Annotated in this window: 51 protein-coding genes, 1 pseudogene and 2 riboswitches (1 of these 54 running past the window's edge); of the genes and pseudogenes, 28 read left to right on the top strand and 24 right to left on the bottom strand. The window is 70.1% G+C overall.

Annotation, left to right across the window (positions count from 1 at the left end; translation table 11 throughout):
- From AU195_RS25070 to AU195_RS05930, 4 genes and pseudogenes are all read right to left on the bottom strand, one after another.
- Positions 1–192: pseudogene (locus AU195_RS25070) on the bottom strand (RNA-binding protein); the annotation flags it as partial.
- A gap of 74 nt (positions 193–266) precedes the next feature.
- Positions 267–1,130, bottom strand: a complete 864-nt coding sequence (locus AU195_RS05940) for a pseudouridine synthase (RefSeq protein ID WP_059158131.1) — start codon at positions 1,128–1,130, stop codon at positions 267–269.
- On the bottom strand, positions 1,127–2,866 hold the full coding sequence (locus tag AU195_RS05935) for a glycerol-3-phosphate dehydrogenase/oxidase (RefSeq protein WP_059158130.1): 1,740 nt from the start codon (positions 2,864–2,866) through the stop codon (positions 1,127–1,129). Before AU195_RS05935 ends, AU195_RS05940 begins: the two co-directional genes overlap by 4 nt.
- A gap of 47 nt (positions 2,867–2,913) precedes the next feature.
- Positions 2,914–4,326 carry an NAD(P)H-quinone dehydrogenase gene (locus AU195_RS05930; protein WP_059158147.1) on the bottom strand — a complete coding sequence of 471 codons (1,413 nt, stop codon included), beginning with the start codon at positions 4,324–4,326 and terminating at the stop codon, positions 2,914–2,916.
- 76 nt (positions 4,327–4,402) lie between these two features.
- Between AU195_RS05930 and AU195_RS05925 the strand changes: the two genes are divergently transcribed.
- Entirely contained in the window at positions 4,403–4,891 is a 489-nt protein-coding gene (locus AU195_RS05925) for a gamma-glutamylcyclotransferase family protein (RefSeq protein ID WP_059094482.1), read from the top strand.
- A 99-nt stretch (positions 4,892–4,990) separates the two neighbouring features.
- The gene (locus AU195_RS05920; protein ID WP_059158129.1) at positions 4,991–6,259 is read left to right on the top strand and encodes a DUF4032 domain-containing protein; all 1,269 of its coding nucleotides are present in this window, start codon (positions 4,991–4,993) and stop codon (positions 6,257–6,259) included.
- Positions 6,260–6,371: 112 nt separating this feature from the next.
- Here AU195_RS05920 and AU195_RS05915 read toward each other — a convergent pair whose 3' ends face one another.
- Entirely contained in the window at positions 6,372–7,544 is a 1,173-nt protein-coding gene (locus tag AU195_RS05915; RefSeq protein WP_059158128.1) for an amidohydrolase, read from the bottom strand.
- The gene (locus AU195_RS05910; RefSeq protein WP_059158127.1) at positions 7,541–8,722 is read right to left on the bottom strand and encodes a M20 family metallopeptidase; all 1,182 of its coding nucleotides are present in this window, start codon (positions 8,720–8,722) and stop codon (positions 7,541–7,543) included. Before AU195_RS05910 ends, AU195_RS05915 begins: the two co-directional genes overlap by 4 nt.
- A 56-nt stretch (positions 8,723–8,778) precedes the next feature.
- On the opposite strand from AU195_RS05910, the gene AU195_RS05905 reads away from it, so the two are divergent.
- Positions 8,779–9,573, top strand: coding sequence for a purine-nucleoside phosphorylase (locus AU195_RS05905; protein WP_059158126.1), 795 nt, complete (start codon positions 8,779–8,781; stop codon positions 9,571–9,573).
- Here the strand turns inward: AU195_RS05905 and AU195_RS05900 are convergent.
- Positions 9,519–10,643: an AbrB family transcriptional regulator gene (locus tag AU195_RS05900; RefSeq protein ID WP_059158146.1), complete on the bottom strand. Its 1,125-nt coding sequence runs from the start codon at positions 10,641–10,643 to the stop codon at positions 9,519–9,521. The genes AU195_RS05905 and AU195_RS05900 overlap by 55 nt on opposite strands.
- A 103-nt stretch (positions 10,644–10,746) precedes the next feature.
- On the opposite strand from AU195_RS05900, the gene AU195_RS05895 reads away from it, so the two are divergent.
- Together AU195_RS05895 and AU195_RS05890 are read left to right on the top strand one after the other, a co-directional pair.
- Positions 10,747–11,199: a MarR family winged helix-turn-helix transcriptional regulator gene (locus tag AU195_RS05895; protein ID WP_059158125.1), complete on the top strand. Its 453-nt coding sequence runs from the start codon at positions 10,747–10,749 to the stop codon at positions 11,197–11,199.
- Positions 11,196–12,833: a phospho-sugar mutase gene (locus tag AU195_RS05890; protein WP_059158124.1), complete on the top strand. Its 1,638-nt coding sequence runs from the start codon at positions 11,196–11,198 to the stop codon at positions 12,831–12,833. The genes AU195_RS05895 and AU195_RS05890 overlap by 4 nt, the downstream gene beginning before the upstream one ends.
- 14 nt (positions 12,834–12,847) lie before the next feature.
- Here AU195_RS05890 and upp read toward each other — a convergent pair whose 3' ends face one another.
- Positions 12,848–13,471, bottom strand: coding sequence for a uracil phosphoribosyltransferase (gene upp / locus AU195_RS05885; protein ID WP_059158123.1), 624 nt, complete (start codon positions 13,469–13,471; stop codon positions 12,848–12,850).
- Positions 13,472–13,546: 75 nt separating this feature from the next.
- Between upp and AU195_RS05880 the strand changes: the two genes are divergently transcribed.
- A complete protein-coding gene (locus AU195_RS05880; RefSeq protein ID WP_059158122.1) occupies positions 13,547–13,840 on the top strand; it encodes a hypothetical protein in 294 nt (97 codons plus the stop codon).
- 2 nt (positions 13,841–13,842) lie between these two features.
- The gene (locus tag AU195_RS05875; protein ID WP_059158121.1) at positions 13,843–14,949 is read left to right on the top strand and encodes a C40 family peptidase; all 1,107 of its coding nucleotides are present in this window, start codon (positions 13,843–13,845) and stop codon (positions 14,947–14,949) included.
- Positions 14,950–14,952: 3 nt separating this feature from the next.
- On the opposite strand, the gene AU195_RS05870 is transcribed toward AU195_RS05875, so the two are convergent.
- Positions 14,953–18,114, bottom strand: a complete 3,162-nt coding sequence (locus AU195_RS05870; RefSeq protein ID WP_059158120.1) for an adenylate/guanylate cyclase domain-containing protein — start codon at positions 18,112–18,114, stop codon at positions 14,953–14,955.
- A 180-nt stretch (positions 18,115–18,294) separates the two neighbouring features.
- A complete protein-coding gene (locus AU195_RS05865) occupies positions 18,295–21,378 on the bottom strand; it encodes an ATP-binding protein (RefSeq protein WP_059158145.1) in 3,084 nt (1,027 codons plus the stop codon).
- Between the two features lie 184 nt (positions 21,379–21,562).
- On the opposite strand from AU195_RS05865, the gene AU195_RS05860 reads away from it, so the two are divergent.
- The 3 genes from AU195_RS05860 (at position 21,563) to AU195_RS05850 (ending at position 23,983) form a co-directional block, all read left to right on the top strand.
- Positions 21,563–21,874 carry a YbaB/EbfC family nucleoid-associated protein gene (locus AU195_RS05860; RefSeq protein WP_059158119.1) on the top strand — a complete coding sequence of 104 codons (312 nt, stop codon included), beginning with the start codon at positions 21,563–21,565 and terminating at the stop codon, positions 21,872–21,874.
- A gap of 10 nt (positions 21,875–21,884) precedes the next feature.
- Positions 21,885–23,159, top strand: coding sequence for a protein export chaperone SatS (gene satS / locus AU195_RS05855; protein ID WP_059158118.1), 1,275 nt, complete (start codon positions 21,885–21,887; stop codon positions 23,157–23,159).
- 77 nt (positions 23,160–23,236) lie between these two features.
- The gene (locus AU195_RS05850) at positions 23,237–23,983 is read left to right on the top strand and encodes an SDR family NAD(P)-dependent oxidoreductase (RefSeq protein WP_059158117.1); all 747 of its coding nucleotides are present in this window, start codon (positions 23,237–23,239) and stop codon (positions 23,981–23,983) included.
- A 1-nt stretch (position 23,984) separates the two neighbouring features.
- Here AU195_RS05850 and AU195_RS05845 read toward each other — a convergent pair whose 3' ends face one another.
- Genes AU195_RS05845 through AU195_RS05830 form a run of 4 tightly spaced genes read right to left on the bottom strand, consistent with a single transcriptional unit; the run spans position 23,985 to position 27,382 of the window.
- Positions 23,985–24,485 carry a MarR family winged helix-turn-helix transcriptional regulator gene (locus tag AU195_RS05845; RefSeq protein WP_059158116.1) on the bottom strand — a complete coding sequence of 167 codons (501 nt, stop codon included), beginning with the start codon at positions 24,483–24,485 and terminating at the stop codon, positions 23,985–23,987.
- A 16-nt stretch (positions 24,486–24,501) separates the two neighbouring features.
- Positions 24,502–25,590: an adenosine deaminase gene (locus AU195_RS05840; RefSeq protein ID WP_059158144.1), complete on the bottom strand. Its 1,089-nt coding sequence runs from the start codon at positions 25,588–25,590 to the stop codon at positions 24,502–24,504.
- On the bottom strand, positions 25,587–26,957 hold the full coding sequence (locus AU195_RS05835; protein WP_059158115.1) for a thymidine phosphorylase: 1,371 nt from the start codon (positions 26,955–26,957) through the stop codon (positions 25,587–25,589). The genes AU195_RS05840 and AU195_RS05835 overlap by 4 nt, the downstream gene beginning before the upstream one ends.
- Positions 26,954–27,382 (bottom strand): cytidine deaminase, encoded by a 429-nt coding sequence (locus AU195_RS05830; protein ID WP_059158114.1) that lies wholly within the window; start codon positions 27,380–27,382, stop codon positions 26,954–26,956. The genes AU195_RS05835 and AU195_RS05830 overlap by 4 nt, the downstream gene beginning before the upstream one ends.
- Before the next feature lie 231 nt (positions 27,383–27,613).
- Between AU195_RS05830 and sdhC the strand changes: the two genes are divergently transcribed.
- Genes sdhC through AU195_RS05810 form a run of 4 tightly spaced genes read left to right on the top strand, consistent with a single transcriptional unit; the run spans position 27,614 to position 31,065 of the window.
- Positions 27,614–28,042, top strand: a complete 429-nt coding sequence (sdhC, locus tag AU195_RS05825; protein ID WP_082695646.1) for a succinate dehydrogenase, cytochrome b556 subunit — start codon at positions 27,614–27,616, stop codon at positions 28,040–28,042.
- A complete protein-coding gene (locus tag AU195_RS05820) occupies positions 28,039–28,521 on the top strand; it encodes a succinate dehydrogenase hydrophobic membrane anchor subunit (protein WP_059158113.1) in 483 nt (160 codons plus the stop codon). Before sdhC ends, AU195_RS05820 begins: the two co-directional genes overlap by 4 nt.
- A 13-nt stretch (positions 28,522–28,534) precedes the next feature.
- Complete coding sequence (gene sdhA, locus AU195_RS05815; RefSeq protein ID WP_059158112.1) at positions 28,535–30,289, top strand: succinate dehydrogenase flavoprotein subunit; 1,755 nt, start codon at positions 28,535–28,537, stop codon at positions 30,287–30,289.
- A complete protein-coding gene (locus AU195_RS05810; RefSeq protein WP_059158111.1) occupies positions 30,289–31,065 on the top strand; it encodes a succinate dehydrogenase iron-sulfur subunit in 777 nt (258 codons plus the stop codon). Before sdhA ends, AU195_RS05810 begins: the two co-directional genes overlap by 1 nt.
- 69 nt (positions 31,066–31,134) lie before the next feature.
- Here AU195_RS05810 and AU195_RS05805 read toward each other — a convergent pair whose 3' ends face one another.
- Positions 31,135–31,521: a hypothetical protein gene (locus tag AU195_RS05805; protein ID WP_059158110.1), complete on the bottom strand. Its 387-nt coding sequence runs from the start codon at positions 31,519–31,521 to the stop codon at positions 31,135–31,137.
- A 135-nt stretch (positions 31,522–31,656) separates the two neighbouring features.
- Between AU195_RS05805 and AU195_RS05800 the strand changes: the two genes are divergently transcribed.
- Positions 31,657–32,244, top strand: a complete 588-nt coding sequence (locus AU195_RS05800; RefSeq protein ID WP_059158109.1) for a carboxymuconolactone decarboxylase family protein — start codon at positions 31,657–31,659, stop codon at positions 32,242–32,244.
- Here AU195_RS05800 and AU195_RS05795 read toward each other — a convergent pair.
- The gene (locus AU195_RS05795; RefSeq protein ID WP_059158108.1) at positions 32,192–33,124 is read right to left on the bottom strand and encodes a sigma-70 family RNA polymerase sigma factor; all 933 of its coding nucleotides are present in this window, start codon (positions 33,122–33,124) and stop codon (positions 32,192–32,194) included. The genes AU195_RS05800 and AU195_RS05795 overlap by 53 nt on opposite strands.
- Before the next feature lie 83 nt (positions 33,125–33,207).
- On the opposite strand from AU195_RS05795, the gene AU195_RS05790 reads away from it, so the two are divergent.
- Positions 33,208–34,371 carry an acyltransferase family protein gene (locus AU195_RS05790; RefSeq protein ID WP_059158107.1) on the top strand — a complete coding sequence of 388 codons (1,164 nt, stop codon included), beginning with the start codon at positions 33,208–33,210 and terminating at the stop codon, positions 34,369–34,371.
- 15 nt (positions 34,372–34,386) lie between these two features.
- Positions 34,387–34,674 carry a DUF732 domain-containing protein gene (locus AU195_RS05785; RefSeq protein ID WP_059094507.1) on the top strand — a complete coding sequence of 96 codons (288 nt, stop codon included), beginning with the start codon at positions 34,387–34,389 and terminating at the stop codon, positions 34,672–34,674.
- A gap of 19 nt (positions 34,675–34,693) precedes the next feature.
- Here the strand turns inward: AU195_RS05785 and AU195_RS05780 are convergent, their stop codons facing one another.
- Positions 34,694–36,202, bottom strand: a complete 1,509-nt coding sequence (locus AU195_RS05780) for a gamma-aminobutyraldehyde dehydrogenase (protein WP_059158106.1) — start codon at positions 36,200–36,202, stop codon at positions 34,694–34,696.
- A gap of 122 nt (positions 36,203–36,324) precedes the next feature.
- Here AU195_RS05780 and AU195_RS05775 point away from each other — a divergent pair, with 122 nt between their 5' ends.
- From AU195_RS05775 to AU195_RS05760, 4 genes are all read left to right on the top strand, one after another.
- Positions 36,325–36,846 (top strand): Lrp/AsnC family transcriptional regulator, encoded by a 522-nt coding sequence (locus AU195_RS05775; protein WP_059158105.1) that lies wholly within the window; start codon positions 36,325–36,327, stop codon positions 36,844–36,846.
- Positions 36,843–38,228, top strand: a complete 1,386-nt coding sequence (locus AU195_RS05770) for an aspartate aminotransferase family protein (RefSeq protein ID WP_059158104.1) — start codon at positions 36,843–36,845, stop codon at positions 38,226–38,228. Before AU195_RS05775 ends, AU195_RS05770 begins: the two co-directional genes overlap by 4 nt.
- Before the next feature lie 45 nt (positions 38,229–38,273).
- Positions 38,274–39,320 (top strand): SMP-30/gluconolactonase/LRE family protein, encoded by a 1,047-nt coding sequence (locus AU195_RS05765; protein ID WP_059158103.1) that lies wholly within the window; start codon positions 38,274–38,276, stop codon positions 39,318–39,320.
- 82 nt (positions 39,321–39,402) lie between these two features.
- Entirely contained in the window at positions 39,403–40,635 is a 1,233-nt protein-coding gene (locus tag AU195_RS05760) for a D-alanyl-D-alanine carboxypeptidase family protein (protein ID WP_059158102.1), read from the top strand.
- A gap of 3 nt (positions 40,636–40,638) precedes the next feature.
- Here AU195_RS05760 and AU195_RS05755 read toward each other — a convergent pair whose 3' ends face one another.
- Positions 40,639–41,478: an NAD(P)H-dependent flavin oxidoreductase gene (locus AU195_RS05755; protein WP_059158101.1), complete on the bottom strand. Its 840-nt coding sequence runs from the start codon at positions 41,476–41,478 to the stop codon at positions 40,639–40,641.
- 72 nt (positions 41,479–41,550) lie between these two features.
- A riboswitch (guanidine-III (ykkC-III) riboswitch) is annotated at positions 41,551–41,614 on the top strand.
- Positions 41,615–41,625: 11 nt separating this feature from the next.
- On the opposite strand from AU195_RS05755, the gene AU195_RS05750 reads away from it, so the two are divergent.
- A complete protein-coding gene (locus tag AU195_RS05750) occupies positions 41,626–41,949 on the top strand; it encodes a DMT family transporter (RefSeq protein ID WP_059158100.1) in 324 nt (107 codons plus the stop codon).
- Here AU195_RS05750 and yhjD read toward each other — a convergent pair.
- From yhjD to AU195_RS05735, 3 genes are read right to left on the bottom strand one after another with little or no spacing between them, the layout of a single operon-like run.
- Positions 41,946–42,971 carry an inner membrane protein YhjD gene (gene yhjD / locus AU195_RS05745; RefSeq protein WP_059158099.1) on the bottom strand — a complete coding sequence of 342 codons (1,026 nt, stop codon included), beginning with the start codon at positions 42,969–42,971 and terminating at the stop codon, positions 41,946–41,948. The two genes, AU195_RS05750 and yhjD, sit on opposite strands and share 4 nt — an antisense overlap.
- Positions 42,972–42,986: 15 nt before the next feature.
- Positions 42,987–44,021 (bottom strand): tryptophan--tRNA ligase, encoded by a 1,035-nt coding sequence (trpS, locus tag AU195_RS05740; protein WP_059158098.1) that lies wholly within the window; start codon positions 44,019–44,021, stop codon positions 42,987–42,989.
- 29 nt (positions 44,022–44,050) lie between these two features.
- Positions 44,051–44,842: an exodeoxyribonuclease III gene (locus tag AU195_RS05735; protein WP_059158097.1), complete on the bottom strand. Its 792-nt coding sequence runs from the start codon at positions 44,840–44,842 to the stop codon at positions 44,051–44,053.
- A 75-nt stretch (positions 44,843–44,917) separates the two neighbouring features.
- Between AU195_RS05735 and ephH the strand changes: the two genes are divergently transcribed.
- Positions 44,918–45,757 (top strand): epoxide hydrolase EphH, encoded by an 840-nt coding sequence (gene ephH, locus AU195_RS05730; RefSeq protein ID WP_059158096.1) that lies wholly within the window; start codon positions 44,918–44,920, stop codon positions 45,755–45,757.
- Here the strand turns inward: ephH and AU195_RS05725 are convergent.
- Complete coding sequence (locus AU195_RS05725) at positions 45,754–48,009, bottom strand: NADP-dependent isocitrate dehydrogenase (protein ID WP_059158095.1); 2,256 nt, start codon at positions 48,007–48,009, stop codon at positions 45,754–45,756. The two genes, ephH and AU195_RS05725, sit on opposite strands and share 4 nt — an antisense overlap.
- 151 nt (positions 48,010–48,160) lie before the next feature.
- A riboswitch (SAM riboswitch) is annotated at positions 48,161–48,279 on the top strand.
- Positions 48,280–48,321: 42 nt separating this feature from the next.
- Here AU195_RS05725 and AU195_RS05720 point away from each other — a divergent pair.
- The 3 genes from AU195_RS05720 to AU195_RS05710 are packed head-to-tail and all read left to right on the top strand — an operon-like array spanning position 48,322 to position 51,485.
- The gene (locus AU195_RS05720) at positions 48,322–49,629 is read left to right on the top strand and encodes a bifunctional o-acetylhomoserine/o-acetylserine sulfhydrylase (RefSeq protein WP_059158094.1); all 1,308 of its coding nucleotides are present in this window, start codon (positions 48,322–48,324) and stop codon (positions 49,627–49,629) included.
- A gap of 18 nt (positions 49,630–49,647) precedes the next feature.
- Positions 49,648–50,769, top strand: coding sequence for a homoserine O-acetyltransferase MetX (gene metX, locus AU195_RS05715; protein WP_059158093.1), 1,122 nt, complete (start codon positions 49,648–49,650; stop codon positions 50,767–50,769).
- Positions 50,766–51,485, top strand: coding sequence for a class I SAM-dependent methyltransferase (locus AU195_RS05710; protein WP_059158092.1), 720 nt, complete (start codon positions 50,766–50,768; stop codon positions 51,483–51,485). The genes metX and AU195_RS05710 overlap by 4 nt, the downstream gene beginning before the upstream one ends.
- Before the next feature lie 123 nt (positions 51,486–51,608).
- Here the strand turns inward: AU195_RS05710 and AU195_RS05705 are convergent, their stop codons facing one another.
- Both AU195_RS05705 and AU195_RS05700 read right to left on the bottom strand, forming a co-directional pair.
- Positions 51,609–51,902, bottom strand: a complete 294-nt coding sequence (locus tag AU195_RS05705; RefSeq protein ID WP_059158091.1) for a DUF3017 domain-containing protein — start codon at positions 51,900–51,902, stop codon at positions 51,609–51,611.
- Positions 51,903–51,909: 7 nt separating this feature from the next.
- Positions 51,910–52,767 carry a bifunctional methylenetetrahydrofolate dehydrogenase/methenyltetrahydrofolate cyclohydrolase gene (locus AU195_RS05700; protein ID WP_172800484.1) on the bottom strand — a complete coding sequence of 286 codons (858 nt, stop codon included), beginning with the start codon at positions 52,765–52,767 and terminating at the stop codon, positions 51,910–51,912.
- Between the two features lie 26 nt (positions 52,768–52,793).
- On the opposite strand from AU195_RS05700, the gene AU195_RS05695 reads away from it, so the two are divergent.
- Together AU195_RS05695 and AU195_RS05690 are read left to right on the top strand one after the other, a co-directional pair.
- Complete coding sequence (locus AU195_RS05695) at positions 52,794–53,999, top strand: NADH:flavin oxidoreductase (protein ID WP_059158089.1); 1,206 nt, start codon at positions 52,794–52,796, stop codon at positions 53,997–53,999.
- Positions 54,000–54,003: 4 nt separating this feature from the next.
- On the top strand, positions 54,004–54,375 hold the 5' end (the start) of the coding sequence (locus AU195_RS05690; RefSeq protein ID WP_059158088.1) for a hypothetical protein. Its footprint extends 528 nt past the window's final position; the window shows 372 of its 900 coding nt (coding positions 1–372); the start codon lies at positions 54,004–54,006; the stop codon falls past the right edge of the window.

Here is a 54,375-nt window from a genome sequence, read left to right as displayed (position 1 = left end):
GGGGGGCGGCGGTGGTGGCGGAAGCGCGTCGTTGAGATAGGCGAGCGGATCCGAGCAGCCGCTGACGTCGACGAACCGGCCACCGACCGATCCGCACAGCGTGGCGTCTGCGGTGGGAACGGTGGGGGTCAGGGTCGCCCCGAACATCAGCGCCGCTGCGCACGCGCCGGACAACGGCCATATTCTTCGCACTCGCCGATTGTGGCATCACATTCGGGCGGATTCGGCGTATTCGGTCGCGCCCGGCGCAACCGGACACACCGACGTCACAACGCGCGCTCGGTGACGAAGCAGCGCCGGGTACCGGTCAGCGGGTCGTCGAAGGCGATGCTGTGCGCCAGCAGCTGCAGCGGACTGGTGAAGTCGTCGGGCGCGATGTCGACGACGTCCGGGTACAGCGGATCGTTGCGCAGGGGCAGGCCCAGCGACGCCATGTGCACCCGAAGCTGATGTGTGCGGCCGGTCCGCGGCGTCAGCCGGTGGAGATCGTCACCGAGGTGTTCGACCAGCGTCTCGGCGTTGGGCTCCCCCGGCTCCTCGAAGGCCTGTAATCGTCCGCGCTGCTTGATGATTCGGCTGCGCACGATCGTCGGCAGGTCGACGGTGGGGGTACCGGCCGAACGCGCCAGGTACACCTTGGCGACCGCGCCGTCGGAGAACAGCGTCTGGTACGCGCCCCGGAGCTCACGGCGCACCGTGAACAGCAGCACCCCCGCGGTCAATCGGTCCAGCCGGTGCGCAGGTGAGAGCTCCGACAGGTCCAGCGCGCGACGCAGCCGCACCACCGCGGTCTCGGCGACATGGCGGCCACGCGGCATCGTCGCCAGGAAGTGCGGTTTGTCGACGACCACGATGTTCTCGTCGCGGTACAGCACCGGCATCTCGAACGGCACCGGAACCTCCGCCGGCAGATCCCGATACAGGTAGACGTGCGCGCCCGGCGGCAACACGGTGGCCGCGGTGACGACGCGTCCGTCGGCGGTCAACACACCACCGTCGAACACCTTGGCCGCCACCGACTCTCCGAAGCGGTCAGCCAACTCGACCAGGACGGCGCCCCCGCGCAGACGCACCCGCGCGGGTCCGAGCCCGTCGCGCACCGGAAGTGGCGCGGGCCGCACCCGGCTCATCGCAACGGGACGGGTTCGAGGATCTCCGCCCTGGCCTCGGGCGCCGCCGCGCGCAGTGCGTCGGCGGACTCGTCGTCGGGCTGCTGCTGACTGCGCACCTCGGCGTCGACGCGGGCACAGTAGGTGTCCACCTCACGGGTGACGTCCTCGGCACTCCAACCCAGAATGGGCGCAACGACTTCGGCGACCTCACGGGCGCAGTCGACGCCACGGTGCGGGTACTCGATCGAGATGCGCATACGGCGGGCCAGGATGTCCTCGAGGTGCAGCGCCCCCTCAGCGGCCGCGGCGTAGGCGGCCTCCACCTTGAGGTAGATGGGCGCTTCGGTGATCGGGGTGAGCAGGTCGGGTCTGCCCTCGCCCAGCGCCAGCACCTCGCTGATCAGTGAGCCGTACCGGTCGAGCAGGTGACGCACCCGGTAGGGATGCAAACCGTAGTGTTTGCCGACGTGCTCGGTCTGATTGATCAGCGCGAAGTACCCGTCGGCGCCCATCAGCGGCACCTTCTCGGTGATGGACGGCGCCACCCGGGCCGGGACGAACTCGGCAGCCGCGTCGATCGCGTCCTCCCCCATCACCCGGTAGGTGGTGTACTTGCCGCCGGCGATCGCGACCAGCCCCGGCGCCGGCACCGCCACCGCGTGCTCGCGCGACAGCTTCGAGGTCTCCTCGCTCTCCCCCGCCAGCAGCGGGCGCAGACCGGCGTAGACGCCGTCGATGTCGTCATGGGACAGCGGCGTGGCGAGCACCGTGTTGACGGTCTCGAGGATGTAGTCGATGTCGGCCTTGGTCGCGGCCGGATGCGCCAGGTCCAGGTTCCAGTCGGTGTCGGTCGTGCCGATGATCCAGTGCGTACCCCACGGGATGACGAACAGCACCGACTTCTCGGTGCGCAGGATGATCGCCACCTCACTGACGATGCGGTCACGCGGCACGACGATGTGCACGCCCTTGGACGCCCGGACCCGGAACCGGCCGCGCTGGCGCGACAGCGCCTGGATCTCGTCGGTCCACACCCCGGTGGCGTTGACCACGACGTGGCCGTGGACGTCGGTGACCGACCCGTCCTCGCTGTCGCGCACGGCGACACCGATCACCCGGTCGCCTTCCCTCAGCAGGTTGACCACCTGCGTCGATGTGCGCACCACCGCGCCGTAGTGCGCGGCCGTGCGGGCGACGGTCATCGTGTGGCGGGCGTCGTCGACGACGGTGTCGTAGTAGCGGATGCCGCCGATCAGCGAGCTGCGTTTGAGTCCGGGCGCCAGCCGCAGCGCCCCGGACTTGGTGAGGTGGCGCTGCGCGGGAACGGATTTCGCGCCGCCGAGCTGGTCGTAGAGGAAGATGCCCGCCGCCACGTAGGGCCGCTCCCACCACCGGTTGGTCAGCGGGAACAGGAACGGCAGCGGTTTGACCAGATGCGGCGCCAACGTGGTCAGCGACAGCTCGCGTTCGTGCAGCGCCTCGCGCACCAGCCCGAATTCGAGCTGTTCGAGGTAGCGCAGGCCGCCGTGGAACATCTTGCTGCTGCGGCTGGACGTCCCGGAGGCGAAGTCCCGCGCCTCGACCAGCGCGACCTTGAGTCCACGGGTGGCGGCGTCGAGCGCGGCGCCCGCGCCGACCACACCCCCGCCGATCACCACGACGTCGAACTGCTCGCTACCGAGCCGCTGCCAGGCCTCGGCCCGCTGCTCGGGTCCGAGCAACGTCTGCCCGTTGCTGGGGATCGGGTCACTCACCGTTCCCAGGCTACGTGCTTTTTCTTTGCTCCTCGCGTCCGCGGGGATCAGTCCAGATCGTCGTGCGCCATCAGGCGACGTGCCGCCTCCACGATCGAACCCGACAGCGACGGATACACCGACAGGGTCTGCGCCAGGTCGGTCACCGAGATCCGGTTCTGCACCGCCAGCGCGATCGGCAGGATCAGCTCCGAGGCGATCGGGGCGACCACGACACCGCCGATGACCACGCCGGTGGCCGGCCGGCAGAAGATCTTGACGAAGCCGTGCCGCAGCAGCGACATCTTCGCGCGGGCGTTGGTGTTCAGCGGCAGCATCAGCGTGCGGGCGGGCACACTGCCGTCGTCGATCGCGGTCTGCGGGATGCCGACGGCGGCGATCTCGGGGCGGGTGAACGTGGCCGACGCCACGGTGCGCAGCCGGATCGGCGCCACCCCCTCGCCCAGCGCGTGGTACATCGCGATGCGGCCCTGCATCGCGGCCACCGACGCCAGCGGCAGCAGACCGGTGCAGTCGCCCGCGGCGTAGATCCCGGCCGCGGGTGTGCGTGACACCCGGTCGACGGGGATGTAACCGCCGCGACCCAGTTCGACGCCGACGCGCTCGAGGCCCAGGCCCTCCGTGTTGGGCACCGACCCGACGGTCATCAGCGCATGGCTGCCCTCGACACACCGGCCGTCGGCCATTCGCACCCTCACCCCGGTCTCGGTGCGGGTCACCGATTCGGCGCGGGCGTTCTTGACCAGGGTGACGCCACGTTCGGCGAACACCTCCTCCAGCACGGCGGCGGCGTCGCTGTCCTCGTGCGGCAGGATCTGGTCGCGGCTGGCGACCACGGTCACCGTCACGCCGAGTTCGGTGTAGGCGTTGCAGAACTCGGCGCCCGTCACACCGGAGCCCACGATCACCAGGTGCTCGGGCAGGTCGGTCAGGTCGTAGAGCTGGCGCCAGGTGAGGATCCGCTCGCCGTCGGGCACCGCATTGGGCAGGACCCGCGGGCTCGCGCCGGTGGCGATCAGCACCACGTCGGCCTTCAGCACACCGGTCTTACCGTCGTGCGTCGTCACGCGGACGCGGTGCTGCGCCAGTCCGGGCACGTCGTCGACCAGTTCGCCGCGGCCACCGATCACCGTGACGCCCTCGCGCAGCAGTTGGCTGCCGATGTCGGCGGACTGCGATCGAGCCAGCGTCTTGACCCGGTTGTGGATCTGCGGCAGCGAGATCTTGGCGTCCTCGATGCTGATGTCGAAACCCAGGCCGGTCGCGCGTCGCAGTTCGGTGCGCACACCCGTCGAGGCGATGAAGGTCTTCGACGGCACGCAGTCGTACAGCACGCACGCGCCGCCCACCCCGTCGGAGTCGATGACGGTGACGTGGGTGTCCGGGCCTCTGCCCGCGGCGACAAGAGCCGCCTCATATCCGGCGGGCCCGCCGCCGATGATCACGATGCGGGTTGCCACGAGCACAATCTAACCGTTCGCTCTCGGCGGACGCTTCCGGTCGCGGCGGCGCGGTCGCCGGTTAAGCTCTCCTACCGTGCCGCTCTACGCCGCCTACGGGTCGAACATGCATCCCGAGCAGATGATGGAGCGTGCACCGCATTCGCCGATGGCCGGGACCGGCTGGCTGCACGGCTGGCGGCTGACCTTCGGTGGCGAGGACATCGGCTGGGAGGGCGCGCTGGCCACCGTCGTCGAGGACCCCCTGTCGAAGGTGTTCGTCGTGCTCTACGACATGACCAAAGAGGACGAGGAGACCCTCGACCGTTGGGAGGGTTCCGAGCTCGGCGTCCACAAGAAGATCCGCTGCCGGGTCGACCGGGTGACGGGGTTCTCGACGGACACCCCACTTGAACCGGTGCTGGCGTGGCTCTACGTGGTCGACGCCTGGGAGGGCGGCCTGCCGTCGGCGCGCTACCTCGGGGTGATGGCCGACGCGGCCGAGATCGCGGGCGCACCAGCCGATTACGTGCACGATCTGCGGACCCGCCCGTCGCGCAGTGTCGGTCCCGGGACTCCCGGCTGATCCCCTGTCCGGCCACCGTGCGGGTCTGCACACGAAACGCCGCGGATTTCCCGGTGGTTTGCGCACCCTCGCGGCCCGCGACGGTGACAGTCTGGCGTGATGGCCGTACCCGAACTCCGGCTGCGCACTCCGGGTGCCGGACTGCTCGCGCTGCCGTGGGACCGCCCGCTGGCGGAGTGGGCGGTGCCGGAGGTGCCGCTGCGCGACATCGCCGTCGGGCCGAGCCGTCACCTGGTGAAGTTCGTCGCCTGCGACGGTGCGCTGTGGGCGGTCAAGGAACTCCCACCCCGCATCGCGCGCAAGGAGTACGGGGTGCTCGGCGCCCTGGAGGATCTGGGCCTGCCTGCCGTGCGGCGGGCGGGTCTGGTGCACCAACCCGACTTCGACACCTCGCTCCTGCTGACCCGTTTCCTCGACGGGTCGTGGCAGTACCGGCGGCTGTTCCGCAGGCTGCCGCCCGAAGAGCCCAAACACCGTGCCCGGTTGTTCGACGCGATGGCCAGCCTGCTCGTCGAACTGCACCGCCACGGCGTGTTCTGGGGTGACTGCTCGCTGGCCAACACGCTGTTCTCCCGCGACGGCCAGGTGCTGCAGGCGTGGCTCGTCGACGCCGAGACCTCCGAGGTCCACCCGCGGCTGTCCGACGGTCAGCGCGGCCACGACCTCGACATCCTCGTCGAGAACGTCGCCGCCGACCTGATGGACCTGGCGGCCTACCTCGGCTCGTCGGAGGAGCTCGAGGATGCGCTGATCGCCGAGGCGCAGGACATCCCGAACCGGTATCAGCGCCTGTGGGATGTGCTGCACGCCGAACCGGTCTTCGACTTCAGCGACCGTTATCGCGTGGAGGGCACCATCCGGCGGCTCAACGAGCTGGGCTTCGCCGTCGAGGAGGTCACGCTGCAACCGGTCAGCGACACCGCGCCGGACCGGTTACGACTGCATGTCGGCGTCGGCGACCGCCGCTTCCACGCCGAACGGCTGCGCGAACTGACCGGCCTCGACGTCGGCGAGGGGCAGGCCCGCACGCTGCTGGGTGATCTGCAGACCTTCCAGGCGCAACTCAGCCGCGAGAGCGGCCACGACGTCGACGACTCGACGGCCGCGCAGCTGTGGGTCATGGAGGTCGCCACGCCGACGATGCACCGCGCCCACGAGGCGATCGGCCGTGCCGGCACACCGATCCAGGCGTTCTGCGACCTGCTCGAGGTGCGGTGGTTGCTCAGCGAACGCGCGGGCCGCGACGTGGGGACCGAGCGCGCACTCGTCGCCCTGGCCCGTGACGTCATCCCGCCGGATTCGGCGGCCAAGATGGCGGTGGCGGAGGTGCCGACGCAGCCGATGCCGGTGATCGACCTCGACGACTGAACGCGCACGCTCGCGGCCGCGCGAGTGTGCGCACAGTGCGTGGAAAAGCGCGGCGTGTCGTGCGCAGACCCGCACGCTCGCGGGAGGTGCCCGCACACTCGCAGGATGAGCGCTACAGCAGGGCGGCCTGTTCGACGATGTTGACCATGGCCCGCACGCCCACCCCCAGCGCGCGCTCGTCGAGGTCGAAGGTCGGCTGGTGCAGATCCAGCTGGGGTCCGCGGCCACTCCACACGCCCAGCCGCGCCATCGCCCCCGGCACCTCCTCGAGGTACCACGAGAAGTCCTCACCACCGCCGGACTGACGGGTGTCGGCGAGCACCTCCGGGCCGATCGCCTCGATCGCGTGGGTGAGGATGCGCGTGGAGACCTCTTCGTTGACCACCGGCGGCACACCGCGGCGGTACAGCACGCTGTGCTCCATCCCCAGCGGCGCCAGCAGCGACGAAACGATCTCGCGCACAATGTCTTCCAGCGTCAGCCAGGTCTCCCGGGACGCGGTGCGGATGGTGCCGGCCAGCGTGCCGGTCTGCGGGATCGCGTTGGCCGCCACCCCGGCGTTGACCGCCCCCCACACCATCACCGTGCTGTTGCGCGGGTCGATGCGGCGGGACAACACTCCCGGCACGCCGGTGATCAGCGTGCCGAGCCCGTAGACCAGGTCACCGGTCAGATGCGGGCGCGACGTGTGCCCGCCGGGCGAGTGCAGCGTCACCTCGACCTGATCGGCCGCCGAGGTGATCGGCCCCGGCCGCACCGCCACCCGGCCCACCGCGAGCCGCGGATCGCAGTGCAGCGCATAGATCCGCGACACCCCGCTCAAGGCGCCGGCGGCGATGGCGTCGATCGCGCCGCCGGGCATCAACTCCTCGGCGGCCTGAAAGATCAGCCGGACCCCGACGGGTAGTTCGGGCACCGACGCCATCGCCATCGCCGCGCCCAGCAGGATCGCGGTGTGCGCGTCGTGACCGCAGGCGTGGGCCACGTTCGGCACGGTCGACGAGTACGGCAGCCCCGTCCGCTCGGCCATGGGCAGCGCGTCCATATCGGCGCGCAGTGCGATCCGCGGACCGTCCTCGCGGCCGAAGTCGCACGTCAGCCCCGTTCCACCGGGCAGAACCTTCGGGTTGAGCCCGGCGTCGGCGAGGCGGGCGGCGACGAACTGGGTGGTCGCGAACTCCTGGCGGCCCAGTTCCGGGTTGGCGTGGATGTGGCGGCGCCAGTCGACCAGTTCGCCGTAGTGGGCCGACAGCCAGCGCGCGGCGGCGTGTTTGAGCACGCTCATGACGCCCGCCTCTCCTGCCGCTTCAGCACCCGGTCCCGCTCGGTGGAGGTCTCGGCGAGACGGACCACCGTGCGCGCCAGCATGATCGCACCCTCGACCACGGCCGTGTCGGCGCTGGGTCCCGCCGCGGCGGCGGTGAACGCCGGCTGGTGGATGGACGCGCCGCCGGCGTCGATGCCCACCACCGGATGAATCCCGGGCACGACCTGGGTGACGTTGCCCATGTCGGTGCTCCCGAGCGGCAGCGCCGCCTCGACCTCGGCGGGCACCGGTGCGCGGCCGACCCGCTCCATCTCGTCGCGGAAGACCTCGGCCAGCCAACGGTCGGGGGTCAGCTCGGCGTAGGCGGGTGCGGTCTCGGCGACCTCGAAGTCGCAACCCGTCGCGACGGCGCCCGCCTTGAAGCAACCCGCCATCCGGCCCTCGAGTTCGCGCAGCGCGGCCGATTCGGCGGCGCGCATCGTGTAGCGCAGCCGGGTGCGGGCCGGGATGACGTTGGTGGCCTGGCCGCCATCGGTGACGATGCCGTGCACCATCTGTCCCGGCGCCAACTGCTGGCGCAGCAGCCCGATGGAAACCTGCGCGACGGTGACGGCGTCGCCGGCGTTGAGCCCGAGATGCGGAGCGACCGCCGCGTGCGACTCCCGGCCGGTGTAGGTGACGTCGACCTCCGAGAGCGCCAGCGACCGCGCGGCGGCGATGTCGACGGGCCCGGGGTGCAGCATCACCGCGACGGCGATGTCGTCGAAGACCCCGGCCTCGAGCAGCAGCACCTTGCCGCCGCCCGCCTCCTCGGCGGGGGTGCCCACCAGCACGACCGTCAGGCCCAGGTCGTCGGCCACCTCGGCGAGCGCCAGCGCGGTGCCGATCGCCGAGGCGGCGATGATGTTGTGGCCGCAGGCGTGCCCGATGTCGGGCAGCGCGTCGTACTCCGCACAGACGCCGACCACCAGCGGGCCGCTGCCGTACGAGGCACGGAACGCGGTGTCGAGGCCACCGGCCGCGGAGGTCATCTCGAAGCCGTACTCGGCGACCAGCGCCTGGGTCTTGGCGCAGCTGCGGTACTCGGCGAACGCCAGCTCCGGCTCGGCGTGGATCGCGTGTGACAACTCGACGAGGTCTCCGCGGCGGCGGTGGACGGCGTCTTCGACGCTCGTCGACGCGGTGGCGGAGGGCATTGACGCAGTATCTCACTGCCCAGACGCCGAGACTTCGACAGCTAAGCTCGCACACCGTGACCAGCCCGGCGGAGGTGGCCCAGCAAGCGGCGGCGGCGATCCGCGACCGCAGCGGAGTCGACGAGCACGACGTCGCGGTGGTGCTCGGATCGGGCTGGGCGCCAGCGGTCGACGCCTTCGGCACCGCCACCGCGACCGCGCCGATGGCCGAGTTGCCGGGGTTCACCCCGCCCACGGCGGCCGGCCACGGGGGGGTCGTGTCGTCCGTCCAGGTCGGCGGGCATCGGGTGCTGCTGCTCGTCGGGCGCATCCACGCCTACGAGGGCCACGATCTTCGCCATGTCGTGCATCCGGTGCGGGCGGCGTGCGCGGCGGGGGTGCGGACGGTGGTGCTGACCAACGCCGCCGGCGGCCTGCGCGACGACTTCGTCGTCGGCCAGCCGGTGCTGATCAGCGACCACCTCAACCTCACCGGCCGCTCGCCGCTGGTCGGGGCGCAGTTCGTCGACCTGGTCGACGCCTACGCACCGCACTTGCGGACCCTCGCGAAGACGATCGACCCGACGCTGGCCGAGGGCGTCTACGCCGGTCTACCGGGTCCGCACTACGAGACCCCGGCCGAGATCCGGATGCTGCGCACACTCGGCGCGGACCTGGTCGGGATGTCGACGGTGCACGAGACGATCGCCGCGCGCGCCGCGGGCGCCGAGGTGCTGGCGATCTCCCTGGTGACCAATCTGGCCGCGGGCATGACCGGGCAGCCGCTGTCGCATCAGGAAGTGCTGGAGGCGGGCCGTCAGTCCGCGACGCGGATGGGTGCGCTGCTGGCCGGCGTCGTCGCGTCGCTCTGATCGGCGGGCCGCGGGCTCAACCGCCGGCTCGCCCACACCACGAAGCGGGCCAGCAGCGGTGAGGCGAACAGCATGAGGAGCACCCGCAGCACCTGCGCGGCGATGATGAACGTGACGTTCGAACCCGTCTCCACCGCCGTCGCGAGCACCGCGTACACCCCGCCGGGGCTGGTCGCGAGATATCCCTCGAGCGGCGTCAGCGCGGTGTAGTGGGCGAGCACCACCCCGAGACCGGCCGTCGCCACGCCCAGGACGGCGATCAGCCCGAGCGCGGCGGGCAGGATCCGGGCGATCGCGCGCAGCGACTCGGTGGTGAAGGCCAGACCGGCCTGCCAGCCGATGACGAAGTAGGCGACCTGCACCAGCACCGCCGGCACCGACAACCCGAACGAGAAGCCGGTCAGCTGCAGCACCACGGTCAGCGCCATCGGTCCGAGCAGGCCGGCACCCGGTAACCGCAGCAGCCGTCCACCCGCGCTGCCGACCAGCACCAGGACGGCCAGTATGGCCAGGCTCAGATACCAAGGGGCCGTGACGTGTTGGGTCATGTCGCCGGAGGGTCGGGATTGGCCGGGGTGGAAGACGAGGGCCACGACCACCGGCATGGACGCCGTCACCAGGGCCACCCGCAGGTACTGCACCACCGACACCACGCGGTCGTCGCCGCCGAGATCGCGGGCGATGGCCACCAGACCGGAGGCGCCACCCGCCGTCAGGGCCAGCGACCCGGTCAGCGGGGTGACGTCGCGGTGCAGGCCGAGCAGCGCGCCGGCGGCCACGCTCAGCAGCAGGGTCGCGACGGCGACGCCCACGACGAACGGCCAGTCCGACCCGAGCGCGCTGAACGCGTCGCGCTGCACCATCGTGCCGATGTAGACGCCGAGCACCCCCTGGGCCACCACGCCCGCGGGGCGGGGCACTCCGGCGGGCGCCAGCGAGAGCAGCGCGAGTGCGACGCCGACGGCCAGCGCCGCGAACAGACCGGCCGACGGCACCCCGGCCAGGGTCAGCGGGACGGTGACGGCGACCGACGCCACCACCAGCACCACCCACTTCAGGATTCGCCGCATCAGATCTCCCACCGGTTGCTGCCAAGTATGTCCTTCGTATTTCAGCGACGCAACCCGCACGAATTCGTTGTCGAGACGAGAAGTGTGAAGGTATAACTTGTTCATGACCGAACGTGCCGCACCCGCCACCGAGCTCCGCGAGGCGATCATGGCGGTCGCCCGCCAGATGCGACGACACCGCCCCGACCACGGGCTCACGCTGAGCCAGCTCGAACTGCTCGGCGAGGTCAGCCGCTCCGGCGTCACCACCCCGGCCGAACTCGGCGCCCGCCTGCACGTGCGCGCGCAGTCGCTGACCGAGAGCATCAACGAACTACTCGCCCGACGCCTCATCTCGCGTCGCCCCGACGACCGGGACCGGCGCAGGCAACTCATCGAGATGACCCCCGCCGGCGCCGCACTGCTCGAGGCCGACCGCGCCGAGCGCGACGCATGGCTGCACCGGGCCATGGCCGACACGCTGACCGACCTGGAGTTCGACCTGCTCATGCTCGTCGCACCAGTGCTCCGCAAGCTGGCATTAATTGATGCCAAAGCGGGCACACTTGCTCCATGACTTCCTCGGCGATCTCGACGACCGTGCAGGAATGGATTGCTCACGACCCCGACCCGCAAACCGCGGAGGAGTTGTCCCAGTGCAGTCCGGAGGAACTCGACGAGCGGTTCTCCCGCTCACTGACGTTCGGGACGGCAGGGCTACGCGGGCCACTGCGCGGCGGCCCGAACGGAATGAACCTGGCCGTCGTGCTGCGCACGACGTGGGCGGTGGCCAAGGTGCTCAAAGACCGCGGTATGGCCGGTTCGCAGGTCGTCGTCGGCCGGGACGCCCGGCACCGCTCCGACGAATTCGCCCGCGCCGCCGCCGAAGTGCTCGCCGCACAGGGGTTCGAGGTGGTGCTGCTGCTGGCGGCGGTCCCGACCCCGATAGTGGCGTTCACCGTGCGGCACATGCACGCCGCGGCCGGTATCCAGATCACCGCATCGCACAACCCGCCGAGCGACAACGGCTACAAGGTGTACTTCGAAGAGGGTCTGCAGATCATCGGCCCCACCGACACCGAGATCGAGGCCGCGATCGCCGAGGCGCCGTTCGCCGACGAGATCCCCAGGGCCGAGGTGGAGACCGGCGGCATGGAGGAGATCGCCCACTACGTCGAACGGGCCGCCAATGTCCGGCACGCGAAAGCGCCCGTGCGCGTGGCGTTCACCCCACTGCACGGAGTGGGCGGTGAGTACGCGATGGACACCTTCGTCCGCGCCGGCATCGTCGACGTGCACGTGGTCGACAAACAGTTCTCCCCCGACCCCGACTTCCCCACCGTGGAACTGCCCAACCCCGAGGAGCCCGGCGCGGTCGACGCACTGCTCGAACTGGCCGCCGACGTCGACGCCGACGTCGCGATCGCGCTCGACCCGGACGCCGACCGATGCGCTGTCGGGGTGCCGACGCCCGACGGTTGGCGGATGCTCTCGGGCGACGAAACCGGTTGGCTGCTGGGCGATTACATCCTCACCCAGGTCGAGCCCGGCGAGGTCATGGACGCGACAGTGGTGGCCAGCACCGTGGTGTCCTCACGGATGCTCGCGGCGATCGCCGCCGCGCACGGCGCCCACTTCGTCGAGACGCTCACCGGATTCAAGTGGCTCTCCCGCGCCGACGAGGAACTGCCCGGTAAGACCATGGTGTACGCCTACGAGGAGGCCATCGGCCACTGTGTGGATCCGGCCGCGGTCCGCGACAAGGACGGGATCAGCACGGCGGTGCTGTTCTGCGACCTCGTCGGCGTGCTGAAGGAACACGGCCGCACGGTGCTCGACGTGCTCGACGACCTGGCTCTGCGCCACGGCGTCCACGTCACCGCCGCCGTCAGCCGCCCGGTCGCCGACGCCGACGAAGCCGCCGGGGTGATGGCCCGGTTGCGCGACACCCCGCCGGACCGCCTCGCCGGACACGAGGTGACCGTGACCGACCTGAACACCTCACCCGAGCCGATGCGCTCGGATGCGCTGATCTTCACCGGTGGCGACGCCGACACCTCGGTGCGGATGGTCGTGCGGCCGTCCGGCACGGAGCCGAAGGTGAAGTCCTACATCGAGATTCGGCGATCCTGCGCCGGCGACCTGCCGCGGGTGCGCGCCGAGGCGCAGCAGTTGCGTGACGAACTGGTGGCCGTGGCGCAGCAGTGGTGACGGACGGGTAGCCCTCAGCGCGGACCGAACTGCCGGTCCCCCGCGTCGCCGAGTCCGGGGACGATGTAGGCGGCCTCGTCGAGGCGTTCGTCGATCGTCGCGGTGAACAGGCGCATGGCGGGCGCGGCCTTCTCGAGGGTGGCGATGCCCTCCGGAGCAACCACCACGCAGATGGCGGTGATGTCGACGGCTCCACGCGCCTGCAGCAGCCCGACGGTGTGGGCCAACGATCCACCGGTGGCCAGCATCGGGTCGAGCACGAACACCGGCTGAGTGCTCAGATCGGCGGGCAGCGACTCCAGATACGGTGTCGGCTCGTGGGTTTCCTCGTTGCGCGCCACGCCGACGAAACCCACCCGCGCCTCGGGGATCAGCGCGTGGGCCTGGTCGACCATCCCGAGCCCGGCCCGCAGCACCGGCACCAGCAGCGGCGGCCGCGCCAGCCGCGCCCCGGTCGTCACCGCGAGCGGGGTGCGCACCTCGACGTCCTCGCGGGCGGCGTCGCGGGTGGCCTCGTACACCAGCATCAGCGTGAGATCGCGCAGCGCGGAACGGAAGGCCGCGTTGTCGGTGCCCTGGTCGCGCAGCGTGGTCAGCCGCGCGGCGGCCAGCGGGTGATCGACGACGCGCACATCCATGGCGCCGACCTTAGCGCCAGCCGCCCATTTCGCTCGACGGCGGAACCGTCCGGCCGTCCACGGCGTCGTAATCGCATGCACGCCGACACCGACGCCATCCGCGCGCTGGCCCGCACCGACGCCGCGCACTCCACCGACCTCGCGGCCGCGGCGGCTGCGCTGGCCGGGGTCCCGGTCACCGCCGCAGCGGCGTCGCTGGGCCCGGTCGGTGCGCGTTTCCTCGCCGCGCTGTCCGATGCGACCACCGCCGAATCCGCCAGGGCCGCCGCCCTCGCCGACGGTGTCGCCGGCGGGTCGGCGACCGCGCGGGCATCGGCGACGGCGTACGACGAGGCGCAGCTGCGCGCCACCGCACTTCTCGGGGGCTGACCGTGCCGGGCACGCTGGTGGATGCGCTCTCGGCGCCGCTGCGCGAGGTGCGCAACCTCGTCGGCCCCGGCTGGCCCGACGGTTCCGGTGGCCCGCCCGGCGCGGCGCTGGCGGGGGTGCGGGACGCGCTGACCGGGGTGGCCACCACCGCGCGCACGTCGTGGCAGCGCACCGGTGAGAACTGGTCGGGCACGGCGGCCGACGGTGCGGGCGCGTTCGCCGCGGCCACCACCACAGCGGTCACCGAGTTGGCCGACCGCACGGGCCGGCTCACCGCGGGCACCCGCGAGGCGGGCGCCGCCGTCGCGCGCGCCGCCGCCCGCCTGCAGGACATCGTCGAGCGCTTCGAGTCCCGGGCGGCCGCGCTGGAGCATCACCTGGACACCCCCGGCGTCGCCGAGGAACTGCTCACCGAGGCGCGGCGTGCCCTGCGCGAGGCCGTCGCCGTCGTCGAGGAGTTGCGCGCCGAACTCGACAGCCACGCCGGTGCGCTCAGCGCACCCGGTGCCGCACCGGCGGCGCCGCCGGTGCCGACGGTGCCGGCCGGCTTCGGCGGGGGTGCGCCGGGCGGGCTCGGCACCGCCACCCCGATGGGGTCCCTGGCGTCGATGGCGTCCCGAGCCTCGGGGGCCGCACCGGCGGAGGCGGCCATGCCCGTGGAGGCGGCCTCGCGCCGCGCGGCGGCCGCCCAGCCCGACCCCGGTGTGTTCGGCGACGGCGTGGCGGTGCGGTTGCCCGACGGCAGCACGGCCACCGCGCCGAACGCGGTCGCCGCCGACGCGGTGCGCCACGCGCTGACTCAGCTCGGGGTGCCGTACCAGTGGGGCGGCACCACCCCCGGTGTCGGCCTGGACTGCAGCGGGCTGACGCAGTGGGCTTACGGCGAGGCCGGCCTGGACCTGCCCCGGCTCGCGCAGGAGCAGGATGTCGGCGCCGCCGTCGACGCCGGGTCGCTGCGGCCCGGCGACCTGGCGGTGTGGGACGGACACGTCGCGATGGTCGTCGGCGACGGTGTCATGGTCGAGGCGGGCGATCCGGTCAAACTCTCGCCGATCCGGACGAGCAATGCCGGACAGGGTTTTCAAGGCTTCTGGCGGCCGACCGCGTGAGTGCTACGGCATCGCCTCGGCCCACGTCATCTGCCCCTCGAAGCCGAGGGCCTTCGCCTTCTCCCGGTACCGATCGCGGTAGTGCCGGTAGGTGGTCTCGTCACCGCGGCGTAGCGACAGCAGCGCGCGCAACCGCAGCAGCGAGAGGTCGCAGTACGCCGCGCCCTCGAACTGTGGCTGACCGCACAGGCGCGCCAGCACCTCTTCGGCCTCGGGCAGGTCACCGTCCGCCCCCCGCTCGATCAGGGCGTCCGCCAGTATCGTCGTCGCCCACGGCGCGTAGGACAACAGCCCACTCTCGTATACGGCCTCGACACACCTTCGCAGCAGCGGCAACGCGGACCAGTCCCGCTGCGCCAGCGCTTGCTCCGCGAGCCTCGCGTCGATGACCGGCACCATCGTCGAGAAGAATCTCCCGTCCACCGCCATCTCCCGCACCTGTCCGAGCAACTCCACCGCACGGGCCGTCTGGCCGGAAGCGTGGGCGAGAAGGACGCCCGCCGACGCGAACAACGCGAACCCGTAGGCGATGTCGTCGGCCGAATCCTGCGCAATGACCAGCGCCTCGTCACTGGTGCGGAGCGCGGCGTCGTCGGCCGGGGTCACGCCGCTGGCGATCGCGTTCGCATAGGTGTAGACGATGACCGCCGTCCGCGATATCGGGTCGGCCTCACGCGCCATCTCCACCGCGCGATCGAAGTCCCGCCGCCACCCCGGCCTTCCCAGCCACCAGCACGCTGTACACCGCATCCCGTACGCCAACGCCAGCGGAGCCCCGAGCACGTAACCCCCCAGGGCCGGATCGTCGTGGGCGAGGTCGATCACCATGTCGCAACACCGGAGCGCCTCCACGAACTCGCCGGTGAGGATCTTGACGGCGGCCGGGAACAGCGTCAGCCCCACGGTGAGCGCAGGGTCGCCGATCGATTCCAGGATGACCATCTGTTCGTCGACCAGCCGGGACGCTTCCGCCAACGTTCCGTCGATCAGCTGTTCGTTGACCAGACCCGCCATGGCGATCGCCACCGACGCCTTGTCGCCTGCCGCCGCGCACAGTTCCTGCAATTCGTCGAATCGTCGGCCAGCGGCCGGTATGCGATTCCGGAATCCATTGGCGCACAGAAGCGTTCGAGGCGCTATGCGCATGCGGAGTTGATCGGGGGTGTCCGCCGGAAGCGCATCGGCCAGCACGGACGCACGCTCCCAGCTCACCAGCGCCGCACGGATGTCCCGCCGCTGGGACCACGCGGCCGCCCGCATGTGCCACTCGTACGCGGCCCGCGGGTCACCCGCGGCCTCCAGGTGTTCGGCGATCAGCGCCGCGTTCTCGTCGATCGACGGCTCCTGTCGGGCGATGGCGTCGGCCAGCCGCCGGTGCAGCGCCGCACGGTCGGATCGGAGCTGGGACTCGTAGGCGACGGTTCGGATCAACGGATGACGGAAGGCGTACTCCACGTGGCCCGTGAACTTCACCTGGTCGATCAGCTCGGCGCGCAGGAGACCGTCGACCACGGGCGCCACCCCCATCGAGGCCAACAGGTCGGTGTCGAACCGCATACCGATGATCGAGGCCGCGCCCAGTGTGTCCTTCGCGGGCGACTCCAAGCGGTCGATGCGCGCGGCGATCGTCGCCTGCAGCGTGGCGGGCACGCTGATCTCGGCGACGTCGGCGCGGCACTCGTACGCGCCACGCCGGCCACGGAGAAGCCCTCGCTCAGCGAGGTCGCGCACGATCTCTTCGGCGAAGAACGGGTTGCCCGCGGCGCGCTGCGCGACCGTCACCGCCAGGTCCACCACAGACGGATCGGCGCCCAGCAGGGTGCGGGCCAGGGTGGCGGACTCGGGATCGCTCAGCGGCGCGAGGGTCAGCGTCTGCGCACCCGGAACCCGGCTGAGGGCCCCGTGGAAATCCGGGCGGTGGGTGACCAGCACCATCGCATGTGTCTGCGGTATCACCGTCACGAAGTCGGCGAGCATCGCATCGCTGACCTCATCGATCCAGTGCGCATCCTCGACGATGTAGAGAGCGGGCGAGCCGCGGGACACCGCGGCGGCCTTGACCATCCGCGACAGCCGGCGGCGTCGGGCATCGGGATCGATGTTCGGCAGCGCGGCATCGGGGTCCCGGATCTCCAGGAGGTCTTCGAACAGCAGCAGATCCTGCTCGTCGGCGTCGTCGAAACGCGCCCGCAGCCGCGCTCGGACCACCTCGTCGTCGAGGCCGGGCAGACCGGCGATCGTGCGCAGGAGCTGACCCACGACGTGGAATGGGACGTCGCTGATGTGGGATTCACAGAACGACCAGAACACCTCGACGCCGCGGGCCGCCGCGGCCGTGGCGATCTCGCGCGCCATCCTGCTCTTGCCGATTCCGGGCGGGCCCACCAGGGCGACGACCGTCCCGGCGCCGTCGATCGACCGTTCGAGGATCCCTTCGGCGGCCGCCATCTCCCAGTGCCGCCCGACGAGTTTCGGCTCGCCGCGTCCGGCCACCGCGTGGGGTGCTCCCATGCCCATCAGGCGTCGTGCCGCAACGGGCCGGTCACAGCCCTTCACCGAAACCTCTTCCGGTCCACCGAGCATCGCGACGTGCTCGACCAGGCGTGCCGTCGAGTCGCTGAGCAGCACACCGCCCGGCGTAGCCGCGGACTCCATCCGCTGCGCCCAGCCCACGTGCTCGCCGACCGTGGTGAAACCCAGCGTCGGCGACGCGATGTCACCCGCGATCACCTGCCCGGAATTCAGGCCGATCCGCAGTGCGAGCGTCGCGCCGTCGGTGCGCTCGACGGTCGCCGCGAGTTGCCCGGCCTGCCGCTGGATACCCAGCGCCGCCAAACTCGCCCGGACCGCGTGGTCCTCGAGCGCGATCGGCGCGCCGAAGACCGCCATGATCCCGTCCCCGGTGAACTTGTCGACCGTCCCGCCGTACCGCTGCACCACCGCCGAGGACCGGTTGACCAGTTCGGCCATGATCTCGCGCAGCCGTTCGGCGCCGACCGCCGCCGCGAGGTCCATCGAGCGGACGACATCGGCGAACAGGACCGTGACCTGCTTGTATTCGGCATGTGTCGCGGCCGGACCCACGGGCGCGCCACATCCGTGGCAGAACCGGGCGCCGTCCAGATATTCGGTGCCGCAGGTGCGGCACGCCGTCGAGGTCGTCATCCGACCCTCCGCACGTCGGCCCGGACCACTCCGGGCCTCCCCAGGATAGGCCGCGCACCGGGCCGGCATGCCGGTTATCGAGCCGCCGTCCTCAGGTGCCGATGCTTCGGGCTGCGCTGTTGCGAACGTTCGCAAAGACTTTCGGCTTCGCGACGTCGGCCCAGGCAGCGATCGAAGCGCCTATTCAAATTCGAGATCGTCTACGCTGCACCGCATTTCGAACAATCGCGCACCCTGGCGCCGCGCCAGGTTCCGCGCGGCTTCGAGGTCGGCACGGCGCGCATCCGGAGTGTGCTGGGTTAGGGCACGGAGCCGCAGTAACTCGGCGTCATAGAACCGCATCCCGGTGTCCCGAGCCAGTTCCAGACCCGCCTGCAGGCGATCGCGGGCCGACTCCGGTTCGCCCGCGGCGATCAGCAACCGTCCGATGACGGCGTCGAAGATGGTGGTGTACATGGACACCCCCAGCGAGCGCAGGTTGTCGAGGTGGGTGGCGAGCGCGGCGCCGTGCGCGGCGAGCACATTGGGATCGCAGCGCTCATCGTCCAGGGCCGCCAACGCGTCGACGGCGCTCAGCCACGTGGCTCCGACCCGCAGCCACATGTCGAGGCCGTACCGCTCGGCGTGATCGATGGTGTCCACGGCCACCTCCGCCGCGTGATCGAGCCGGCCGGATTCGATGCACAGCCACGTGGTCATGGAGCGCGTGTAGGCGTGCAGGTAGGGGGTTCCGGGAAAGCCGAGACGTGAGCCCAGGCGTGCCGCCTGCGCCAGTTCGTCCTCGGCCCCGTCCATGTCGCCTCGCATCAGCGCGACGAGAGCGAGATACAGCCGTGCCAGCGCCTTCGACTCGGCGACGACACGTCCGTGGTCGTCGTCGATCCGCCCGCCTGTCGCGAGTTCGTCACCCGCGCCGCGCAGGTGGTGGTGCGCGGCGTCGCAGTCGCCGCGGAGCAACGCCACCGTCCCGGACAGGGCCTCGATGACCGGGCCGGCGCACTGTCGCGCCCCGAAGTGCCTGCGCAGCACCGCGATCACGTTGTCCGCCCGGCGCAGGTCGGCCCGGATCAGATGGTAGTTGGCGACTGCGGTCAGCGTCTCGAACAGCTCGTCGCTGCGGAGGTGGGCGTGGCCGAGCTGCAGGCAGCGCTCGAAGTCGGCGGCGGCCTCCGGGCTCTGATAGCCGTCCTCGGCGAAGCCGAGAGACCCCCGCTCCAGGCGCAGCGCCGCCTCGAGACGATCCCGTTCGCCACCAGGAGGAGCGTCCTCGAGCTGCGCGAGCGAGCGGGTCAGGTGGGCACGGGCCTCGGCCAGGGCCCCGCGCCGCCGCGCATCGGCCGACGCCTGCTGATAGGCCGCCGCGGCGTCGCCGAAGCGGCCGGCATGCTCGTAATGCTCGGCGACCAGCCGCCACTCCGGTTCACCGGACCGGATCAGGAAGTCGGCGACCCTGCCGTGCAGACCGCGCCGCACGCTCGGCGGCGCGAGTTCTGCGGCGACCTCGCGCAGCAGCTCGTGGCGGAACCGCCAGCCGCCTTCCCAGGATTCCAGGACCCGCGCTTCTTCGAGCTCTGCGATGACGCGGTCGAATTCGGCACACGGGATGTCCACCGACGCCCGCAGCAGCTCGCCGTCGAACTGGCGGCCGACCACTGCGGCCGCCTCGACCACAGGCACCGCTTGCGGGCTGGCGCGCAGCCGGGCCAGCAGGGGTTCGTAGAGCGTTTCCGGCACGCCGATCTCACTGCGGCCGTTGACCACCTGCTCGATGTAGAACGGGACACCGTCGCATCGCTCGGCCACCTGGGCCCGCTGATCGGCGGAGAGAGCCGGATCGAGCGCCGCGATCAGCGCATCGGACTGCGAACCGGTGAGCGGTGCGAGGTCGCACACCTCGAACCTCGAACCGGATGGCAGCCATCCGCCCGGCCGGCCGGTCATCACCACCAGCACCCGGCCGTCGGCCGAGTCGAGAAGTGCGCCGATCACCTCGCGGGTCGAGGGATCGAACCAGTGCACATCCTCGGCGACCACCAGGCCGGCACCGTCGAGGCACGCCAGCAAATACGCGTTCACCGCCCCCGCGACCAGTTCGTAGAGTTCGTCACCCTCGGCGGCGACGGGCGCGTACCCGGCCCGCGCCTCGATGCCCAGCACCGGCGCCAACAACGGCACCGCGCTGCCCGGGTCCAGTCCGCGCGCGCTGCACTCGGCGGCCAGCCGTCGCAGCCGGTCCGGTTCGCCGGTCTCGCGGGCGATGCCGCAGCGGCGCTCCAACAACGCCCGGATCGGGTGCAGACCCGCGTCGGTCTGCAGAGGCGAGCCGGCCAGTTCCAGCACCACGGCGCCGCACTCCGCCGCCATGTCGACGGCCGCAGCCGCGAGGCGCGATTTGCCGATGCCCGGCTCGCCCCGAAGGAGCAGACCCGGCGTCGTCAACGTCCCCGACTGCGCACGCGCCCACGCCGCCCGCAGACACGCCAGTTCCGTGTCACGGCCGACCAACGGGCTTCGGCCCGAGCCGGACGCCGACGGGCATTCGGCCACCACCCGGTGGTGGACGATCGGTTCCCCGACGCCCTTCACCCACGCGGCGGGGACGGTCTCCAACTCGAAATCGTGCCGGATCAACGCCGCCATCGCGTCGGAGACCACCAGGGCGCCGGGAGACGCCAGCCCCGATACGCGGGCAGCGAGATTGGCCGCCAGCCCGTAGACATCGTCCTGCGCGGTGTCGAGGTAGACCGGTCCCCGATGCACCCCGACGCGGACCTGGACCTGCACCCCGAAGCGGCGCCGGGCCTGCTCGCTCAACCGGGCCACCTCCCGGACCACCTGCAATCCGGCCTGCACCGCGCGTCGGGCGTCGTCCTCGTGGGCAATCGGGTGGCCGAAGACCGCCAGCAGCCCGTCACCGGCCGTCGAGCCGATGTGACCCCCGTATCTGGTCACGGCACCCAGCACCGTCTCGCGGTAGCGGCCGACCAGAAGCCGGTAGGTCTCGGGTTCCACCCGGGTCGACAACACGGTCGAATCCACCAGATCCGCGAAGAGGAGCGTCAGTCGCCGGATCTGGCCAGGCTGATCCGGCACGGCCAGCAGGTCTTCGGCCTCGGCGTTCGCGCCGTCGGCAGCCAGCACCGTCGCCGCCAACACCGTCGCGGTGGCACGATCCCCACGGTTGATGGCCGCCACTGCCCGGTCGAGCAACTCGTCGATCGTGGCGCCGCGGTCGCGGCCGCGGGGCCCGGTGCCGGTCGTCACCGGATCGCCTCGGTCCACGCCCCGGCGTGGAGGATTCGGGTACCGCACATCCGGCACACTTCTCACCGTCATCACCCGGCTTCCGCCGCTGTCGATCGGTACCAACAATAGGGCGCTGGCGCCCGCAGGAAGCGGTTTGGCGAGTTTGGGAACCACCCGCACGCGTTCGACGTCTCAATCACTGATGTTCGACGAACTGGCCCGCGCCTGTGACGACACGCTGGCACGCGCACTGATGCACGCCGAGGCACTGTCGGCGGCCGTCGACGCACTGGCGGGGCTTCGGGCCGAGGCGACGTCGCCGGACGGCGATGTCCGCGCCGCGGTGGACGGCGGCGGTCTGCTGGTGTCGGTGACACTGGCCGAGTCGGTCACCCGGTTGCCCGCTTCACGCATCGCGGCACTGGTCGTCGAGACGACGCAGGCGGCGGCGCGTGCGGCCTGCGCACACCGGCAGGCGGTGCTCGGCGACGTGGTCGCAGACCTCGGTCGTTAGGCTGTGCCGCATGGCTGCTGACATCGTGCCGGTTCGGCTCGGGCTGACCAAGGGCGACCTGTACACACTGTGGGCTCCGCGCTGGCGGGACGCCGGTGACGAATGGGAGGCGTTCCTCGGCAAGGACGAGGACCTCTACGCCTTCGAGTCGGTGGCCGATCTGGTGGCCTTCGTGCGGACCAACACCGACCACGACCTGACCGACCATCCGGCCTGGGAGAAACTGACCGGGGCGTCGGCGCACCGGCTCAAGCCCGCCGAGGACCGCGAATACGACCTCGTCGGGGTGCCGGAGGCGGCAGCCGAGAAGGCGAGCGAGACGGTCGTCGACACCCTGCACCGCACCCTCGCGATCGCCTCGTCGATCGGTTCGGTGTGCGATCTGCCCGCGGTGACGAAGTTCTTCAACGGCAACCCGCAGCTCGGTTCGGTCGGCGGCGGTGTCGAGGCGTTCAAGGGCCGCAGCGGGCGCAAACGCTGGGCCGACATCGAAGCGGTGATCGCCCGCAGCTGGGACGGTGTGCTCGACGCGATCGACGAGATCGTCACCGTCCCCGACGTCGATGCGTCAGCGTCGCAGAAGGCCGCCGACGAACTCGAACAGCCGGCGCCCGAGCCCGAAGAGGACGAGGCCACCGACGCGGCGGCCACCGCCGAGGAGACCGAGGACGCCGAACCGGCGGCCACGGAGTCCGACGCTCTCGAATCACCCGCCGCCGCAGCGGTACTCGGTAGCGACGAGGACTTCTGGCTCAAGGTCGGCATCGACCCGGTGCGGCTGATGACCCGGTCGGGCACCTTCTACACGCTGCGCTGCTACCTCGACGACCAGCCGGTGTTCCTCGGCCGCAACGGGCGCATCAGCGTGTTCGGCTCCGAGCGCGCGCTGGCCCGCTATCTCGCCGACGAGCACGACCACGACCTGTCGGATCTGGCCACCTACGACGACATCCGCACCGCGGCCACCGACGGCTCTCTCGAGGTCGAGGTGATCGACGAGAACGTCTACGTGCTCAGCGGCCTGGCCGACGACATCGCCGACGGCCCCGACACGATCGACCGCGACCAGCTCGAGCTGGCGCTCGAACTGCTCCGCGACGTCGGCCAGTACGCCGAGGACAACACCGTCGACAAGACACTGGACCCCGGCACCGCGCTCGGGTCGTTCGTGGCCCATGCGCTCGATCCGGAGGCCGCCGAGCGCCCCGAACCGCCGTACGCCGAGGCCGTCCAGCAGTGGGAGGCGCTGGAGGCCTTCGTGGAGTCCCGCCTGCGCCAGGAGTGAGCCGCGCACGGCGGAATAGGTGACATGTCACCGATCGTTGTGACAGGTGTCCGCACCCAACGATCGAAAGACACGTCATGAAGCTTCTGGAGCACAAGACCGCACTCGTCACCGGCGCCACGTCCGGCATCGGGCTGGCCACCGCACAGCGACTGGCCGCCGAGGGCGCCCACGTCTTCCTCACCGGCCGCCGCCGGCAGGCACTCGACGCGGCCGTCGCGTCGATCGGCGATGCCGCCACCGGAGTACGCGGTGACGTGTCGCGGCCCGAAGACCTCGAAGCGGTGGTCACGGCGATCCGGTCGCGGGGCCGCGGTCTCGACGTCGTCTTCGCCAACGCCGGCGGTGGTGAGTTCGCCGCACTGCCCGACATCACGCCCGAGCACCTGGCGAACACGTTCGGCACCAACGTGTTCGGCACGGTCTACACGGTGCAGGCGGTGCTGCCGCTGCTCAACGAGGGCGCATCGATCGTGCTGACGGGCTCGACCTCCGCACACAACGGAACACCGGCCTTCAGCGCCTATGCGGCATCGAAGGCGGCCATCCGTTCGTTCGGCAGAACCTGGGCGGCGGAGTTGGCCGGTCGCGGGATCCGGGTCAACACGGTGACCCCCGGATCGACAGAGACACCAGGGCTCAAGGGACTGGCGCCGGCAGGTCAGGAACAGGGACTGCTCGACGAGATGGCCGCCGCCACACCCCTCGGCCGGCTCGGCAGGCCCGAGGAGATCGCCGCGGCCGTGGTGTTCCTCGCGTCGGACCAGAGCAGCTTCGCGACCGGCAGCGAACTGTTCGTCGACGGCGGCGCCGAACAGATCTGATTCACGCCCGCTCCTCGTCGATGTCGGGCCGAGGTAGCGTGCCGTGCCGCAGGATCGACTCGTACGCCGCCTCCAGGATGTCGGCCAGGGCGTCGTTCTGCGCGGGGTTCAGATCGGAGAAGAACAGCGCCTTCACCCGGGCGGCGTGCCCGGGCGCGGCGGCTTCGAACTCCCGGCGGCCGTGGTCGGTGAGCACGATGTCCGTCGCCCGCCGGTCCCCGTCGGACACCGACCGCTCCACCAGCCCACGCCGGCTCATCCGCTGCAGGTGGTGCGAGAGCCGGCTGCGTTCCCAGCCGATGGTCGTCGCCAGCACATTGACCTGGGCCCGGTCCCGCGGAGCGTTGGTCAGAGCGTTGAGCACGGTGTAGTCGGCGAGCGACAACCCGCTGTCGGCCTGCAGCTGTCGGTTCATCTCGAACTCGAGCCGGTGGTAGACCCGCATGTAGGCCAACCACGCGCGGCGCTGCGCCGGGTCGAGCCGGCGTTCGTCGTCGGTCACGCCGCCGTTCGCCCACTCACCCGGCCAGCACCGCGTAACGGGGTTTGATGACGTCGTCGATCAGTGCCAGCCGCTCGTCGAACGGGATGAACGACGATTTCATCGCGTTGATGGTGAACCGCGCGAGATCGCTCCAGCCGTAGCCGAAGGCCTCGACCAGGCGCAGCATCTCCTGGCTCATCGTGGTGTCGCTCATCAGCCGGTTGTCGGTGTTCACCGTGACGCGGAACCGGGTGCGGGCCAGCAGGTCGAACGGATGCTCGGCGATGCTGGGGACCGCGCCGGTCTGCACGTTGGAACTCGGGCACAACTCCAGCGGGATGCGCTTGTCCCGCAGGATGTTGGCCAACCGGCCCAGCTTGACCTGACCGTCGGGCGCCACCGTGATGTCGTCGACGATGCGGACACCGTGGCCCAGCCGGTCGGCGCCGCAGAACGCGATGGCCTCGTGGATGGACGGCAGGCCGAACGCCTCGCCGGCGTGAATCGTGAAGCGCGCGTTGTTGCCTCGCATGTACTCGAACGCGTCGAGGTGACGGGTGGGCGGGTAGCCCGCCTCCGCGCCGGCGATGTCGAAGCCGACGACACCGCGGTCGCGGAACCGGATGGCCAGTTCGGCGATCTCCCGCGAGCGCGCGGCATGGCGCATCGCCGTGACCAGGCAGCGCACCGTGATCGTGCGGCCCGCACTGGCCGCGGCCTTCTCCCCGTCGGCGAATCCGGCCAGCACGGAGTCGACGACCGCGTCCAGGCTCATCCCGCCCTCGATGTGCAGTTCCGGGGCGAAACGCACCTCGGCGTAGACGACGTTGTCGCCGGCGAGGTCCTCGACGCATTCGAACGCCACCCGGTGCAGCGCCTCCGGCGTCTGCATCACCCCCACGGTGTGGGCGAACGGTTCCAGGTAGCGCACCAGCGAACCGCTGTGGGCGGCGGTGCGGAAGAACGTCGCCAGCTCGTCGACGTCGTCGGCGGGCAGGTCGTCGTACCCGTACTGTCCGGCCAGGTCGAGCACCGTCGACGGTCGCAGCCCGCCGTCGAGGTGGTCGTGCAGCAGCGCCTTGGGCGCCTGGCGGATGTTCTCCAGCGTCAGCGGTGTCGTCATCGGCACGTATTCCTCACATTCGGCGTCGTCAGAGGTGTCGCGGTGATCCGATCGATGATCAGCGGACGCTCCGGCGGGGCACCGTCCCCCACGGTCCACGCGCCGTCGAGTTCGGCGCGCGCGGGCCCGAGCCGGGCCGGGGTGTCGGTGTACAGGGTGAACAGGGGGTCGCCCGCGCGCACCGCTTCGCCGGGCCGACGGTGTATGCGGATCCCGGCGCCGAACTGCACCTGCTCACCGGGGGCCGAGCGGCCCGCCCCGAGCCGCCACACCGCCAGACCCACCGCCATCGCGTCGATGGCACCCATGGTGCCACCGCGCGGTGCCGTGACGGTGTCGTAGTGGACACCGATGGGCAACGCCGCGGCGGCCGACTCGGGCGACAGGGTCGTGACGTCACCGCCCTGGGCGGCGACGAGCGCGCGGAAGCAGTCCATGGCGGTGCCGTCGCGCAGCGTCTCGGCGGGGTCGGTGGCGTCGAGTCCGGCGGCGTCGAGCATCTCGGCCGCCAGTGCGAGCGTCAGCTCCACGACGTCGTCGGGACCGCCGCCGGCCAGCACCTCCAGCGATTCGACGACCTCGACCGCATTGCCCACGGCGCGGCCGAGCGGTACCGACATGTCCGTCAGCAGGGCCCGGGTCACCAGACCGTGTGCCCGGCCCAACTCGACCATCGTGCGGGCGAGTTCGCGGGCCTCGGCCTCGGTGGGCAGGAAGGCCCCCGACCCGACCTTCGTGTCGAGCACGAGCGCACGGGCGCCCTCGGCGATCTTCTTGCTCATCACCGAGCTGGCGATCAGCGGCAGCGATTCGGTGGTGGCGGTGACGTCGCGCAGCGCGTAGATCTTGCGATCGGCCGGGGCGAGCTCACCGGCGGCGAAGATCGCCGCGCCGATCCCCCGGAGTTGTTGGCGGATCTGGGTTTTCGTCAGCTCGGCGGAGAACCCGGGGATGGCTTCGAGTTTGTCGAGGGTGCCGCCGGTGTGGCCGAGTCCGCGGCCGGCGGCCTGCGGGACCGCGCCGCCACAGGCCATCACCACCGGCACCAGGGGGATGGTGATCTTGTCGCCGACCCCGCCGGTGGAGTGTTTGTCCACCAGGGCGAGCGCACGGCCGTCGGAGTCACGTCGCAGATCGGTGAAGTCGAACCGCTCCCCCGAGGCGACCATCGCCGCGGTCCAGCGGGCGATCTCCTCGCCGGTCATCCCCCGCAGGAAGATCGCCATCAGCAGTGCCGACATCTGCTCGTCGGCCACCTGCCCGCGGGTGTAGGCGTCGATCACCCAGTCGATCGCGGCCTCGGACAGAACACCGCCGTCGCGCTTGGTGCGGATCACCGTCGGCGCGTCGAATGTGAAGTGGGTCACGGCTTCTCCCCGGCGGCCGGGGTCCGGTTCCGCCGGGCCAGATCGTCGGGTCCGAACGCGTCGGGCAGCAGTTCACCCAGCGGTCGCGGGCCGAGCGGATGGTCGATCAGCAGTCCGGGTCCGCCGTGTTCGAGCAGCACCTGACGGCAGCGGCCACACGGCATCAGCACCTCGGAATCGGGGCCCGCACAGGACAGCGCGACCAGCCTTCCCCCGCCGCCCGAATGCAGGGCGCAGACCACACTGCACTCGGCGCAGAGACCCAGGCCATATGAGACATTCTCCACATTGCATCCGGTCACGATTCGGTCATCGTCGACCAGTGCCGCCGCCCCGACGGGGAAACCCGAATACGGCGCGTAAGCCTGCCCAACCGCCTCTATCGCCTTGTGCCGCAACGCTTCCCAATTGATTTCGGCAGTCATTTCCGCTCTCTCACCCCGCCTCTGAATGGATTCCGAAAGGCACACCGGACGAGCCCTCGCAGCAGATAGGCGACCCTAACTTCTGCCCTCTGAGCGGGGCATACGGCAACACGCTAGTTCGTTCAGCAGTACAAAGGGGATTAGAGTCGCCCCGAGGTTTGGGGCAGCGGTTGAGGCCAGCAGAGGTTCTCGCACCCGCCCCAAGCGTCCACCGATGGCGTTGGAGGACCAATGAGTACTGCGACAACAGCGGATACCGACGTTCCGTCGCCGCGATCCAAACCATCCCGCCGCCGCACCCTCTACCGCGGTGACCCGGCGATGTGGTCGTGGGTGCTGCACCGTATCTCCGGTGCGGCGATCTTCTTCTTCCTGTTCGTCCACGTCGTCGACACGGCGCTGGTGCGGGTCAGCCCCGAGGCCTACAACGCCGTCATCGAGACGTACAAGACCCCGATCATCGGTCTGATGGAGATCGGCCTGGTCGGCGCGGTGCTCTACCACGCCCTCAACGGCATCCGCGTCATCCTGATCGACTTCTGGTCCAAGGGCGCGCGTTACCAGCGGCAGATGCTGTGGGTCGTGGCGGGCGTGTTCATCACAGTCATGATCGCGTCGCTCGGCGTGATCGGCATGCACATGGCGGAGCGTTTCCTATGAGTCCTGTGGCGGAGAACCCCTACGACCACGTCACCGACCGCGGCGGCCCCGCACCGGTCCTGCAGCGCAGCCACGACCGGCCGCCGAGCCTGGACAACCCGCGCGCGCCCAAACGCGCAGGCGGGATGCCGAACTTCGAGAAGTACGCATGGCTGTTCATGCGGTTCTCCGGCCTCGTGCTGGTGTTCCTGGCGCTGGGCCACCTCTTCATCATGTTGATGTGGGATGAGGGCGTGTACCGCATCGACTTCAACTACGTCGCGCAGCGGTGGTCGTCGCCGTTCTGGCAGACGTGGGACCTGCTGCTGCTGTGGCTGGCCCAGCTGCACGGGGGCAACGGCCTGCGCGTCATCATCTCCGACTACGCCCGCAAGGACTCCACGCGGTTCTGGCTGAACTCGCTGCTGGCGCTGTCGATGATCTTCATCCTCGTCCTCGGCACCTACGTGCTGTTGACGTTCGACGCGAACATCTCGTAAGGACTCGGCTCACATGTTGATTGAACATCGCTACGACGTCGTCATCGTCGGGGCAGGCGGAGCGGGTATGCGCGCCGCGGTCGAGGCGGGCCCCCGCGCGCGCACCGCGGTGCTGACCAAGCTGTACCCCACCCGTAGCCACACCGGCGCGGCCCAGGGCGGCATGTGCGCCGCACTCGCCAACGTCGAAGAGGACAACTGGGAGTGGCACACCTTCGACACCGTCAAGGGCGGCGACTACCTCGCCGACCAGGACGCCGTCGAGATCATGTGCAAGGAAGCCATCGACGCGGTGCTCGACCTCGAGAAGATGGGGATGCCGTTCAACCGCACCCCCGAGGGCCGCATCGACCAGCGCCGCTTCGGCGGGCACACCCGCGACCACGGCAAGGCCCCGGTGCGCCGGGCCTGTTACGCCGCCGACCGCACCGGCCACATGATCCTGCAGACGCTGTACCAGAACTGCGTCAAGCACGACGTCGAGTTCTTCAACGAGTTCTACGCGCTGGACATCTCGCTGACCGAGACCCCCGGCGGTCCGGTGGCGACCGGCGTGATCGCGTACGAGCTGGCGACAGGAGACATCCATGTCTTCCACGCCAAGGCGATCGTGTTCGCCACCGGCGGTTCGGGACGGATGTACAAGACCACGTCCAACGCGCACACGCTGACCGGTGACGGGCTGGGCATCGTCTTCCGCAAGGGTCTGCCGCTGGAGGACATGGAGTTCCACCAGTTCCACCCGACGGGCCTGGCCGGGCTCGGCATCCTCATCTCCGAGGCCGTGCGCGGTGAGGGGGGACGGCTCCTCAACGGCGACGGCGAACGGTTCATGGAGCGTTACGCCCCGACGATCGTCGACCTCGCGCCGCGCGACATCGTCGCCCGGTCGATGGTGCTGGAGGTGCTCGAGGGCCGCGGCGCCGGGCCGAACAAGGACTACGTCTACATCGACGTGCGCCACCTCGGCGAGGACGTCCTCGAGGCGAAACTGCCCGACATCACCGAGTTCGCCCGCACCTACCTCGGCGTCGACCCGGTCAAGGAACTCGTGCCCGTCTACCCGACGTGCCACTACGTCATGGGCGGCATCCCGACCACCGTCAACGGTCAGGTGCTGCGCGACAACACCACGATCGTGCCGGGGCTCTACGCCGCGGGCGAGTGCGCCTGCGTGTCGGTGCACGGCGCCAACCGCCTCGGCACCAACTCGCTGCTCGACATCAACGTGTTCGGCCGCCGCGCCGGTATCGCCGCGGCCAACTACGCCAACGGCCACGACTTCGTCGAGATGCCGGAGCGGCCCGCCGAGATGGTGGTCGGCTGGGTCGGCGACATCCTCTCCGAACACGGCAACGAGCGCGTCGCCGACATCCGCGGAGCGCTGCAGCAGTCGATGGACAACAACGCCGCGGTGTTCCGCACCGAGGAGACGCTGAAGCAGGCGTTGACCGACATCCATGCGCTCAAGGAGCGGTACTCGCGGATCACGGTGCAGGACAAGGGCAAGCGTTACAACAGCGATCTGCTCGAGGCCATCGAGCTGGGCTTCCTGCTGGAGCTGGCCGAGGTCACCGTCGTCGGCGCGCTCAACCGCAAGGAGTCCCGCGGCGGCCACGCCCGCGAGGACTACCCCAACCGCGACGACACCAACTACATGCGCCACACCATGGCCTACAAGGAGGGCACCGACCTGCTCTCCGACGTGCGCCTGGACTACAAGCCCGTGGTGCAGACCCGCTATGAGCCGATGGAGCGGAAATACTGATGAGTGCGCCTGCAATCACCAAGGACGAAGCCACCACCCCGCCCGTGCCCGAGGGCGCGGTGATGGTGACGCTGAAGATCGCCCGGTTCAATCCGGAGGATCCCGACGCCGCCGGATTCCAGAGCTTCCGGGTCCCGTGCCTGCCCACCGACCGCCTGCTCAACCTGCTGCACTACGTGAAGTGGTACCTCGACGGCACGCTGACCTTCCGCCGGTCGTGCGCGCACGGGGTGTGCGGCTCGGACGCCATGCGGATCAACGGGGTCAACCGGCTGGCGTGCAAGGTCCTGATGCGCGACATGCTGCCGAAGAATCCGAAGAAGCAGCTGACCATCACCATCGAGCCGATCCGCGGTCTGCCCGTGGAGAAGGATCTCGTGGTCGACATGGAGCCGTTCTTCGACGCCTACCGCGCGGTCAAGCCGTACCTGATGACCAGCGGTAACCAGCCGACCAAGGAACGCATCCAGAGCCAGGTCGACCGCGCCCGCTACGACGACACCACCAAGTGCATCCTGTGCGCGGCGTGCACCACGAGCTGCCCGATCTACTGGACCGAGGGGTCGTACGTCGGCCCGGCCGCGATCGTCAACGCCCACCGGTTCATCTTCGACAGCCGGGACGAGGGCGCCGCCGAGCGTCTCGACATCCTCAACGACGCCGACGGCGTGTGGCGCTGCCGCACCACGTTCAACTGCACCGAGGCGTGCCCGCGCGGCATCCAGATCACCCAGGCGATCCAGGAGGTCAAGCGCGCGTTGATGTTCGCGCGCTGACTCCCTCCCGCGAGCAGACACAGAATCGCCCTTCTCCGCGTGGAGAAGGGCGATTCTGTGTCTGCTGGGCTAGATGACGATCACCGGGATGAAGACTCCGAACAGCCAGAATCCCCAGGCCCGGAAGCCGGGATCCCAGATCGGGCTCACCCGGTAACCCCAGTAGTCGACGAACTGTGGCGGATGCCCTCGCCAGTGCAACGGCGGAGGCGGCCCCCAGCCCCACGGCGGCCGGTCGTCGTTGCGCCACCTGTTGTCGCGCCACCACTTGTCCCAGTCCCGGTCGTAGCCGCGCCATGCGCGGTCGTGATCATGTCCACCGCGATCCACCCACTCGCGGTCCTTGTCGGGCTTCCAGCCCGGGTCCGCGCCGGCCGGTGCGATACCGGACCCGGCCGCAGCCGCGGTCAGGACACCGGCGACGATGCCTCCCGCGACGATCCTCTTGAAGGTCATGCTGTGCGACTCCTTGTCTGATGAAACTGACCCAGTCGCCCCGACTCGATATTGACCCCTGCATAGATTATCGGCCTCCGATGTGCCATGCGACAAGCGCCGTCACACTTCGGCGGGCTGTCTCGTCTGCACGGTATGACGACATCACGCATCGAACCCATCCCACCGCAACGCGCATCGCTGCTGACCAAGCTGCTCTACCGAATGGCCAAGCGCCGCTTCGGCGAAGTGCCCGAACCGTTCGCGGTCGCCGCCCACCATCCGCGGCTGATGGTCGCCAACATCGTGCACGAGGGACTGCTGCAATCGGGGTCGAAGAAGCTTCCCGCGAGCGTCCGCGAACTGGCCGTGTTCTGGACCGCCCGCACCGTCGGCTGCTCGTGGTGCGTCGACTTCGGCTCGATGCTGCAGCGGCTCGACGGCCTCGACGTCGAACGGCTCACCGACATCGACGACTACGTCACCTCACCGCGCTACACCGACGACGAGCGCGCGGCCATCGCCTACGCCGACGCCATGACCTCCGATCCGCACACCGTCACCGACGATCAGGTGGCCGATCTCCGCCGCCGCTTCGGTGACGCCGGGGTGATCGAGCTGACCTACCAGATCGGGGTGGAGAACATGCGGGCCCGGATGTACGCGGCGCTGGGCATCACCGAGCAGGGGTTCAGCACGGACGCCTGCCGGGTCCCGTGGGCCGACCGAGCGGTGAACCCGTGAACTTGTCGGGGTTGGCGATGTCCCACACCGCGACCACCTTGCCGTCGCGCACGGTCAGCGCCTGGATGTGCGGCGCCATCTCGGGCCACTGCCCCTCGGCGGCCAGGCCCGAGGTGTAGAGCCCCAGGTCGCCGTTGACGAGTGCGAGGTCGCCCGCCTCGAAGAACCGCGGGCCGTAGCGGCGGGCCAGCCCGAAGATGAACCGGGCCACCTTGTCGGGGCCGCGGATCACGCGAGCGGCGGTGGGCGCCTTGCGGTTCGAGTCCCCGGTGAAGGTGACGTCGGGATGCAGCAGTTCGACGACGGCGGCCATGTCGCCCGCCGCCATCGCCGCCATCAACTTGCCGACGACCTCGTCGTGGGACGGGTCACGGGCGGGCGCCTCGGCGGCGGCGACGGCTCGCCGTGCCCTCGTCGCGAGTTGGCGGGCGCCGGCCGGGCTGACGCCGAGGACCTCGGCGATCTCGGTGAACGGCACCGCGAACCCGTCGTGCAGGACGAACGCCACCCGCTGGTCGGGGGTGAGCCGCTCGAGCACCACCATGGCGGCGAACCGGGCGTCGTCGGCGGCCACCACCGCAGCCAGCGGGTCGGCACGGTCGAATCCGGTGACGACCGGTTCGGGCAGCCACTCCCCGACGTAGGTCTCCCGGCGATGCGCCGCCGAACGCAGCCGGTCGAGGCTGAGCCGACTGACCACCGTGGTCAACCAGGCGCGCAGGTCGGCGATGTCGGCTCTGTCGCCGCTGCCCTGCCACCGCAGCCAGGCGTCCTGTACGGCGTCCTCGGCGTCGGCCACCGTACCCGTCAGGCGGTAGGCGACTGCCAGTAGATACGGTCGCAGGCTCTCGAACTCGTCCACCCGCGCACTCGCGGTCATACGGCGAGTGTAGAAGCGACCGCGAGACTACGGTCGGTGATCGGTTACGGCGGAAATCGGTCAGGAACCGTAGTCTCGGCGGGGTGCTACTGCAGTCCGACCGGGTAGCGTCGTTGACCGGTGTGCGCGGGTTGGCGGCCCTTCTGGTGGTGGCCACCCACGCGGCGTTCGCGACGGGCAAGCTCCCGCACGGATACCTCGGTTCCGTCTACGCGCGCCTCGAAGTCGGCGTCGCGATCTTCTTCGTCCTGTCCGGACTCCTGCTGTTCCAGCCGTGGGTGCGCGCCGCCGCCGTGGGCACGCCCGCACCGTCGGTCGAACGGTACGCATGGCGCCGGGCACGGCGCATCATGCCCGCCTACGTGGCCACCGTGCTGCTGGCCTACCTCGTCTTCGCGCTGTGGTCGGTCGAAGACACCCCCGGGCAGAGCTGGGCGGGGCTGGTGCGCCATCTCACGCTCACGCAGATCTACACCGACGACTACCTGTTGGCATATCTGCACCACGGCCTGTCGCAGACGTGGAGCCTGGCGGTGGAGGTGTCGTTCTACGCGGCCCTGCCGGTGCTGGCGTATCTGCTGCTCAGGGTGTGGTGCCGCCGGGAGTGGCGTCCCGCGCGCCTGCTGGGCGGTCTCGCGGCGATGGCCGCGGTCGGCCCGGTGTGGCTGGCCCTCGTCCACACCACGGAGTGGCTGCCGAACTCCGCCGCCATGTGGCTGCCGGCGCATCTCCACTGGTTCGCCGGCGGCATGGCGTTGGCGACCCTGCAGTGCATGGGCGTCCGCTGCCGCGCCGCGGTGGCGATACCGACGGCGGTTGCGCTCTTCCTCCTCGTCAGCACGCCGGTGGCGGGTGAGATCACGATGGGTCCGGTGCCGGTGTGGGCTCCGCTGGCCAAGAGCCTGCTCTATGCGGCCATCGCCACGCTCGTCGTCGCTCCGCTGGCCCTCGGCGACGGGGGTGTCTACCGGCGTGTGCTGTCGAGCCGGCCGGCCGTGTGGCTGGGTGAGGTGTCGTACGAGCTGTTCCTGCTGCATGTACTCGTCATGGCCGTCCTCGTCCACGCGCTGGACTGGCCGCTGTTCGGCGGTTCGCTGGCCGGGTTGTTCGCCCTGACGCTGCTGTTCGCCGTCCCGTCGGCGTGGGCGCTGAACCGGCTGACGTGGCGACCCGACGCGAATTCGCCGGTTCGCCGAGGTTTCAGCACGTCGGCGAGTGAGAATCCCCTGGAGACCCAGCGGTACTGAACGTCGGAGGTCACCATGGTGCGCCCGTTCCTCGCCTCGATCGTCGTCGCGACTGCGGCCCTGGGCCTTGCACCTCCGGCGGCCGCCGACGAGGGCCCGCTGCTCGAGTTGCAGCCGCAGTTCGCGTTCCTGACCACCGACCAGCTGTTGAGGGAGGGCTACTGGGCGTGCCGGGCGGCGCGAAGCGGGATCGGCTCCTCGGACATCGTCCCGATGGTGCAGCAACACCTGAAGTACACGGGCGCCTCGCTCGCGGTCGCCAACAAGATCGTGTCGACCGCGATCGTGCACCTCGACTGCTGACTACCGCTTCTTGACGGAGCTAATGGTTCAATCCGCTCCGCTTCTTGAACACCGTGCGGTGCCACTCCTTGTCGGCCACCCCGGTGATGTCGCTCATGACGTGCTTGATGGTGAGGTACTCCTCGAAGGAGTAGTCGCTCATGTCCTTGCCGAACCCCGAAGCACCGACACCGCCGTGCGGCATCTCGCTGATGATCGGGATGTGGTCGTTGATCCACACACAGCCGGCGTTGATCTCGCGCGACGCCCGCTGCGCGCGATAGACGTCGCGGGTCCACGCCGAGGCCGCCAGCCCGTAGTCGGTGTCGTTGGCCTGTCGCAGCGCGTCGTCGTCGTCGGTGAACGAACGCACCGTGAGCACCGGGCCGAAGATCTCGTCGCGGTATACCTCGGAACGTTCGTCGACGTCGGCGATCAACGTCGGCCGGTAGAACGAGCCGGGCAGGTCGGGGATCGTCCCGCCGGTGACGACGCGGCCGCCCTCGTCCGGGGCACGCGACACCATGCCCGCCACCTTGTCGCGGTGGGCCGTGGAGATCAGCGGCCCGAGGTCGGTGTCGGGGTCCTCGGGGTCGCCCACCACGATCCTGCCCATCACCTCGGCGACGCCGGCCACGAAATCGTCGTAGAGGTCGCGCGCGACGATGGCCCTGGTCGCCGCCGTGCAGTCCTGACCGGAGTTGATCAGCGAACCGGCGACCGCGCCCTGGATCGCGGCGTCGAGGTCGGCGTCGTCGAACACCACGAACGGGGCCTTGCCGCCGAGTTCGAGCTGGGTGCGGTGCCCGTGCACCGCCGCCGCCGACATCACCTTGCGGCCCACCACCGTCGACCCGGTGAACGTCACCAGGTCGACACCCGGGTGGCCCGCCAGCGCGGTGCCCACATCGGCGCCCAGCCCGGTGACCACGTTCAGCACGCCGGGGGGCAGACCCGCCTCGCCGGCCAGCCGGGCCAGCGTGAGCGTGGTCAGCGGCGTCAGCTCGCACGGTTTGATGACGACCGAGCAGCCGGCCGCGAGCGCGGGCAGCACCTTCCACACCGCCATCTGCAGCGGATAGTTCCACGGGGTGATGGTCGCGACGACGCCGATGGCCTCGCGCCGGATGCTCGAGGTGTGGTCGCCCGAATACTCGGCGGTCGCCTTGCCCTCGAGGTGCCGGGCCGCCCCGGCGAAGAAGTCAATGTTGTCGACGCTGCCGGGCACGTCGAACTCGCGGGCCAGCCGCACCGGCTTCCCGGTCTGGCTGACCTCCTCGGCGACCAGGGCCTCGGTGTGCTCGTCGGCCAGCTTCGCGAGCTTGGCCAAGACCGCTGAGCGCTCGGCCGGGGTCACGGTCGCCCATCCGGGCAGGGCCGCGCGCGCCGCGGCGACCGCCACATCCACGTCGGTGTTCGCCGCGCGGGCATACTCGGTGACGACCGCACCGGTCGCGGGGTTGACGATCTGGAACGAACCGCCGCCGGTCTGCACCGGCGCACCGTCGATCCAGCTGCTGGCCACGGAGTTCGACGCGAGCGTTGTCATGGGTCCAACGCTATCGGACCCACTTCCCCTCTGCTACGCATCCCGCATACCGTCGCGGCCCAAACAAACGATTTCATAGATCTGGTTGCCGCAGACGACGAATTCCGTGCACAATGCCACATATGGCGAACCCCGAGGGCGAGCACGACATTCAGCCGGTGTCGCTGCGCGTGAGCCAGTCGCGCCCCGGCGCGTACTTCCAGCTCGACGAGCTGTCCAAAGCGATCATCGAGAAGCTCCAGCAGGACGGCAGGCGCTCGTACGCGGGCATCGGCAAGGCGGTGGGCCTGTCGGAGGCCGCGGTGCGTCAGCGCGTCCAGCGCATGGTCGACGCCGGTGTCATGCAGATCGTCGCGGTGACCGATCCGATGCAGCTCGGCTTCGCCAGGCAGGCGATGATCGGCATCCGCTGCACCGGCGACACGACGAAGATCGCGGAGAAGCTGGCCGCCATCCCGTCCGTCGACTACGTCGTGCTCACCGCCGGCTCGTTCGACGCCATCGCCGAAGTGGTCTGCGAGGACGACGACGACCTCCTCGACCTTCTGAACACGAGGATCCGCGCGCTACCGGGAGTGGTATCCACGGAGACGTTGGTATATCTCAAACTGGTTAAGCAGCAATATAATTGGGGAACACGATGACGCAGTCCTATATCACCGAACCCGTCACGACCGAACTCGGAGCGAAAGCCAACCGCCACCTGTGGGGGCATTTCGCCCGCCACGGTGAGGGCATCACGCCGCCGATCATCACCCGCGGCGAGGGTGTGCGGATCTGGGATGACAAGGGCCGCAGCTACATCGACGGGCTGTCGGGACTGTTCGTGGTGCAGGTCGGCCACGGCCGCAGGGAACTCGCCGAGGCGGCGGCCAAACAGGCCGAGACGCTGTCGTTCTTCCCGCTCTGGTCGTACGCCACCCCGCCCGCGATCGAACTGGCCGAGCGCATCGCGAATTACGCGCCGGGCGATCTGAACCGCGTCTTCTTCACCACCGGTGGTGGCGAGGCGGTCGAGAGCGCGTGGAAGCTGGCCAAGCAGTACTTCAAGCTGACCGGGAAACCCGGTAAGCACAAGGTGGTCTCCCGCGCGATCGCCTACCACGGCACCCCACAGGGGGCGCTGGCCATCACGGGCATCCCGGCGTTCAAGGCGCCGTTCGAACCCCTGACCCCCGGCGGCTTCCGCGCGCCCAACACGAACTTCTACCGTGCGCCGGAACCGTACGCCCACGACGCCAAGGCGTTCGGGCAGTACTGCGCGGACCGCATCGCCGAGGCCATCGAATTCGAGGGTCCTGACACCGTCGCCGCCGTGTTCCTCGAGCCGGTGCAGAACGCGGGCGGTTGTTTCCCGCCTCCCCCAGGCTATTTCGAGCGGGTCCGGGAGATCTGCGACGAATACGACGTGCTGCTGGTCTCCGACGAGGTGATCTGCGCGTACGGCCGTATCGGTTCGATGTTCGCCTGCGACGACTTCGGCTACGTGCCGGACATCATCACCAGCGCCAAGGGTCTGACGTCGGGCTACTCGCCGCTGGGCGCGATGATCGCCAGCGACCGGTTGTTCGAACCGTTCAACGACGGCAAGACCACCTTCGGCCACGGCTACACTTTCGGCGGGCATCCGGTGTCGGCGGCGGTCGCGCTGGCCAACCTCGATATCTTCGAGCGCGAGGGCCTCAACGACCACGTCAAGGAGAACGCCCCGGCGTTCCGGGCCACCCTGGAGAAGCTCTACGACCTGCCGATCGTCGGTGACGTCCGCGGCGAGGGCTTCTTCTACGGCATCGAACTGGTCAAGGACAAGGCCACCAAGGAGACGTTCGACGACGACGAGTCGGAGCGGCTGCTGCGCGGCTTCCTGACCCCCGCGCTGTGGGAGGCGGGGCTGTACTGCCGCGCCGACGACCGCGGCGACCCAGTGGTTCAGCTGGCCCCGCCGCTGATCAGCGGGCAGGCCGAGTTCGACGCGATCTACGAGATCCTGCACGGCGTGCTCAGCGAGGCGGCCCGCCGGCTCTGATCCGAACGCGACCGCGGGCTCGGCCCACGGCGTAGCGTCGGCGGCGTGGCCTTCACGCGCAAGCCGCCGATCTCCCCCGTCCGCTGGCAGCCGCCGCCGATCGACGAGCTGCCGCCGCTCCGCGCGCCGGCGGTCACCGTCGTGCCGGTGCCGGGCCATGCGCCCGAGGACGTGGTCGTCGACGCGCAGGGCCGGCTGTGGACCGGGGTCGACGACGGCCGCATCCTGCGTCTGGCACCCGACGGCGGCGAGCCGACGGTCGTCGCGAACACCGGCGGACGCCCGCTCGGCCTCGCGGTGGCCCGCGACGGGCGACTGCTGATCTGCGACAGCCCGCGGGGTCTGCTGGCACTGGAACCCGAGACCGGTGAGCTCGAGCCGCTCGTCGAGCACGTCGACGAGCACGTCGGTCGCGGCTCCGCAGACTCGGCGCGACGTCGCCACCTGCAGTTCTGCTCCAATGTCACCGAAACATCGGACGGCACAATCTATTTCACCGAGTCGACGAGCGCGTTCACCTATGCGCACTTCAAAGGTGCGGCGTTGGAGGCGCGCGGGCGGGGCGGGCTGTTCCGCCGCGATCCCGACGGCACGGTGACGACACTGGCCGACGGGCTGTACTTCACCAACGGCGTGACGGTGACGGCCGACGGCTCGGCCCTGGTGTTCGCCGAGACCCTCGGCCGCCGGCTGTCGAAATTCTGGCTGACCGGTCCGCAGGCGGGGACCGTCACGCCGCTCGTCGCGAACCTGCCCGGCTACCCCGACAACCTCTCGACCGGCGCCGACGGCCGGATCTGGGTCGCGATGGTCTCACCCCCGAACGCCGCCGCCGAGGGGTTGGCGCCACGGGCGCCGGTGTTGCGCCGGCTCCTGTGGCTGCTGCCCGACCGGTTCGCCCCGCAACTCGCCGCCGAGGTGTGGGCGGTGGCCTTCGATCCCGACAGCGGCGACGTGGTCGCCGGACTGCGAACCACCCACCCCGACTTCGGGATGGTGACCGGACTCGTCGAGTCGGGTGGACGGCTGTGGATGGGGTGCATCGGCGCGTCGGCGCTGGCGCATGTCGCCCTTGACGACGTGACGCTCTGACGACGCTTCGAGTCACACTGACCACATCCGTCACAGCGAGCCTCCGGGCAAACCGGGCGCCGATCACTTAATCTCCGCGGTGATGGCCGCCTCACGGAACCTCACGACGCGCGTCGCGGCGCTGGCCGCGGCGGTGTCGACGCTGATCGCGCCCGCACTGGTCGCCGCGCCGGGTGCCGACGCGCAGCCCGCCCCGCAGTCCACGACGTGCCCGTACCGCGTCACGACGCCGCCGGCCGTCGACGCCTCCGAGGTGCCCAAACCCGGGCAGGATCCGCCCGTCGCGCTGCCGGTGCCCGCGACCCCGCTCGGCGGTGAGGCGCTCTCGGGCTGCGGCATCATCACCGCGCAGGGCGCCCCGCCCGCGCCCGCCGACGTGTCCGCCGAGGCGTGGCTGGTCGCCGACATGGACACCGGCGACGTGATCGCCGCGCGCGATCCGCACGGCCGCCACCGCCCGGCCAGCGTGATCAAGGTGCTGACCGCGATCCAGTCGCTCAAGGAACTCAACCTCGCCAAGGCCGTGCCGGGCACTGCCGAGGACGCCGCGGCCGAGGGCACCAGCGTCGGTGTGGACGTCGGCGGCCTCTACACCGTCAACGATCTGCTGCACGGGCTGCTGATGTACTCCGGCAACGACGCCGCCCACGCCCTGGCCCGCCAGCTCGGCGGTATGGACACCGCGCTGCTCAAGCTCAACCAGCTGGCCGGCAAGCTCGGCGGCCGCGACACCCGCGTGGCCACCCCGTCCGGCCTCGACGGCCCGGGTATGAGCACGTCGGCCTACGACATCGCGCTGTTCTACCGATACGCCTGGCGCAACCCGACTTTCACCGAGATCGTCGCCACCCGCACGTACGACTTCCCGGGCCGTGACGGCAACCCGCCCTACCCGATCGAGAACGACGTCAAGCTGCTCTACAACTACCCGGGTGCGCTCGGCGGCAAGACCGGTTTCACCGACGACGCCGGACAGACCTTCGTCGGCGGCGCCGAGCGCGACGGCCGCCGCCTGGTGGCAGTGCTGCTGCGCGGCAGCCGTCAGCCGATCGCCCCGTGGGAACAGGCCGCCCGGCTGCTCGACTACGGCTTCGGCCTGCCGCAGGGCACCAAGGTGGGGTCGCTGATCGAACCGGATCCGTCGCTGGACCCCACCCCGGAGACCGCCGAGACGGAGGCCGCCGCGCAGGCGGCGGCGGTGCTGCCCGCGGCGGACGCGATGCCCGTCCGGGTCGGGGTGGGCGTGATCGGCAGCATCATCGTGTTCGCGCTGATCATGGCCGCCCGCTCGCTCAATCGGCGTCCTCAGTACTGACGGTCACGCCCACCGGCGCAGCAGCGCTTCGGCGTCCGCGCACAGGCGCGCGACCAGGTCGGCGGCCGGTTCCGCCTCCGCCACCATGCCCACACCCTGCCCCGCGTTGACCGGTGTCGGCAAGCCCGCGCCGTCGGTCAGCACACGTTCGGGAAGGTGCGCCGGCCAGGGGTAGCCGCTGTCGACGTCGAAGGCCCGGGTCAGCGTGGTCTGGCTGCCCTCGGCGGCCACCATGGCCTCCCGCGCGGCCGGCCGGGTCGTCGCCTCGGGGCAGGCGGCGAAGACGGTGCCGATCCACGCGGCCGCGGCGCCCGCGGCGAGCACAGCCGCGAGGCCACGCCCGTTGGCGATGCCGCCGGCCGCGAGCACCGGCACGTCGACGCGGTCGAGCACGTCGGTCAGCAACGCCAGCGTGCCGACCCGCGGCTCGCCGTGCCCGCCGCCCTCGGCGCCCCGGGCCACCAGCACGTCGACGCCGGCGTCGACCGCGCGCAGCGCCGCGGCGACGGTGCCGACCTGGGTCACGGCGGCGGCGCCCGCCGCATGGGCGCGTTCCACCCACGACCAGTCCTCGCCGAAACTGACCGACAGCAGCGCCGGCCGGGCCGACAGGGCCCGCTCCAGCAGATCCGGCCGCGCCTCGACGACCCAGTGCACGAGCCCGATGCCGAACGGACGGTCGAGCGTGCCCAGCGCCTCCAACTCGGCGCCGAGCTGGTCGGCGGTGGCCGCGCTGCCCATCCCGACCATCCCCAGGCCGCCTGCGCGCGACACCGCCGCGGCGAGCCGGCCCCCGGCGGCGCCGCCCATGGGGGCGTTGACGATGGGCACGTCCACACCCATCGCCCGGCACCAGGGCGTCGACAGGGGCTTGGACGGTGGCATCGGGTGCGACGCTACCGCTTTGCTAGCGTGGACAGGTCACCAGTTGACACCGGACGAGCGGCACCGTACCCGGCCAGCGACAAGACGGCGCTTCGGAGGTATGCCGTGTCCTGGTTGATCTTGATCATCTCGGGTGCGTTCGAGGCGGTGTGGGCTGTCGCGCTGAGCAAGACGGAGGGTTTCACCCGTCCGGTCCCCATCGCGGTTTTCGGTGTGGCCGTGGTGATCTCGATGGGTGGCCTGGGTTACGCGCTGCGCGACATCCCCGTCGGCACGGGTTACGCCGTGTGGGTGGGCGTCGGCGCGGCGCTCACCGTCGCCTACTCGCTGGCGACCGGTGAGGAGAGCGCCTCGGTGGTCAAAGTGGCGCTCATGCTGGGCATCGTCGGCTGCGTGGTCGGCCTGCAGCTGGTCAGCCAGGGCCACTAGCGCCGGCGCAACCGCGAAAAACCAACGGCGCCAATAGCTCCCACGGCCGCGGCGGCGACCGCGCCGGGCACGCCGACGCCTTCGCGGACCTGCACGCGGGTGGTGATCTGCGCGGGGCTGGGCGGTTCCACCGGAGCGGCGAGCATGTTCTCGCGCGAGGTGGCCGCCCACGCGGTCGCGAAGAGGATCAGCCGGGAGGTGATGTAGGCGAACACCATCAGGCCCAGGACGGGCCCGAACGTCGCACCGGCCGGACCGCTGATGACCGACTGCAGATAGACCGAGCCGAGCTGCTTGAACACCTCGAACCCCACCGCCGCCAGCAGTCCCGCCCGCACCGAACTGCGGAAGCTGGTGGACTCCCGCGGAAGCCGGGAGATGATCCAGGTGAACAGCAGCCACGACACCAGGATCGACACCACCAGCGAGGCGATCCGCAGGCCGAAGCTCAGCCCGGGCAGTTCGGGTATCTGCAGCCAGGCCAGCACCTTGCGCATCAGCTGCTTGTCGCCCAGCGCGGTGAGGCCGATCGTCACCGCGAGCGCCGCGAACGTCGACAGCAGGGCGAGCAGATCGGAGAGCTTGGTGCGGACGAACCCGGGGCTCTCGCCGCGCTGCAGACCCCACATCTGGCTGAGCGCCTCGCGCAGGTTGTTCATCCACCCCAGACCCGCCCACGCAGCGGTCGCGAGGCCGATCAGACCGACGGACGTGCGTGAATCGATCGCTGAGTTCATCAGCTGGATGACCTGCTGGCCCATGTCGCCGGAGACCGCGGTGCGGATCCGGTCCTCCAGGTCGGCGAGCAGGCCGGGCCGGTTGGCGAGTACGAAGCCGCAGACGGAGAAGCCGACCATGATCAGCGGGAACAGTGCGAACACCGTGAAGTAGGTGATACCGGCGGCGTAGAAGTCGCCCTTGCTGTCCTGATAACGCCCCTGGGCGCGCATGACGTGGTCGAACCAGCCGTATCGGGCCCGCAGCCGGTCCACCACCCCTGGCTTGGCCGGCTCCTCGTCCACCCCAGCCTCCAGTCGCTACGCCCGCGCGGGCAGGAATCCCAGCCGGTCGAATACCCGCTGGAGCGTCTTGGCAGTCACATCGCGGGCGCGTTCGGCGCCCGCGGCCAGCACGGCCTCGAGTTCGGCCGGATCGGCGAGCAGTTCGTCGACGCGGTTCTTGATGGGGGTGACGAACTCGACCACCGCGTCGGCGGTGTCCTTCTTCAGGTCGCCGTACCCGCGGCCCTGGTAGGCCTCGACGAGCGCGCCGACGTCGGTGCCGGTGACCGCGGACTGGATCGTGAGCAGATTCGAGACCCCCGCCTTGGCCTCACGGTCGAAGCGGATCTCGCGCTCGCTGTCGGTGACCGCCGAGCGGATCTTCTTGGCCGTCTTCTTCGGATCGTCGAGCAGGGTGATCAGGCCGGCGTCGGTGCCCGCCGACTTGCTCATCTTCGCCGTCGGATCCTGCAGGTCGTAGATCTTCGCGGTCGCCTTCGGGATCATCGGTTCGGGGACGACGAACGTGTCCGGGAACCGCGCGTTGAACCGCTGGGCGACGTCGCGGGCGAGTTCGAGGTGCTGGCGCTGGTCCTCACCGACGGGCACCAGATCGGTGTCGTAGAGCAGCACGTCGGCGGCCATCAGCACCGGGTAGGTGAACAGGCCGACGGTCGTGGCGTCAGCACCCTGCTTCTGCGATTTGTCCTTGAACTGGGTCATCCGCGACGCCTGCCCGAACCCGGTGAAACAGCCCAGCACCCAGGCCAATTCGGTGTGGGAGGGCACGTGGCTCTGCACGAAGACGGTGCTGCGCGCGGGGTCGATGCCGAGCGCCAGGTACTGCGCGGCGGTGACCAGCGTGCGGTACCGCAGCGTCTCGGGATCCTGCGGCACCGTGATCGCGTGCAGGTCGACCACGCAGAAGTACGCGTCGTAGTCGTCCTGCAGGGCCGTCCAGTGCGTGACGGCCCCCAGCGCGTTGCCCAGGTGCAGCGAATCGGAGGTGGGTTGCACACCCGAGAAGACGACACGTGGCACGGCGGGCGGGGTCTCGACTGGGGAGTTCATGGTGACTCGATCCTTCCACGCGCCGACGGCTACGAGTATTCGACGGTGACCGGCGCGTGGTCCGACCACCGCAGCGCATAGGCGTCGGCGCGTTCCACCCGGGCGACGTGGGCCCGCGGCGCGAGCGACGGGCTGGCCAGCTGGTAGTCGATGCGCCAGCCCGCGTCGTTGTCGAACGCCCGCCCACGCCACGACCACCAGCTGTACGGTCCGGCGACGTCGGGGTGCAGCGCGCGGACGACGTCCACCCATCCGGTGGCCAGCAGGTCGGTGAGCCACTGCCGTTCGCCGGGCAGGAATCCGGACTTCTTGAGGTTGCCCTTCCAGTTCTTGATGTCGTTCTCGGTGTGGGCGATGTTCCAGTCGCCGCACACCACCGCGTCGGCACCGCGGATCTCCGCCATCCGCGCCGCGAGCGCTGCCATGAACCGTTCCTTCTCCAGCTGCCGGTCGGTCTCGGCCTCTCCGGTCTGGACGTACACGCTGGCGACCGTCAGCCCGCCGGTGTCGACCTCGAGGTAGCGGCCGTGGTCGCCGAATTCGTCGGACTCCATCCGGCGGTGCTCGGTGACGGCGTGCCGGGACAGCACGGCGACACCGTTGCGACCCTTCACATGGGGGCTGGCCGAGGCGAGGTGCCACCCGTCGGCCAGCGCGGGAGCCAGCGCGTCGGCCAGTTGGTCGTCGTCGGCGCGGGTCTCCTGCAGGCACACCACCTCGGCGGTGGTCTCCTTCAGCCACGCCAGCAGCCCCAGGTTCTCGGGGGACCGTTGTCTGACCGCGGCGCGGATGCCGTTGACGTTGATGGTGCTGACTATCACGGCGCCAGACCCTAGCCCCGCGTCACGACCGGCCGCCTTGCGGTACCGGCGGTATCACCTTTAGTGTCGGGCAGCATGACCGAACGCGCACCGATCCACGTCGGATCCGGCGAACCGATCCTGCTGCTGCACCCGTTCATGATGTCGCAGAACGTGTGGAAGAAGGTGGCGCCGGCGATCGCCGACACCGGCCGCTACGAGGTCTATGCGCCGACCATGCCGGGTCACAACGGTGGGGTCAAAGGCCGCTTCTTCCTCGACACCGCCGAACTGGCCGACGACGTGGAACGCCGCATGGACGAACTGGGCTGGGAGACCGCCCACATCGTCGGGAACTCGCTGGGCGGCTGGGTCGCCTTCGAACTCGAGCGGCGCGGCCGGGCCCGTTCGCTGATGGGCATCGCCCCGGCCGGCGGGTGGCACCGGTGGTCACCGGCCAAATACGAGATCGTGGCCAAGTTCGTGGCGGGTCTGCCGGTGTACGTGATCGCCAAGCTGCTCGGGGAGCGCGCGGCGCGGCTGCCGGGGGCCCGGCAACTGGCGTTCGTCGCGATCAGTGCCTACCCGGACGGCATCGACGACGACGATCTGCGCGACATCATCGACGACGTCACCCACTGTGCCGCCTACTACCAGCTGTTGGTCAAGGCGCTGCTGCTGCCCGGGCTGATGGAGCTCACCGAGACCGGCGTGCCGACCCAGCTCGTGGTGTGCGAGAAGGACCGGGTACTGCCGCATCCCCGGTTCGTCAACCACTTCCGTAAGCACCTGCCGGACGAGACGAAGTTCAGCCACCTCGACGGCGTCGGCCACATCCCGATGTTCGAGGCGCCGGACCGCGTCGCGAAGCTGATCGTCGACTTCGTCGACCGCGTGGTCGGCCCGGCCGACGAAGACCGGGCCGTCGGCCGCTAGTCCTCCGTGACCGGTGCGACGGTCGCGGCCTCCAACGCCTCGTTGAGGGTCTTGCTCGGCCGCATCACCGCGGTGGTCTTCTCCCGGTCCGGGTAGTAGTAGCCGCCGATGTCCACCGAGCTGCCCTGGGCCGCGTTGAGTTCAGTGACGATGGTCTCCTCGTTGTCGGCCAGCGACGTGGCCAGCGGCCCGAAGTGGTCGGCGAGTTCCTGGTCGTCGGTCTGGGCGGCGAGTTCCTGCGCCCAGTACAGCGCCAGGTAGTACTGGCTGCCCCGGTTGTCGAGCTCGCCGGTCTTGCGCGACGGGCCCTTGTCGTTCTCGAGCAGTTTGCCGATCGCCGAATCGAGGGTCTTGCCCAGCAGGATGGCGCGCTTGTTGCCGGTCTTGGCGCCCATGTCCTCGAAGCACGCCCCGAGCGCGAGGAATTCGCCGAGCGAATCCCACCGCAGATGGTTCTCCTCGACCAGCTGGTGGACGTGCTTGGGCGCCGAGCCACCGGCCCCGGTCTCGTACAGCCCGCCGCCGGCCATCAACGGCACGATCGAGAGCATCTTGGCGCTGGTGCCGAGCTCGAGGATCGGGAACAGGTCGGTCAGGTAGTCACGCAGGATGTTGCCGGTGACGGCGATGGTGTCCTGCCCGCGGATCACCCGCTCGAGGGTGTACCGCATGGCCCACACCTGCGGCATGATCTGGATGTGGAGGCCCTCGGTGTCGTGGTCCTTGAGGTACTCCTTGACCTTCTTGCGCAGCTCGGCCTCGTGCGGACGCTCGGTGTCCAACCAGAACAGCGCGGTCATACCCGACGCCCGCGCGCGGTTGACGGCCAGCTTCACCCAGTCCCGGATCGCCGCGTCCTTGACGATCGGCATGCGCCAGATGTCGCCGGTCTCGACGTTCTGCGTCAGCAGCACTTCACCGGTGTCGATGTCGACGATGTTCGCGACACCGTCTTCGGGGATCTCGAACGTCTTGTCGTGGCTGCCGTACTCCTCGGCCTTCTGCGCCATCAACCCGACGTTCGGCACGGTGCCCATCGTCGTCGGGTCGAACTGGCCGTGGGTCTTACAGAAGTTGACCATCTCCTGGTAGATCCGGGAGAACGTCGATTCGGGGTTGACGGCCTTGGTGTCCTTGGTCCGGCCGTCGGCGCCGTACATCTTGCCGCCCAGCCGGATCATCGCCGGCATCGACGCGTCGACGATCACGTCGCTGGGTGAGTGGAAGTTGGTGATGCCGCGGGCCGAGTCGACCATGGCCAGTTCGGGCCGGTGCTCGTGGACGGCGTGGATGTCCTGGATGATCTCCTCGCGCTGCGAGGCGGGCAGCGATTCGATCTTGTCGTAGAGGTCGGACATGCCGTTGTTGACGTTGACGCCGAGTTCGTCGAGCACCTTCTGATGCTTGGCGAAGGCCTCCTTGTAGAACACCTTCACCGCGTGGCCGAACACGATCGGGTGGCTGACCTTCATCATGGTGGCCTTGACGTGCAGCGAGAACATCACGCCGGTCTTGTAGGCGTCCTCGATCTGCTCTTCGAAGAACTCGCAGAGCGCCTTCTTGCTCATGAACATGCTGTCGATGATGTCGCCGGCATCGAGCTTGACCTCGGGCTTGAGGACGATGGTCTCGCCGCTCTTCGTCTCGAGCACCATCTTGACCTTGCGGTCCTTGTCGACGGTCATCGACTTCTCGCCGTGGTAGAAGTCGCCGTGCTTCATGGTCGCCACGTGGGTGCGTGACGCCTGGCTCCACTCCCCCATGCTGTGCGGGTGCTTGCGGGCGTACTCCTTGACCGCCTTGGGCGCCCGGCGGTCCGAGTTACCTTCGCGCAGAACAGGATTGACCGCGCTGCCGAGGCAGTTGGCGTAGCGCTGCCGGATCTCCTTCTCCTCGTCGGTCTTGGGATCCCCGGGGTAGTCGGGCAGGTCGTAGCCCTTGGCCTTGAGCTCCTTGATCGCGGCCAGCAGCTGCGGCACCGAGGCGCTGATGTTCGGGAGTTTGATGATGTTGGTGTCGGGATCCTGGGTGAGCTTGCCCAGCTCACCGAGGTTGTCCGGGACGCGCTGTTCGTCGGTCAGCCGCTCGGGGAACTCGGCCAGGATGCGGGCCGCCACGGAGATGTCGCTGGTCTTCACCGCGATACCCGCCGGCTCGGCGAACGTCCGGACGATCGGCAGGAACCCGTATGTCGCCAGCAACGGCGCCTCGTCGGTCAGCGTGTAGATGATGGTCGGCTGCTCGGCGCTCATGTGGTGTTCTCCCGGCGTCAGATCGAAGCTCCGCATTGTCGGATACGACGCTACCCGGCAGGCACCCGCGCAGACACGGCTCCCTGCAGTTGGTGCCCACCGCGGGATCACTGGTGGCAGGGGCGGCGGGCGGTGAGATAAGCTTCCTGGCGGTCATGAGTGCCAGCGTCAAGCCCCGGCTTGCTGGCCGGCAACCCTCCAACCGCGGTGGGGTGCCCCGGGTGATGACCAGGTTGGGTAGCCGTGACGGCTACGCGGCAAGCGCGGGTCCGTACCGACGGGCCCCCAGACACAGATGGAGGTCCGTTTCGCATGAGCACGCCAGAAGACCTGATCGCCTCGTGGTCGTTCGAGACCAAACAGGTCCACGCCGGCCAGACGCCTGACGCGGCGACCAACGCCCGCGCGCTGCCGATCTACCAGACCACCTCCTACACGTTCCGCGACACCGACCACGCCGCGGCGCTGTTCGGGCTGGCCGAGACCGGCAACATCTACACCAGGATCATGAATCCGACGACCGACGTCGTCGAGCAGCGGATCGCCGCGCTCGAAGGTGGTGTGGCGGCGCTGTTCCTGTCCTCCGGGCAGGCTGCGGAGACCTTCGCGATCCTCAACCTGGCCGGCGCCGGCGATCACATCGTGTCCAGCCCGCGGCTCTACGGCGGCACGTACAACCTGTTCCACTACACGCTGCCCAAACTCGGCATCGAGGTCACCTTCGTCGAGAACCCCGACGACCTCGAGTCGTGGCGGGCCGCGGTGCGCCCCAACACCAAGGCGTTCTTCGGTGAGACGATCTCCAATCCGCAGATAGACGTGCTCGACATCCCTTCGGTCGCCGGCGTCGCGCATGACGCAGGTGTGCCGCTGATCGTCGACAACACCATCGCCACGCCGTACCTGATCCAGCCGCTGTCCCACGGTGCGGACATCGTCGTCCACTCGGCCACCAAGTACCTCGGCGGGCACGGCAACGCGATCGCCGGGGTGATCGTCGACGGCGGCACGTTCGACTGGACCAACGGCAAGTTCCCCGGCTTCACCGACCCCGACCCGAGCTACCACGGCGTCGTGTTCGCCGACCTCGGCGCGCCCGCGTACGCGCTCAAGGCGCGCGTCCAGTTGCTGCGCGACCTCGGTAGCGCCGCCGCACCCTTCAACGCGTTCCTGATCGCCCAGGGTCTGGAGACGTTGAGCCTGCGGGTCGAGCGCCACGTGGCCAATGCCCAGCGCGTCGCCGAGTACCTGGCCGGCCACGACGACGTACTGTCGGTGAACTACGCCGGGCTGCCGAGCTCGCCGTGGTACGAGCTCGGAAAGAAGTTGGCGCCCAAGGGGACCGGCGCGGTGCTGGCTTTCGAGCTGGCCGGCGGCGTCGATGCGGGCAAGGCCTTCGTCAACGCGCTCACGCTGCACAGCCATGTCGCGAACATCGGTGACGTGCGCTCGCTGGTGATCCACCCGGCGTCCACCACGCACGCGCAGCTGAGCCCCGAGGAGCAGCTGGCCAGCGGCGTCACGCCCGGCCTGGTGCGGCTGGCCGTCGGCATCGAGGGCATCGACGACATCCTCGCCGACCTCGAGCAGGGCTTCGCCGCCGCCAAGGCGATCGCCTGAGTCCCGAAGAGACAGCAAGTGACGATTTCTGACGTGCCCATCACCACACTGCCCGCCGAGGGTGAGATCGGCGTGGTCGACATCGGCCCGCTGACGCTGGAGAGCGGCGCGGTGCTCGACGACGTGTCGATCGCCGTGCAGCGGTGGGGGGAACTGTCCCCCAACCGCGACAACGTCGTGATGGTGCTCCATGCGCTGACCGGTGACTCGCACGTCACCGGACCCGCCGGACCCGGCCACCCCACCCCGGGCTGGTGGGACGGCGTCGCCGGGCCGGGCGCCCCGATCGACACCGACCGCTGGTGCGCGGTCTCGACCAACGTCCTCGGCGGCTGCCGCGGCTCCACCGGACCGTCCTCGATCGCCCCCGACGGCCGGCCGTACGGCTCGCGGTTCCCCGCGGTGACGGTCCGCGACCAGGTCACCGCCGACCTCGCCGCGCTGGAGGCGCTCGGCATCACCGAGGTCGCCGCGGTGGTGGGCGGATCCATGGGCGGCGCGCGGGCGCTGGAGTGGATCGTCGGCCATCCGGACACGGTCCGTGCGGCGTTGGTCCTCGCCGTCGGTGCCCGCGCGACGGCCGACCAGATCGGCACGCAGAGCACCCAGGTCGCCGCGATCAAGGCCGACCCCGACTGGCGCGGTGGCGACTACCACGACACGGGGCGCACGCCGTCGACCGGACTGGCCATCGCCCGCCGCTTCGCCCATCTGACCTACCGCGGTGAGTTGGAGCTCGACGACCGCTTCGGCAACGACGCCCAGGGCGACGAGATCCCGACGACCGGCGGACGGTACGCCGTGCAGAGCTACCTGGAGTATCAGGGCGCCAAGCTGGTCGAGCGCTTCGACGCGGGCACCTACGTCGCGCTGACCGACGCGCTCTCGAGCCACGACGTCGGCCGCGGCCGCGGCGGGGTGCGGGCCGCCCTGCAGAGCTGCCGGGTGCCGACGATCGTCGGCGGCGTCACCTCCGACCGGCTCTACCCGCTACGGCTGCAGGAGGAGCTGGCCGAACTGCTGCCGGCCTGTCCGGGTCTGGAGGTCGTCGACTCGATCTACGGCCACGACGGGTTCCTGGTCGAGACGGAGGCCGTCGGCAAGCTGATCCGGCGCACGCTGGAGCTGGCGGCCCGGTGACCGACCCGTCGCTGTCCTTCGGGGAGCAGGCCGCGGCCTACGAACGCGGCAGGCCGTCGTATCCGCCGGACGCGATCGACTGGTTGCTGCCGCGCGGCGCCCACACCGTCCTGGACCTCGGTGCGGGCACCGGCAAACTGACCACCCGTCTGGTGGAGCGCGGGCTGGACGTCATCGCCGTCGACCCCATCCCGGAGATGCTCGAGGTGCTGACGCGGTCGTTGCCCGACACCCCGGCGCTGCTGGGGACCGCCGAGGAGATCCCGCTGGCCGACGACAGTGTCGACGCGGTGCTCGTCGCGCAGGCCTGGCACTGGTTCGACCCGGAACGCGCCGTCAAGGAGGTCACCCGCGTGCTGCGGCCGGGCGGGCGGCTCGGGCTGGTGTGGAACACCCGTGACGAGAGGATGGGCTGGGTCAAGGATCTGGGCCGCATCATCGGCCACGAGAACGACCCGTTCACCGACGAGGTGTCGCTGCCGGGCCCGTTCACCGACCCGGAGCGCCACCACGTCGAGTGGACGAATTACCTGACACCCCAGGCGCTCATCGACCTGGTGGCCTCGCGCAGCTACTGCATCACCTCGCCCGCGGACGTGCGCACCCACACGCTCGACCGGGTGCGCGAGCTGCTGGCCACCCATCCTGCGTTGGTGAACACGACGGGGCTCGCGCTGCCGTACGTGACGGTGTGCATCAGGGCGACGGTGGCCTGAGGTCGCTCCGGAACGTCAGCACCGCTCGACGGGGTAGACCCTCCGGCCGAACGTGAGCTTGTGCGCGAGGATCCGGCCCGGACTCGCACACGAGCTCACGCTCGGCGAAAGGGCAGCCTCAATCTAGCTGGTGCCCAGCGGGTCGATGGTCCACGCGACGTAGAACATGGTCGCGCTGACCGTCGCCGTCGTCACGACGTCGACTGCCTTGCTGCGCACCGCGAGAAGCCCGGCCCGCTCGTCGGTCAACGAGATGCGAAGCGCCGCAGCCACTCCCACACCCACCGCGAGGACCAGCGCACCACGACGCCAGTAACCGGCGACCACGAGGCCGAACGCCGTCACGACGATCAGGCCGACCGCCAGGATCGGCCATTGTCCCGCGAACACCTTGCGGGCGAATTCTTTTGCGGTCATCGCAGCGTCACGCGCGCGCGAGCACCTCGGCGCGTTCGACGACGTTGGTCAGCAGGAACGCCCGGGTCAGCGGACCCACCCCGCCGGGGTTTGGTGACACGTGCCCGGCGACCTCCCACACGTCCGGGGCGACGTCACCGACGAGCTTGCCGCTGTCGTCGCGGCTGACCCCGACGTCGATCACCGCCGCACCCGGACGGACCATCTCCGCGGTCACCATGTGCGGCACCCCGGCGGCGGCGACGATGATGTCGGCCTCGCGGGTGAGCTGCGGCAGGTGCCGAGTCGCGGTGTGGCACAGGGTGACCGTGGCGTTCTCCGACCGGCGGGTCAGCAGCAGCCCGAGCGGGCGTCCGACCGTCACGCCGCGGCCGATCACCACGACGTGCGCGCCGGCGATCTCGACTTCGTACCGGCGCAACAGGTGGACGATCCCGCGCGGCGTACACGGCAGCGGTGCGGGCTCGTTGAGCACCAGCCGGCCCAGGTTGGTCGGGTGCAGACCGTCGGCGTCCTTGCCCGGGTCGATGCGCTCGAGCGCGGCGTTCTCGTCGAGGTGTCGGGGCAGCGGCAACTGCACGATGTAGCCGGTGCATTCGGGGTTTGCGTTGAGCTCGTCGATCGTCGCGTCGAGTTCGGCCTGACCGATGTCGGCGGGCAGATCGCGGCGGATCGAGTTGATGCCGACCTTCGCGCAGTCGGAGTGCTTTCCGCGCACGTACGCCTGGGAACCGGGATCGTCGCCGACCAGGACCGTCCCCAGCCCCGGTGTGTGCCCCTGTTCGGTGAGCGCCGCCACCCGTTCCTTGAGGTCGACGAAGATCTCGTCCCGCGTGGCTTTCCCATCGAGCGTTATCGCACCCACGCCAGACATTGTGGCAGGCTGCCGGTATGGACACCCAGCCCGATGTGTTCACCCCGGCCAAGCTCGGCCCGGTGACCCTGCGCAACCGCATCATCAAGGCCGCCACCTTCGAGGCGGCGACGCCGAACGCGCTGGTCACCGACGACCTCATCCACTATCACCGGCTGCCTGCGGCCGGCGGCGTCGGCATGACCACGGTCGCCTACTGCGCGGTGGCGCCCGGCGGGCGGACCGACGGCTGGCAGATCTGGATGCGGCCCGAGGCGATTCCAGGCCTGCGCCGCCTCACCGACGCGGTGCACGCCGAAGGCGCGGCGATCAGCGCACAGATCGGGCATGCCGGCCCGGTGGCCAACTCGCGCACCAACAAGGCCAAGGCGCTGGCGCCGGTGCGGTTCTTCAATCCGCTGTCGATGCGCTTCGCCAAGAAGGCCAGCCGCCAGGACATCGCCGACGTCACCGCGGCGCACGCCAACGCCGCACGCCTGGCGATCGACTCCGGATTCGACGCCGTCGAGGTGCATCTCGGCCACAACTACCTGGCCAGCTCGTTCCTGAGCCCGCTGATCAACAAGCGCAGGGACGAGTACGGCGGATCGCTGGAGAACCGGGCCAAGGTCGCGCGCGGCGTGGTGCGGGCCGTGCGGGACGCCGTCGGCAACCAGATCGCGGTCACCGCGAAACTCAACATGACCGACGGTGTGCGCGCCGGGATCCCGCTCGAGGAGTCGTTGCAGACCGCCAAGTGGCTCGAGGAGGACGGCGGCCTCGACGCCCTGGAACTCACCGCGGGCAGTTCGCTGGTGAACCCCCTCTACCTGTTCCACGGCGACGCTCCGGTCAAGGAGTTCGCCAGTGCGTTCAAGCCGCCGCTGAGCTGGGGCATCCGGATGACCGGCAAGAAGTTCTTCCGGGAGTACCCCTACCGCGAGGCGTTCCTGCTGGACAAGGCCAGGAAGTTCCGCGCCGAGCTCACGATGCCGCTGATCCTGTTGGGCGGCATCACCAATCGCGAGACGATGGACCTGGCGATGGCCGAGGGATTCGAGTTCGTCGCGATGGGCCGCGCCCTGCTCGCCGAACCCGACCTGATCAACCGGATCAAGGCCGAGGCGGCTCCCGGCTCGGTGCGCTCGGCGTGCACGCACTGCAACAAGTGCATGGCGACGATCTACAGCCACACCCACTGTGTGGTGACCGGCGCGCCGGATTCGCTGCCCGTGCTCGGCTGACGCCGTGAAGGCGGACCGCGACGCCATGGTCACCTACCGCTACGTGCGGGTGGGCCTGGTCGCGCTGGTCGTCTTCCTGCTGGTCTCCGTCGGCCTCACCTGGCAGGACACCTGCCTGCAGAGTTCGATCAGTGCGTTCTACTACACACGCACGCACGCCGTGTTCGTCGCCGCGCTGTGCGCCGCCGGCATCTGCCTCATCGCCTATCAGGGCAGCCGTCTCGGCGAGGACGCGCTGCTGAACTTCTCCGGCTTCCTGGCCTTCGTCGTCGCGCTGATCCCGACCGACGCCGAGGGGCTGTGCCAGCCGTGGCTGCCGAGCGAGACCGATCCGTTCGGCGCCGTCGCCAACAACATCGTCGCGCTGTTCGCCGCC

The sequence above is a fragment of the Mycobacterium sp. IS-1496 genome, assembly GCF_001499995.1.
GTDB lineage: Bacteria > Actinomycetota > Actinomycetes > Mycobacteriales > Mycobacteriaceae > Mycobacterium.
The sequence above is the reverse complement of the archived record's forward strand: the minus strand, read 5'-3'. Positions and strand labels throughout refer to the sequence as shown.

What these genes read in the sequence shown, in the direction of transcription:
- AU195_RS05840 (WP_059158144.1), bottom strand. Translation starts at nt 25,590, where the DNA reads ATGACGACACCGCTGACGCTGGAGAACATCCGCCAGGCGCCCAAGGCG.
- AU195_RS05805 (WP_059158110.1), bottom strand. Translation starts at nt 31,521, where the DNA reads ATGACCTTCAAGAGGATCGTCGCGGGAGGCATCGTCGCCGGTGTCCTG.
- AU195_RS05780 (WP_059158106.1), bottom strand. Translation starts at nt 36,202, where the DNA reads ATGACAACGCTCGCGTCGAACTCCGTGGCCAGCAGCTGGATCGACGGT.
- AU195_RS05915 (WP_059158128.1), bottom strand. Translation starts at nt 7,544, where the DNA reads ATGAGCGTGCTCAAACACGCCGCCGCGCGCTGGCTGTCGGCCCACTAC.
- AU195_RS05880 (WP_059158122.1), top strand. Translation starts at nt 13,547, where the DNA reads ATGCACGCCGACACCGACGCCATCCGCGCGCTGGCCCGCACCGACGCC.
- AU195_RS05940 (WP_059158131.1), bottom strand. Translation starts at nt 1,130, where the DNA reads ATGAGCCGGGTGCGGCCCGCGCCACTTCCGGTGCGCGACGGGCTCGGA.
- ephH (WP_059158096.1), top strand. Translation starts at nt 44,918, where the DNA reads ATGACCGAACGCGCACCGATCCACGTCGGATCCGGCGAACCGATCCTG.
- AU195_RS05890 (WP_059158124.1), top strand. Translation starts at nt 11,196, where the DNA reads ATGACTTCCTCGGCGATCTCGACGACCGTGCAGGAATGGATTGCTCAC.
- trpS (WP_059158098.1), bottom strand. Translation starts at nt 44,021, where the DNA reads ATGAACTCCCCAGTCGAGACCCCGCCCGCCGTGCCACGTGTCGTCTTC.
- AU195_RS05920 (WP_059158129.1), top strand. Translation starts at nt 4,991, where the DNA reads ATGGCCGTACCCGAACTCCGGCTGCGCACTCCGGGTGCCGGACTGCTC.
- AU195_RS05895 (WP_059158125.1), top strand. Translation starts at nt 10,747, where the DNA reads ATGACCGAACGTGCCGCACCCGCCACCGAGCTCCGCGAGGCGATCATG.
- AU195_RS05820 (WP_059158113.1), top strand. Translation starts at nt 28,039, where the DNA reads ATGAGTCCTGTGGCGGAGAACCCCTACGACCACGTCACCGACCGCGGC.
- AU195_RS05800 (WP_059158109.1), top strand. Translation starts at nt 31,657, where the DNA reads ATGACGACATCACGCATCGAACCCATCCCACCGCAACGCGCATCGCTG.
- AU195_RS05850 (WP_059158117.1), top strand. Translation starts at nt 23,237, where the DNA reads ATGAAGCTTCTGGAGCACAAGACCGCACTCGTCACCGGCGCCACGTCC.
- sdhA (WP_059158112.1), top strand. Translation starts at nt 28,535, where the DNA reads ATGTTGATTGAACATCGCTACGACGTCGTCATCGTCGGGGCAGGCGGA.
- AU195_RS05720 (WP_059158094.1), top strand. Translation starts at nt 48,322, where the DNA reads ATGAGCACGCCAGAAGACCTGATCGCCTCGTGGTCGTTCGAGACCAAA.
- sdhC (WP_082695646.1), top strand. Translation starts at nt 27,614, where the DNA reads ATGAGTACTGCGACAACAGCGGATACCGACGTTCCGTCGCCGCGATCC.
- AU195_RS05870 (WP_059158120.1), bottom strand. Translation starts at nt 18,114, where the DNA reads ATGACGACCTCGACGGCGTGCCGCACCTGCGGCACCGAATATCTGGAC.
- AU195_RS05785 (WP_059094507.1), top strand. Translation starts at nt 34,387, where the DNA reads ATGGTGCGCCCGTTCCTCGCCTCGATCGTCGTCGCGACTGCGGCCCTG.
- AU195_RS05910 (WP_059158127.1), bottom strand. Translation starts at nt 8,722, where the DNA reads ATGCCCTCCGCCACCGCGTCGACGAGCGTCGAAGACGCCGTCCACCGC.
- AU195_RS05705 (WP_059158091.1), bottom strand. Translation starts at nt 51,902, where the DNA reads ATGACCGCAAAAGAATTCGCCCGCAAGGTGTTCGCGGGACAATGGCCG.
- AU195_RS05810 (WP_059158111.1), top strand. Translation starts at nt 30,289, where the DNA reads ATGAGTGCGCCTGCAATCACCAAGGACGAAGCCACCACCCCGCCCGTG.
- upp (WP_059158123.1), bottom strand. Translation starts at nt 13,471, where the DNA reads ATGGATGTGCGCGTCGTCGATCACCCGCTGGCCGCCGCGCGGCTGACC.
- AU195_RS05795 (WP_059158108.1), bottom strand. Translation starts at nt 33,124, where the DNA reads ATGACCGCGAGTGCGCGGGTGGACGAGTTCGAGAGCCTGCGACCGTAT.
- AU195_RS05695 (WP_059158089.1), top strand. Translation starts at nt 52,794, where the DNA reads ATGGACACCCAGCCCGATGTGTTCACCCCGGCCAAGCTCGGCCCGGTG.
- AU195_RS05770 (WP_059158104.1), top strand. Translation starts at nt 36,843, where the DNA reads ATGACGCAGTCCTATATCACCGAACCCGTCACGACCGAACTCGGAGCG.
- AU195_RS05860 (WP_059158119.1), top strand. Translation starts at nt 21,563, where the DNA reads ATGTTCGACGAACTGGCCCGCGCCTGTGACGACACGCTGGCACGCGCA.
- AU195_RS05760 (WP_059158102.1), top strand. Translation starts at nt 39,403, where the DNA reads ATGGCCGCCTCACGGAACCTCACGACGCGCGTCGCGGCGCTGGCCGCG.
- AU195_RS05775 (WP_059158105.1), top strand. Translation starts at nt 36,325, where the DNA reads ATGGCGAACCCCGAGGGCGAGCACGACATTCAGCCGGTGTCGCTGCGC.
- AU195_RS05725 (WP_059158095.1), bottom strand. Translation starts at nt 48,009, where the DNA reads ATGAGCGCCGAGCAGCCGACCATCATCTACACGCTGACCGACGAGGCG.
- AU195_RS05830 (WP_059158114.1), bottom strand. Translation starts at nt 27,382, where the DNA reads ATGACTGCCGAAATCAATTGGGAAGCGTTGCGGCACAAGGCGATAGAG.
- AU195_RS05755 (WP_059158101.1), bottom strand. Translation starts at nt 41,478, where the DNA reads ATGGGTGTGGACGTGCCCATCGTCAACGCCCCCATGGGCGGCGCCGCC.
- AU195_RS05900 (WP_059158146.1), bottom strand. Translation starts at nt 10,643, where the DNA reads ATGCGGCGAATCCTGAAGTGGGTGGTGCTGGTGGTGGCGTCGGTCGCC.
- satS (WP_059158118.1), top strand. Translation starts at nt 21,885, where the DNA reads ATGGCTGCTGACATCGTGCCGGTTCGGCTCGGGCTGACCAAGGGCGAC.